This window comes from Streptomyces sp. NPDC036764 (assembly GCF_055609385.1).
The window spans coordinates 950,906-1,008,576 of sequence record NZ_JBVJPT010000001.1; the positions used below are offsets into that span (position 1 = coordinate 950,906).

Annotated in this window: 45 protein-coding genes (2 of these 45 running past the window's edge); 21 read left to right on the top strand and 24 right to left on the bottom strand. The window is 70.9% G+C overall.

Translation table 11 applies throughout. The features are described from left to right. The 4 genes in view from wecB to ACZ69Q_RS04105 are tightly spaced (each overlapping or abutting the next) and all read left to right on the top strand, a layout consistent with a single transcriptional unit that may run on beyond the window. Positions 1-507: the end of a non-hydrolyzing UDP-N-acetylglucosamine 2-epimerase gene (gene wecB / locus ACZ69Q_RS04090; RefSeq protein WP_471035969.1), read on the top strand. The gene continues 582 nt to the left of window position 1, outside the view; the window shows 507 of its 1,089 coding nt (coding positions 583-1,089); its start codon lies beyond the left edge, outside the window; its stop codon occupies positions 505-507. Further along, complete coding sequence (locus tag ACZ69Q_RS04095; protein WP_471035971.1) at positions 500-1,147, top strand: class I SAM-dependent methyltransferase; 648 nt, start codon at positions 500-502, stop codon at positions 1,145-1,147. Before wecB ends, ACZ69Q_RS04095 begins: the two co-directional genes overlap by 8 nt. Beyond that, entirely contained in the window at positions 1,147-2,955 is a 1,809-nt protein-coding gene (locus tag ACZ69Q_RS04100) for a hypothetical protein (protein WP_471035974.1), read from the top strand. Before ACZ69Q_RS04095 ends, ACZ69Q_RS04100 begins: the two co-directional genes overlap by 1 nt. Continuing rightward, positions 2,952-5,135 (top strand): glycosyltransferase, encoded by a 2,184-nt coding sequence (locus ACZ69Q_RS04105; RefSeq protein ID WP_471035976.1) that lies wholly within the window; start codon positions 2,952-2,954, stop codon positions 5,133-5,135. Before ACZ69Q_RS04100 ends, ACZ69Q_RS04105 begins: the two co-directional genes overlap by 4 nt. 147 nt (positions 5,136-5,282) lie before the next feature. Here the strand turns inward: ACZ69Q_RS04105 and ACZ69Q_RS04110 are convergent, their stop codons facing one another. Together ACZ69Q_RS04110 and ACZ69Q_RS04115 are read right to left on the bottom strand one after the other, a co-directional pair. Beyond that, complete coding sequence (locus ACZ69Q_RS04110) at positions 5,283-6,623, bottom strand: MFS transporter (protein WP_471035980.1); 1,341 nt, start codon at positions 6,621-6,623, stop codon at positions 5,283-5,285. A 221-nt stretch (positions 6,624-6,844) separates the two neighbouring features. After that, complete coding sequence (locus ACZ69Q_RS04115) at positions 6,845-7,510, bottom strand: TetR family transcriptional regulator (RefSeq protein ID WP_471035984.1); 666 nt, start codon at positions 7,508-7,510, stop codon at positions 6,845-6,847. 171 nt (positions 7,511-7,681) lie between these two features. On the opposite strand from ACZ69Q_RS04115, the gene ACZ69Q_RS04120 reads away from it, so the two are divergent. Further along, a complete protein-coding gene (locus tag ACZ69Q_RS04120) occupies positions 7,682-8,578 on the top strand; it encodes a shikimate dehydrogenase (protein WP_471035986.1) in 897 nt (298 codons plus the stop codon). An 84-nt stretch (positions 8,579-8,662) separates the two neighbouring features. Next, the gene (locus ACZ69Q_RS04125) at positions 8,663-10,495 is read left to right on the top strand and encodes a bifunctional sugar phosphate isomerase/epimerase/4-hydroxyphenylpyruvate dioxygenase family protein (protein ID WP_471035989.1); all 1,833 of its coding nucleotides are present in this window, start codon (positions 8,663-8,665) and stop codon (positions 10,493-10,495) included. On the opposite strand, the gene ACZ69Q_RS04130 is transcribed toward ACZ69Q_RS04125, so the two are convergent. From ACZ69Q_RS04130 to tkt, 7 genes are all read right to left on the bottom strand, one after another. Then, the gene (locus tag ACZ69Q_RS04130) at positions 10,482-11,948 is read right to left on the bottom strand and encodes a membrane-associated oxidoreductase (protein ID WP_471035993.1); all 1,467 of its coding nucleotides are present in this window, start codon (positions 11,946-11,948) and stop codon (positions 10,482-10,484) included. The two genes, ACZ69Q_RS04125 and ACZ69Q_RS04130, sit on opposite strands and share 14 nt — an antisense overlap. A gap of 203 nt (positions 11,949-12,151) precedes the next feature. Next, complete coding sequence (gnd, locus tag ACZ69Q_RS04135) at positions 12,152-13,027, bottom strand: phosphogluconate dehydrogenase (NAD(+)-dependent, decarboxylating) (RefSeq protein ID WP_471040039.1); 876 nt, start codon at positions 13,025-13,027, stop codon at positions 12,152-12,154. Positions 13,028-13,032: 5 nt separating this feature from the next. Then, positions 13,033-14,691 carry a glucose-6-phosphate isomerase gene (gene pgi / locus ACZ69Q_RS04140; protein WP_471040042.1) on the bottom strand — a complete coding sequence of 553 codons (1,659 nt, stop codon included), beginning with the start codon at positions 14,689-14,691 and terminating at the stop codon, positions 13,033-13,035. A gap of 13 nt (positions 14,692-14,704) precedes the next feature. Beyond that, positions 14,705-15,631 (bottom strand): glucose-6-phosphate dehydrogenase assembly protein OpcA, encoded by a 927-nt coding sequence (gene opcA / locus ACZ69Q_RS04145; protein WP_471035996.1) that lies wholly within the window; start codon positions 15,629-15,631, stop codon positions 14,705-14,707. After that, positions 15,628-17,157, bottom strand: a complete 1,530-nt coding sequence (gene zwf, locus ACZ69Q_RS04150; protein WP_471036000.1) for a glucose-6-phosphate dehydrogenase — start codon at positions 17,155-17,157, stop codon at positions 15,628-15,630. The genes opcA and zwf overlap by 4 nt, the downstream gene beginning before the upstream one ends. After that, positions 17,154-18,323, bottom strand: coding sequence for a transaldolase (tal, locus tag ACZ69Q_RS04155; RefSeq protein ID WP_471040044.1), 1,170 nt, complete (start codon positions 18,321-18,323; stop codon positions 17,154-17,156). Before tal ends, zwf begins: the two co-directional genes overlap by 4 nt. A gap of 21 nt (positions 18,324-18,344) precedes the next feature. Beyond that, positions 18,345-20,420: a transketolase gene (gene tkt, locus ACZ69Q_RS04160; RefSeq protein ID WP_471036004.1), complete on the bottom strand. Its 2,076-nt coding sequence runs from the start codon at positions 20,418-20,420 to the stop codon at positions 18,345-18,347. Between the two features lie 186 nt (positions 20,421-20,606). Between tkt and ACZ69Q_RS04165 the strand changes: the two genes are divergently transcribed. Both ACZ69Q_RS04165 and ACZ69Q_RS04170 read left to right on the top strand, forming a co-directional pair. Next, a complete protein-coding gene (locus tag ACZ69Q_RS04165) occupies positions 20,607-21,506 on the top strand; it encodes a helix-turn-helix transcriptional regulator (protein ID WP_471036008.1) in 900 nt (299 codons plus the stop codon). Between the two features lie 243 nt (positions 21,507-21,749). Continuing rightward, entirely contained in the window at positions 21,750-22,142 is a 393-nt protein-coding gene (locus tag ACZ69Q_RS04170) for a GerW family sporulation protein (RefSeq protein ID WP_471036011.1), read from the top strand. 129 nt (positions 22,143-22,271) lie between these two features. On the opposite strand, the gene ACZ69Q_RS04175 is transcribed toward ACZ69Q_RS04170, so the two are convergent. Continuing rightward, positions 22,272-23,666 carry a glycoside hydrolase family 16 protein gene (locus ACZ69Q_RS04175; RefSeq protein ID WP_471036015.1) on the bottom strand — a complete coding sequence of 465 codons (1,395 nt, stop codon included), beginning with the start codon at positions 23,664-23,666 and terminating at the stop codon, positions 22,272-22,274. Between the two features lie 238 nt (positions 23,667-23,904). Between ACZ69Q_RS04175 and coaD the strand changes: the two genes are divergently transcribed. The 3 genes from coaD to ACZ69Q_RS04190 all read left to right on the top strand — a co-directional run bounded on the left by coaD (position 23,905) and on the right by ACZ69Q_RS04190 (position 25,612). Beyond that, a complete protein-coding gene (coaD, locus tag ACZ69Q_RS04180) occupies positions 23,905-24,333 on the top strand; it encodes a pantetheine-phosphate adenylyltransferase (RefSeq protein WP_471036017.1) in 429 nt (142 codons plus the stop codon). Between the two features lie 364 nt (positions 24,334-24,697). Further along, the gene (locus ACZ69Q_RS04185) at positions 24,698-25,267 is read left to right on the top strand and encodes a DUF3291 domain-containing protein (RefSeq protein WP_471036020.1); all 570 of its coding nucleotides are present in this window, start codon (positions 24,698-24,700) and stop codon (positions 25,265-25,267) included. A gap of 57 nt (positions 25,268-25,324) precedes the next feature. Then, a complete protein-coding gene (locus tag ACZ69Q_RS04190; protein WP_471036023.1) occupies positions 25,325-25,612 on the top strand; it encodes a DUF1905 domain-containing protein in 288 nt (95 codons plus the stop codon). 41 nt (positions 25,613-25,653) lie between these two features. Here ACZ69Q_RS04190 and ACZ69Q_RS04195 read toward each other — a convergent pair whose 3' ends face one another. The 5 genes from ACZ69Q_RS04195 to ACZ69Q_RS04215 all read right to left on the bottom strand — a co-directional run bounded on the left by ACZ69Q_RS04195 (position 25,654) and on the right by ACZ69Q_RS04215 (position 31,363). Next, entirely contained in the window at positions 25,654-27,759 is a 2,106-nt protein-coding gene (locus tag ACZ69Q_RS04195; protein WP_471036026.1) for an MMPL family transporter, read from the bottom strand. A 130-nt stretch (positions 27,760-27,889) separates the two neighbouring features. Beyond that, positions 27,890-28,558 carry a response regulator gene (locus tag ACZ69Q_RS04200; RefSeq protein WP_471036029.1) on the bottom strand — a complete coding sequence of 223 codons (669 nt, stop codon included), beginning with the start codon at positions 28,556-28,558 and terminating at the stop codon, positions 27,890-27,892. Continuing rightward, complete coding sequence (locus ACZ69Q_RS04205) at positions 28,555-29,748, bottom strand: sensor histidine kinase (protein ID WP_471036031.1); 1,194 nt, start codon at positions 29,746-29,748, stop codon at positions 28,555-28,557. The genes ACZ69Q_RS04200 and ACZ69Q_RS04205 overlap by 4 nt, the downstream gene beginning before the upstream one ends. A 266-nt stretch (positions 29,749-30,014) precedes the next feature. Then, on the bottom strand, positions 30,015-30,803 hold the full coding sequence (locus ACZ69Q_RS04210; protein ID WP_471036035.1) for an IclR family transcriptional regulator: 789 nt from the start codon (positions 30,801-30,803) through the stop codon (positions 30,015-30,017). 11 nt (positions 30,804-30,814) lie between these two features. Then, positions 30,815-31,363, bottom strand: coding sequence for a MarR family winged helix-turn-helix transcriptional regulator (locus ACZ69Q_RS04215; protein ID WP_471036038.1), 549 nt, complete (start codon positions 31,361-31,363; stop codon positions 30,815-30,817). Between the two features lie 95 nt (positions 31,364-31,458). On the opposite strand from ACZ69Q_RS04215, the gene ACZ69Q_RS04220 reads away from it, so the two are divergent. The 8 genes from ACZ69Q_RS04220 (at position 31,459) to fxsT (ending at position 43,980) form a co-directional block, all read left to right on the top strand. Then, positions 31,459-32,376, top strand: a complete 918-nt coding sequence (locus ACZ69Q_RS04220; RefSeq protein WP_471036040.1) for an SDR family NAD(P)-dependent oxidoreductase — start codon at positions 31,459-31,461, stop codon at positions 32,374-32,376. A gap of 11 nt (positions 32,377-32,387) precedes the next feature. Next, positions 32,388-33,263, top strand: coding sequence for an amidohydrolase family protein (locus tag ACZ69Q_RS04225; protein ID WP_471040047.1), 876 nt, complete (start codon positions 32,388-32,390; stop codon positions 33,261-33,263). Between the two features lie 10 nt (positions 33,264-33,273). Next, the gene (gene menE, locus ACZ69Q_RS04230) at positions 33,274-34,776 is read left to right on the top strand and encodes an o-succinylbenzoate--CoA ligase (protein WP_471036041.1); all 1,503 of its coding nucleotides are present in this window, start codon (positions 33,274-33,276) and stop codon (positions 34,774-34,776) included. A 13-nt stretch (positions 34,777-34,789) separates the two neighbouring features. Then, entirely contained in the window at positions 34,790-35,245 is a 456-nt protein-coding gene (locus tag ACZ69Q_RS04235; protein ID WP_471036043.1) for a MaoC family dehydratase, read from the top strand. A 352-nt stretch (positions 35,246-35,597) separates the two neighbouring features. After that, positions 35,598-37,730, top strand: a complete 2,133-nt coding sequence (locus ACZ69Q_RS04240; RefSeq protein ID WP_471036046.1) for an FxsB family cyclophane-forming radical SAM/SPASM peptide maturase — start codon at positions 35,598-35,600, stop codon at positions 37,728-37,730. Further along, complete coding sequence (locus ACZ69Q_RS04245) at positions 37,727-38,563, top strand: AAC(3) family N-acetyltransferase (protein ID WP_471036049.1); 837 nt, start codon at positions 37,727-37,729, stop codon at positions 38,561-38,563. Before ACZ69Q_RS04240 ends, ACZ69Q_RS04245 begins: the two co-directional genes overlap by 4 nt. A gap of 58 nt (positions 38,564-38,621) precedes the next feature. After that, positions 38,622-39,923 carry a TIR-like protein FxsC gene (locus ACZ69Q_RS04250; protein ID WP_471036051.1) on the top strand — a complete coding sequence of 434 codons (1,302 nt, stop codon included), beginning with the start codon at positions 38,622-38,624 and terminating at the stop codon, positions 39,921-39,923. Then, complete coding sequence (gene fxsT, locus ACZ69Q_RS04255; RefSeq protein WP_471036055.1) at positions 39,910-43,980, top strand: FxSxx-COOH system tetratricopeptide repeat protein; 4,071 nt, start codon at positions 39,910-39,912, stop codon at positions 43,978-43,980. Before ACZ69Q_RS04250 ends, fxsT begins: the two co-directional genes overlap by 14 nt. A 13-nt stretch (positions 43,981-43,993) precedes the next feature. On the opposite strand, the gene ACZ69Q_RS04260 is transcribed toward fxsT, so the two are convergent. The 9 genes from ACZ69Q_RS04260 to ACZ69Q_RS04300 all read right to left on the bottom strand — a co-directional run bounded on the left by ACZ69Q_RS04260 (position 43,994) and on the right by ACZ69Q_RS04300 (position 56,659). Further along, the gene (locus tag ACZ69Q_RS04260; protein ID WP_471036058.1) at positions 43,994-44,887 is read right to left on the bottom strand and encodes an alpha/beta fold hydrolase; all 894 of its coding nucleotides are present in this window, start codon (positions 44,885-44,887) and stop codon (positions 43,994-43,996) included. Between the two features lie 218 nt (positions 44,888-45,105). Further along, complete coding sequence (locus ACZ69Q_RS04265) at positions 45,106-45,954, bottom strand: hypothetical protein (RefSeq protein ID WP_471036060.1); 849 nt, start codon at positions 45,952-45,954, stop codon at positions 45,106-45,108. Then, positions 45,954-47,627 (bottom strand): PHP domain-containing protein, encoded by a 1,674-nt coding sequence (locus ACZ69Q_RS04270; protein ID WP_471036062.1) that lies wholly within the window; start codon positions 47,625-47,627, stop codon positions 45,954-45,956. Before ACZ69Q_RS04270 ends, ACZ69Q_RS04265 begins: the two co-directional genes overlap by 1 nt. A gap of 19 nt (positions 47,628-47,646) precedes the next feature. Continuing rightward, on the bottom strand, positions 47,647-49,473 hold the full coding sequence (locus tag ACZ69Q_RS04275; protein WP_471036065.1) for a LamG-like jellyroll fold domain-containing protein: 1,827 nt from the start codon (positions 49,471-49,473) through the stop codon (positions 47,647-47,649). A gap of 58 nt (positions 49,474-49,531) precedes the next feature. After that, positions 49,532-52,486, bottom strand: coding sequence for a glycoside hydrolase family 2 TIM barrel-domain containing protein (locus tag ACZ69Q_RS04280; protein ID WP_471036067.1), 2,955 nt, complete (start codon positions 52,484-52,486; stop codon positions 49,532-49,534). Beyond that, complete coding sequence (locus tag ACZ69Q_RS04285; RefSeq protein WP_471036070.1) at positions 52,486-53,322, bottom strand: carbohydrate ABC transporter permease; 837 nt, start codon at positions 53,320-53,322, stop codon at positions 52,486-52,488. Before ACZ69Q_RS04285 ends, ACZ69Q_RS04280 begins: the two co-directional genes overlap by 1 nt. Before the next feature lie 15 nt (positions 53,323-53,337). Then, positions 53,338-54,294 carry a carbohydrate ABC transporter permease gene (locus ACZ69Q_RS04290; RefSeq protein ID WP_471036072.1) on the bottom strand — a complete coding sequence of 319 codons (957 nt, stop codon included), beginning with the start codon at positions 54,292-54,294 and terminating at the stop codon, positions 53,338-53,340. Further along, on the bottom strand, positions 54,294-55,580 hold the full coding sequence (locus ACZ69Q_RS04295; protein ID WP_471036074.1) for an ABC transporter substrate-binding protein: 1,287 nt from the start codon (positions 55,578-55,580) through the stop codon (positions 54,294-54,296). The genes ACZ69Q_RS04290 and ACZ69Q_RS04295 overlap by 1 nt, the downstream gene beginning before the upstream one ends. 59 nt (positions 55,581-55,639) lie before the next feature. Then, entirely contained in the window at positions 55,640-56,659 is a 1,020-nt protein-coding gene (locus ACZ69Q_RS04300; protein ID WP_471036076.1) for a carbohydrate kinase family protein, read from the bottom strand. 151 nt (positions 56,660-56,810) lie between these two features. Here ACZ69Q_RS04300 and ACZ69Q_RS04305 point away from each other — a divergent pair, with 151 nt between their 5' ends. Continuing rightward, positions 56,811-57,575, top strand: a complete 765-nt coding sequence (locus ACZ69Q_RS04305) for a DeoR/GlpR family DNA-binding transcription regulator (RefSeq protein WP_471036079.1) — start codon at positions 56,811-56,813, stop codon at positions 57,573-57,575. Next, positions 57,572-57,671 carry the beginning of a 6-phospho-beta-glucosidase gene (locus tag ACZ69Q_RS04310; protein ID WP_471036084.1) on the top strand. It continues 1,241 nt past the right edge of the window, so 100 of the gene's 1,341 nt are visible here — the first part of the coding sequence; it begins with the start codon at positions 57,572-57,574; its stop codon lies off the right edge, out of view. The genes ACZ69Q_RS04305 and ACZ69Q_RS04310 overlap by 4 nt, the downstream gene beginning before the upstream one ends.

Genomic DNA, 57,671 nt, shown 5'->3' on the forward strand with positions numbered 1-57,671 from the left:
CTGCCCGAGCGCTACGGCGTCGTCACCCTGCACCGGCCCGCCAACGTCGACGATCCGGAGGCGGCCGCTGCCGCCGCCCGCGTCCTTGCCGAGGCCGCCCGCCATCTCGACCTGGCCGTACCGCTGCACCCGCGCGGCCGGGCGGCGCTGCGGGCGGCCGGCCTCGCCGACGCGCCCGGCATCCACCTCCTCGACCCGCTCGGCTACGTCGAGTTCATGAGCCTGGTGCGCGCGGCCGCCGCCGTGATCACCGACTCCGGCGGTGTGCAGGAGGAGACGACCGTCCTGGGCGTCCCGTGCCTGACCCTGCGCACCACCACCGAGCGCCCGGTCACCGTCACCCACGGCACCAACCGGCTCGTCCGGCACGGGGAACTGGTGCCCGCGCTGCGCAAACTGCTGGACGGCGGGGGAGCGGCACCCGCCGAGGGACCGCCCCTGTGGGACGGCCGGGCCGGCGCCCGGATCGCCCGCGTGATCACCGGGTGGCTGGAGCGTCATGGCTGACGGGACGGCGACGCAGGACGGCACGCGGATGTACTGGGAGGCCCGGCACGCCGAGCACGACGACCTCGCCTCCGGCGGGCACACCGGGCTCGACCGCCCCGGCAACGAGCTCTTCTACGCCCAGCGGCTCGGCACGCTGCTCTCGCTCGTCGGTGACCTGTCCAGCCCCGCCGCCCCGCTGTTCGTGCTGGACGCCGGCTGCGGCAAGGGGTACTTCGCCCGCGCCCTGGCCCGCTGCGGCCACCGGGTCGACGCCTTCGACGCCAGCCGGACCGCCGTCGACCACGCCCGTGCCGAGGGCGGTGGCCCGCGCTACGCCGTCGCCACGCTCGACGAGTGGCGGGCTCCCTGGCCGTACGACATCGTCGTCTGCGTGGACGTCCTGTTCCACGTGCTCGACGACGAGGAGTGGGCGGCCGGGCTGCGCAACCTCGCCTCCCTGGTCCGCGTCGCCGGCCGGCTGATCGTCACCGACGAGGACACCGACCGCCGCACGCCCCGCGGTGCCCACACCGTGCACCGCCCGCTCACCGCCTACCGCGCCGAACTCGAGCCGCTCGGCCTGCGGCACACGCTCTCCAGGCCCTACGGCTTCCGGGAGAACCGGGTCGGCTTCCACGTCTTCACGAGGACCCGCTGATGCGCCTGACCGACCTGCTCCATCCGCACCTCGACACCGTCACGACGGTGGTGGACGCGACCGGCGGCGGACTGCGCCTGGAGCCCTACCTGCATCTGCCGCCGGGCATCGCCCTGCGCGCCGACGACGAACGGCCCGTCACCGAGGGTGAGTTGGCCCTCCTCTCCTACGGGCCCCACGCGGAGCCGCACGGCAGCGAGGACGCCCTGCGTGCCGTACTGGCCCGGATGCGGCCCGGTGCGCGCGGGCTGATCGTCTTCGGGCACGGCGGATCCGAGCTGCCCTACCACCGGCTCCTGGATCATCTGGTCGGCCACCGCTGCCAGGTGCTGCGCGCCGCCCCCCTCGACTACGTCCATCTGCACGCGGGCGCGGTCATCGCCCGCACCGACGAACTCCTGCCACCGCACGACTTCTTCGGCCGGCCGGTCCCGTCCGACGGCTACGCCACCGCGCTGCGGATCGCCGACGAGTACGTTTTCGCCGACCTCGCCTCCCGGTCCCTGCGCGCCCGGGTGATCGACCTCGAAACGGCCGCCGAGGACGCGGAACGCACCCGTCAGGCGGCCGGGCAGGACGCGCTCGCCGACCGGCTCGCCGCCGCCGTACGGGAGAAGGAGCAACTCGCCGGCGCGCTCAGGGCCGCCCGGGACCGGGTCGACGTCCTTCAGGCGCGGGTGGCCATGCTGGAGGGCTCGACCTCGCTGCGGGTGGGAAAGGCGCTGGTGACGGCCGCGCGCTCGCCGAAGCGGGGCGCGCGTCGACTGCCCGGGGAGCTGTACGGACTGTGGCGCGGGCGCCGGAGTTCCGCCGTTCGGGCGGCCGACGGCGCGAAGCAGGCGCAGACCGAGCCTCAGGCGCCCCTGGACGACCGTTTCCACCTCGCCCATCGCGCCCTGACCGTGGCGCCCCGCGACCGCCTCGTCGTCGCCGGAGTGCTCACCCCGGACGCCGCCGAGGACTTCGCGGCGGATGTGGTGGTCAACCCGCTGCTGCCGCACGACGGACGACTCCTCGTGCAGCGCACCGACCCCGACGTGCTCGTCGTGCAGCTCAGCGCCTGCACCGGCGGCGGACCCTGGTGGCTCACCGGCACCGGACTCGCCCCCGACCTGGACCGCACCCTCGCCGAACTGCTCGCCGAACAGCGAGTGCTGGGCAGGACGTCCGTGCTGTGGCGGGACGGCCCCGCCTCCGCCGCACCGGGCCTCACCCGGCTCGCCTGGGACGCCGTCCTCGACGCCGACACCGGCGTGCGGCTCGCCCGGCTCGACCCGGCCGCCGAGGGCAGGGAACGGCTGCGCGAGATCTTCCGGGCCGACAGCACCCGGGTACGGCTGTCGCAGCTCGCGCGGCTCGCCGACGCCCCGGACCCGCTGGACGAGCGGCGCGTCGCGGTGCTCGCCGCACCCCGGGACGGTACCGATGTCGCCCGGCTCGTCGGGCAGGTGCTCGGCCAGCGGCACCGGCCGGCCGAGGTCGTCGTGCCCGATCCGCAGGGCCTCGACGAACTCACCGCCGCCGGAGTGACGGTGCGCCGGGGCCCGCCCCTGGCGCCGTGGGTCGCCGACTGGACGGACCTCGCCGAGGACCGGCCCGACACCCTGCTGCTCGACCTGATGTGCGCCCAGGAGTACTCCGGCGCCGACGCGGTGGGCCACACCCCGACCGCCGACGACTACGTCTTCGTACCGTCCTTGCGGCCGCTGCTGGTACGCCGGTCGCTGCATCTGTCCGGTACGGAGCCCGGCAGTTGGGCGGGCCGAGGACACCGACTGTTCGCCGTGCGCGGGAAGGAGCCGTCATGAGCCGCACTCTGCGGGCGCTCGTCTACGGCGACGTCGACCTCAATCTCATCGACGGCTCCGCCGTCTGGGCCCAGTCGACAGTGCAGGCACTGTCCCGGGCGGGCTGCGACAGCCGGCTCGTCCTCAAGGCCCCCGTCCGCACCGGCCGGTTGACCGATCCGCTGGCCGAGCTGCCCCGGGTCGCTCTGGTGTCCCCGCACGAGGAGCGGCTGCTGGCGGGGCTCGCCGACCGGCCGATGTCGCCGGTGCAGGCCGCACAGGTACTCGCCCGGCTCGACGAGGACGAACCCTGCGACCTGCTGGTGCTGCGCGGCCGCAAGCTGGTCACCCGGATCGTCGCCGAGGGCGTCTTCGACGGGCGGATCTGGGCCTACCTCACCGACATCCCGCAGTCGGCCGCCGAGATGACCGAGGCGGCCCGCGCGGACCTCGTCCGCATCGCCGAGGCCTCGCACCGACTGCTGTGCCAGACCGAGGAGTTGCGCTGCTTCCTGGAGACGTGGGTGCCCGAGGCCTGCGGCAAGTGCGTGCTCAGCCCGCCCGCCGTGCCCGAGCCCGGCTTCCCGGTGCCGGACCGGGACGCTCCGCACGATCCGCTGCGGCTCGTCTACACCGGCAAGTTCGCGCCCCGCTGGAACACCCTGCCCATGACCAGGCTGCCGCAACTGCTCGCCGCACGGGGCGTCGCCGCCGAACTGCACACCGTCGGCGACAAGATCCACGACGACCCGGGCCACCCCGACTTCCAGGCCGACATGGCGCGTGCCCTGGCCGGCACTCCCGGCGTCCGCCACCACGGCGGACAGCCGCGCGAGGAGGCCATGCGCATCGCCGCCGACTGCGACGTCGGCCTCGGCTGGCGCGACCCGGTGCTCGACTCCAGCCTCGAACTGTCCACCAAGGTCCTGGAGTTCGGCGCCCTGGGCCTGCCCGTGGTCCTCAACCGCACCCCGGCCCACGAGGCGCTGCTCGGCACCGACTACCCGCTGTTCGTGCCGGGACGCGCCGGACTCGACGACGCCGCCGAGACGGTGGCCCGGGTCGCCCGTGAGCCGCAGTCACGGCGTCTCGCCGCCGTCCGCTGCCGCGCGGCCGCCCGGCAGTACACCCTGGACGGAGCGTCCGCCCGCTGGCGTGCCCACCTCGACCGGGCCTTCCCCGCCGGACCCACCGGGGTGAGAGACCGCCGGCACCCGCTGCGCGTGGGCGTCGCCGGACACGACCTGAAGTTCCTCACCCGGCTGCTCGACCACTTCCGCTCGACTCCCGGTCTGGAGGTACGGGTCGACGCCTGGCCGGCGCTCGCCCGCCACGACCCGGAGGCCAGCCGTGAACTCGCCGAGTGGGCGGACGTGGTGGTCGTGGAGTGGTGCGGCCCGGCAGCGGTCTGGTTCAGCCGGCACAAGCGGCGCGGCAGCCGGCTGATCGTACGCCTGCACCGCTTCGAACTGGACGCCGGCTGGCCCCGCCAGGTCGACATCGACGCCGTCGACCGGGTGGTGTGCGTCAGCCCGTACTACGCCCGCCGCACCCTGGAGCACACCGGCTGGCCCGCGTCGAAGGTGGTGGTCGTGCCCAACTGGGTCGACACCGACCAACTCGACCGTCCGAAGGCGCCGGGCGCCCACCACCGCCTCGGCATGATCGGTATCGCGCCCAGCCGCAAACGCCTCGACCTCGGCCTGGACGTCCTGGAGGTGCTGCGCGCCCGCGACCGGCGCTGGCACCTGTCGGTCAAGTCCAAGCCGCCGTGGGAGTACTGGTGGATCTGGAACAAGCCCGAGGAGCGCGCCCACTACGACGCCGTGCTGCACCGGATGCAGACCTCCCCGCTGCTCGAAGGGGCCGTCGTCTTCGACACGTTCGGACCGGACGTGGCGGGATGGCTGCGCCGGGTCGGGCATGTGCTGTCCACCAGCGACGACGAGAGCTTCCACCTCGCGCCGGCCGAGGGCATGGCCTCCGCTGCGGTGCCTTCGCTGCTGCCTTGGCCCGGTGCGGACGAGATCTACGACCGGCGCTGGATCCACGACACCCCCGAGGCGATGGCGGAGGCGATCGCCGTCCTTGAGGAGGACGACTGGCGCTCCGCGGGTGAGCTGGCCCGAACGCAGGTCAGGGAGGGGTTCTCGCTGGATCGGGTGGCTGAGACCTGGACGGAGTTGTTGTGCGCGGATTGATCTGCGGGCCGGTGGGGGTCGATCGCGCCCACGCGGCGGAGCCGCATATTGATACAGCCCCGCGCCCCTAAAGGGGGCGCGCCACCGCGGCTGTTCGTTCAGTGCCCGGTCCCCGGAGCCCTCATGGCGTCCGGGGACCGGTGTCGGTCAGGCCGCGACCTTCGCGGGTTGCGGGGCCTGCCCTGCCGCCCGCTCGCCGAGCTGCTCCGTCGGGACCTTCGCGGTCTCCCGCGCCGACAGCGCGGCCACGACCGGCGGCACGCACAGGGCGGCCGTGAACAGGGCCACAGCCGACCAGTTGTCACCGTCCGGGCCGGCGATCTGCGCGGCGAAGGTGACCGCGAAACCGGCGACCGCGAAACCGATCTGGGTGCCGATGGCCATGCCGGACAGCCGGACCCGGGTGGAGAACATCTCGCCGTAGAAGGAGGGCCACACGCCGTTCGCGGCGCTGTAGACGACACCGAAGGTGACGATGCCCAGCAGCAGGATCAGCGGGTAGGAGCCGGTCGAGATCGACCACAGGTACAGGAACATCATCACCGCGCTGCCGGTCGCGCCGATCAGGTACACCGGGCGGCGGCCGATGCGGTCCGAAAGGGTGGCCCACAGCGGGATCGCGCCGAGCGCGACCAGGTTGGCGAGCGCGCCCACCCACAGCATGGCGGACTTGTCCATCCCGACCGAGTCGCTCGTGGCGTACGACAGCGCCCACACCGTGAAGATCGTGCTGACCGAGGCGACCAGCGCACCGGCGATCACCCGCAGCACGTCCGCCCAGTGCTCCCGCATCAGCACCGCCAGCGGCAGCTTGACGACGCCTTCGGTGGCGGCCTGCTGCTCGAATGCCGGGGTCTCGTCGAGCTTGCGGCGGATGACGTAACCGACGACGGCGACCGCGATGCTCATCCAGAACGGCACCCGCCAGCCCCACGACATGAGCTGCTCCTCCGGCAGCGCGGCGATCGGGATGAAGACCAGCGTGGCCAGCAACTGCCCGCCCTGTGTACCGCTCAGCGTGAAGCTGGTGAAGAAGCCGCGCCGGTGCGGCGGCGCGTGTTCGAGGGTCATGGAGTTGGCGCTGGCCTGTTCGCCGGCCGCCGAGATGCCCTGGAGCACCCGGCACAGCACCAGCAGGACCGGCGCGAGGGTGCCGACCTGGTCGCGGGTGGGCAGACAGCCGATGAGGAACGTCGAGATGCCCATCAGGATCAGCGTGAAGACCATGATCTTCTTACGGCCCACCCGGTCGCCGAAGTGACCGAGGAACAGAGCGCCCACCGGCCGGGCCGCGTACGCCACACCGAACGTGGCCAGCGACAGCAGGGTGGCCGTCGCCGGGTCGGACTTGTCGAAGAAGACCTCCGGGAAGATCAGCGCGGCCGCGCTGCCGTAGATGAAGAAGTCGTAGTACTCCAGGGCGCTGCCGATCCAGGCAGCCATGGCCGCCTTGCGCGGCTGGCCGGCGTGCGTGTCGGGGACGGACACAGGGGTGCTCCTTCGAGGGAACTCCACCTTACGGGGAGTGTGTGGAGAGGAGAGGCGCCGGATCCCTGGGGTGACGGGTCGGCCACGCCGGGAGCTACCCGGCTAATTAACCCACTGGATAGTTAGTAGCGGATGGCTACGGATGTTGCGCCGACGTTTCCCGGGTGTCAAGAGGTCATGCCGAAGGATCTTGTGATGCGAGGCGTGCGGACCGGGCCCGGTCAGTCCTCGGCGCGCGGTGCCGTCAGGTAGGCGATGACCATGTCGCCGAGCATCGCGCGGTAGTACTCGCGCCGGGCCGGATCCACCAGGTCACGGCCGAACAGGGCGCCGAAGGTGTGCCGGTTGGAGACCCGGAAGAAGCAGTAGGAGCTGATCATCGCGTGCAGGTCGACGGCGTCGACGTCGGCCGTGAACAGGCCGGACTCCCGCCCCGACCGAAGGATCCGGCGGATCACGTCCAGGGCCGGCGAGCCGATCTTGCCGAGCTTCTCGGAGGCGGCGATGTGCTCGGCCCCATGGATGTTCTCGATGCTGACCAGGCGGATGAAGTCGGGGTGCTGCTCGTGGTGGTCGAAGGTCAGCTCGGCCAGCCTGCGGATGGCGGCGACCGGGTCCAGATGCTCCACGTCGAGCTGCTGCTCGGCCTCCCGGATCACGCCGTACGCCCGCTCCAGCACGGCCGTGAAGAGCTGCTCCTTGCCGCCGAAGTAGTAATAGATCATCCGCTTCGTGGTGCGGGTGCGGGCGGCGATCTCGTCCACGCGGGCACCGTCGTAGCCGGCGCGGGCGAACTCCTGCGTCGCGACGTCGAGGATCTCGGCCCTGGTGCGGGCGGCGTCGCGGATCCGCCCGTTGGTGCGTGCCGGCTCTTCGACGCTGGTCATCGGCTTCCTTCGGCGAGGGGCGGGCGCGTTTCGGTGGCCCACCCGCGTGCCGGTGATTGTAGAAGCCCGCTCGCCCCGTGTGCCGGGTCAGGTCTTCACAAGCTCCGGCGTCGCCTGCTATGACTAACTCACCAGTTCGTACATTAGTGAGCCGCTCAGGAGGTCCCACCGGTGGCCAAGGACGCCAAGGACTCGTATCTCGTCGGGCTGATCGGCTCCGGCATCGGCCCCTCGCTCAGCCCGGCGCTGCACGAGCGCGAGGCCGCCCGGCAGGGCCTGCGCTATCTGTACCGGCTGATCGACATCGACACGCTCGGCGTCCCGCCCGAGGCGGTGGGCGACCTGGTGCGGGCCGCGCGTGACCTGGGCTTCGACGGGCTCAACATCACCCACCCCTGCAAGCAGCTCGTCGTCGAGCACCTGGACGCGCTCGCCCCGCAGGCCGAGGCGCTGGGCGCGGTCAACACCGTCGTCTTCGAGGACGGCCGGGCCGTCGGCCACAACACGGACGTCACCGGCTTCGCCGCCTCCTTCGCGCGCGGGCTGCCCGACGTACCGCTGGAGCGGGTCGTGCAGCTCGGCGCCGGGGGCGCGGGCGCGGCCGTCGCGCACGCCATGCTGACCCTCGGCGCCGAGCGGGTCACCGTCGTCGACGCGCTGGGCGAGCGGGCCGCGGGCCTCGCCGGGGCGCTGAACCGGCACTTCGGTGCGGGGCGCGCTGCCGCGGCCGCGCCGGATCAGTTGGCGCGGCTGCTCGGTGCGGCGGACGGCGTCGTGCACGCCACGCCCACCGGCATGGCCGCCCATCCGGGTCTGCCCTTCGCCGCCGGACTGCTGCATCCCGGGTTGTGGGTCGCCGAGGTGGTCTACCGGCCGCTGGAGACGGAGCTGCTGCGTACCGCTCGTGCGGTTGGCTGCGCCGCTTTGGACGGGGGTGGGATGGCCGTGTTCCAGGCCGCGGACGCGTTTCGGCTGTTCACCGGGCGGGAGCCGGACAGTGCGCGCATGCTCGCGGATATCGCGGAGCTGGCCGGTGATGTCGAGAGCCCGGTGGGCAAGGCCGTGTGACGTCCGCGGGTCGTGTGTGGTTGCTCGCGCAGTTCCCCGCGCCCCTGACGGGGCGCTGCAGTACGGCGTGTTGAAGGAGTGGGTATGCGTACGTCCATCGCGACCGTCTCTCTGAGCGGGTCGCTCACCGAGAAGCTCACGGCCGCCTCCCGGGCCGGGTTCGACGGGGTCGAGATCTTCGAGAACGACCTGCTCGCGAGCCCCCTCGCCCCCGAGGAGATCCGCGCGCGGTGCGCCGATCTGGGGCTGGGCATCGACCTCTACCAGCCGATGCGGGACATCGAGGCCGTGCCCGCCGAGGAGTTCGCCCGCAATCTGCGGCGCGCCCGGCACAAGTTCGAGCTGATGCGCAGGCTCGGCGCCGACACCGTCCTCGTCTGCTCCAGCGTCCATCCCCTCGCCGTGGACGACGACGCGCTCGCCGCCCACCACCTGCACCAACTCGCCGATCTGGCCCAGGAGTTCGGCGTCCGGGTGGCGTACGAGGCGCTTGCCTGGGGCAGGCACGTCAACACCTACAACCACGCCTGGCGCATCGTGGAGGCCGCCGACCACCCCGCGCTCGGCACCTGCCTGGACAGCTTCCACATCCTCTCCCGCGGCTCCGATCCCAAGGGCATCGATGACATCCCCGGCGAGAAGATCTTCTTCCTCCAGCTCGCCGACGCCCCGCTGCTCGCGATGGACGTCCTCCAGTGGAGCCGCCACTACCGCTGCTTCCCCGGACAGGGCGGCTTCGACGTCGCCGGACTCGTCCGCCACGTCCTGCACACCGGATACGACGGCCCGCTCTCGCTGGAGATCTTCAACGACGTCTTCCGCCAGGCCGAGGCCGGCCCGACCGCCGTGGACGCCCACCGCTCGCTGCTCGTGCTGCAGGAGACGGTCGGCGTCGCGACCCCGCCCGCACCCGTCGTCCCCACCGGCGTAGCCTTCGCCGAACTCGTCACGCCCGACGCCGAACCGGTCGCCGCCGTGCTCGGCGCCCTCGGCTTCGCCCGCACCGCACGCCATCGCACCAAGCCGGTCGACCTCTGGCAGCAGGGCGAGGCCCGCATCCTGGTCAACACCTCGGGCGCCGCCCGCCGCACCGGCACCGGCCTCGCCGCGATCGGCCTCGAGTCACCCGACCCGGCCGGCGCCGCCCGCCGCGCCGAGGCCCTCCTGGCCCCCGTCCTGCCCCGCCGCCGCACCGCCGAGGACGCCCCGCTGGACGCGGTCGCGGCACCCGACGGCACGGAGCTCTTCTTCTGCGCGCCCCCCAGGCTCCCGGCCCCACTGGAGCAGGAAGGTGCCCCCGCCCGACCCGAACTGCCCGACTGGCGCGCCGACTTCGCCGACGTTCCGGGCGAGGCCCACGGCACCGGCGTGCACCGGATCGATCACCTCGCCCTCACCCAGCCCTGGCACCACTACGACGAGGCGACCCTCTTCCACCGCAGCGTCCTCGGGCTGCACGCCCAGGAGAGCGTGGACGTCGCCGACCCATACGGACTGATGCGCAGCCGCGCCGTCACCAACGCCGACGGCAGCGTCCGCATCGCCCTGGGCGTCGGCGCGGCACCCACGGACGACACCGTGCACGCCCAGCACATCGCGCTGGCCACGGACGACGTCGTCGCCGCGGCCCGCCGCTTCCGGGAGGCGGGCGGGCGGCTGCTGCCGATCCCCGCCAACTACTACGACGACCTGGCGGCACGGCATGAGTTCACCGACGGAGAGCTGGAGACGTACCGCGAACTCGGCATCCTCTACGACCGCGACGCACACGGCGAGTTCCGGCACTGCTACACCATGACCGTCGGCCGCGTCTTCTTCGAGCTCGTGCAGCGGGACGGCTACCGGGGCTACGGCGCGCAGAACGCGCCCGTGCGGCTGGCCGCGCAGCACACCGCCCGGGCGGTCATTGGCGGCTGACGGTGCGGGTCACACCGGCGACGACCGTGGTGGCCAGGATCCAGCCGATGAGGACCAGCGTGTACGCAAGGGCCTGCTGCAGGCCCTTCGGGGCGAACGCCGCTTCCTGACCGAAGGAGATCACCGGCAGCAGCAGGTCCAGGGTGTAGAAGACCGGGTTGAACTGCGGCGCCTCGTCCGCCTTCAACGGCGGGGGATGGTGCACCGCGAACGCCACCGAGGCGACCGCGAGCAGGGACAGCAGCCAGCCCAGCGCCCGCATCGGGCGGAAGCCGTAGCCGACGGCGGCGTCCTGGACATGGCCCCACAGACGGCCGTACCAGGGCAGGGTGGTGCGGTGCCGGCGCTGCTTGGCGAGCTGCACCAGCCGGGCGGCGTCGTCGTCGCCGGTGCGGCGGTAGGCGGCGGTCAACTGCTCGTACCCGTGCGGGTCGAAGGTGTCCTCGTCCCGCTCCAGCATGGGCAGCCGCTGCTCGGGCGGCACATGCGGGGTCAGGGACGTGTAGGTGAGGTCGAGGAGGCGGACCTGGTCCGGGAGCATCTCCGGCTCCAGGTTGAGGTGTTCTATCTGGGAGCGGCGCAGGTTGAGCATGCCCTGCATCCGCGGGCCCCGGCGCAGCCACACCTCGCCGATGACGCAACTGCTCGCCCGCATCGCCGTGCCGCCGGGATTGGACAGCCTGCTGTACAGCAGGTCGAGCCGGCCGGGAACGCGGGCACCGCGCAGGTCGATGCGCCCGTGCGTGCTCAGCCGTCTGCCTAGGACGTTGGCGCCCACCTCGAGGGCCTCGGCGCTGAGGACGAACTCGCCGGGATGACGCAGATCGGCCTCCTCCAGTCGGAGCGAGCCGCTGATCATGGCGCCGTTGAGGCGGATCTCGCCGCGCGTGCGCAGCCGCGACGCGCACAGGTCCTCCCCGACGGTCACCTGGTGGGCCTGCAGAACCGGATCCCCGGTTCCCTCGGGCGCGGTGATCTCGGCGCCCTCCAGATACAGCGCCCCGGCGATCTGCGCGCCGCCCAGCCGCACCGGCCCGCGGAACCGGCACCTCGTCAGCCGCAGCCCACCGTCGACCCGGACCCGCGCCGACGCCAGACCGGGCAGGTCGGACCCGGACAGATTGAGGTACTTCAGCTCGGCCCCGGAAAGATCCGGGACGGCCTCGAAGTGGCAGTCACTCAGGCGCGCGACGCTGGCGATCGTCGCGTATCGCAGATCCAGTGCGCCGGTGATCCGCGCGCCCGACACCTTGAGAGCGGCCACCTCCCCGCTCTGCACCGGGCCGTCGAGCAGCAGCGCCCGCAACACCGAGGCGCGGACGGTCCGTTGCGGGCCCCAGTCGGCACCGTCGGCCGCGCTCTCGCCCTGCGCCGCACGGAAGTCCACGGCCTCACCCTTGGGAAAGGCCTGCCAGACGCGAAGCTCGGCCGGCGTCAGATCGTTGATCTCCATCAGCCGGGACTCTGACGCCGGCCGCCGAACCTGTCAACTCACCGCCTGCCGACCGAAGAAGGACCGTTGGACGGCCGCACCCCAGGCGGAGTCCGGCGCGTCCTTCGGCTCGGCACTTGGGCGCGTCGGGCGGACCGCCCTGAGGCGGGCCGGCTCCCGGTGCCTGCCCGCCCGCACGTCAGTGCCCCAGCAACCCCAGCCCGCTACTTCGACTCGACGGCGTGCCCGCCGAACTGGTTGCGCAGCGCCGCGATCATCTTCATCTGCGGGGAGTCGTCCTGACGGGAGGCGAACCGGGCGAACAGGGAGGCCGTGATCGCGGGCAGCGGCACGGCGTGGTCGATGGCCGCCTCGACGGTCCACCGGCCCTCGCCGGAGTCCTGCGCGAAGCCCTTCAGCTTCTGCAGGTGCTCGTCCTCGTCCAGGGCGTTCACCGCGAGGTCCAGCAGCCAGGAGCGGATGACCGTGCCCTGCTGCCAGGAGCGGAACACCTCACGCACGTTGTCCACCGAGTTGACCTTCTCCAGCAGCTCCCAGCCCTCGGCGTAGGCCTGCATCATGGCGTACTCGATGCCGTTGTGGACCATCTTCGAGAAGTGCCCGGCACCGACCCGGCCGGCGTGCACATAGCCGTACGGGCCCTGCGGCTTGAGCGCCTCGAAGATCGGCTGGAGCCGCTCCACGTGCTCCTTCTCGCCGCCGACCATCAGCGCGTAGCCGTTCTCCAGGCCCCACACGCCGCCGGAGACGCCCGCGTCGACGAAGCCGATGCCCTTGATGCCGAGTTCGGCGGCGTGCTTCTCGTCGTCCGTCCAGCGGGAGTTGCCGCCGTCGACCACCGTGTCGCCCGGGGACAGCAGGTCCTTGAGCTCGTCGACGACGCCCTGGGTGGCGGTGCCGGCCGGGACCATCACCCACACCGTGCGCGGCGCGTCGAGCCGCTGGACCAGCTCTTCGAGGCTCTTGACGTCGGAGACGTCGGGGTTGCGGTCGTAGCCGATGACGGTGTGGCCGGCGCGGCGGATCCGTTCGCGCATGTTGCCGCCCATCTTGCCGAGACCGATGAGGCCCAACTGCATGGCAGTCATGTCAGATTCACTTCCTTGAGTTCACGGTAGGCGGCCACGAGGGCGGCGGTGGAGGCATCGAGACCGGGGACGTCGGCGCCCTCGGTGAGGGCGGGCTCGACCCGCTTGGCGAGGACCTTGCCAAGCTCCACGCCCCACTGGTCGAAGGAGTCGATGTGCCAGATCGCACCCTGCACGAAGACCTTGTGCTCGTAGAGGGCGACCAACTGGCCGAGGACCGACGGGGTCAGCTCGCGGGCGAGGATCGTGGTGGTCGGGTGGTTGCCGAGGAAGGTGCGGTGCGGGACCTGCGCCTCGGGCACCCCTTCCGCGCGGACCTCGTCGGCCGTCTTGCCGAAGGCGAGCGCCTGGCCCTGCGCGAACAGGTTCGCCATCAACAGGTCGTGCTGGGCCTTGAGTTCGTCGCTCAGCTCGGCGACCGGGCGGGCGAATCCGATCAGGTCGGCCGGGATCAGCCGGGTTCCCTGGTGGATGAGCTGGTAGTAGGCGTGCTGCCCGTTGGTGCCGGGCGTGCCCCACACCACCGGACCGGTCTCCCAGCCCACGACGTGCCCGTCGCGGTCCACCGACTTGCCGTTGGACTCCATGTCGAGCTGCTGGAGGTACGCCGTGAACTTCGACAGGTAGTGGCTGTACGGCAGCACCGCATGGGACTCGGCGCCGAAGAAGTTGCCGTACCAGACGCCCAACAGGCCCATGATCAGCGGGGCGTTGGCCTCGGGGGGTGCGCTTTTGAAGTGCTCGTCGACGGTGTGGAAGCCGTCGAGCATCGCCCGGAAGTTGGCCGGGCCGATGGCGACCATCAGGGACAGGCCGATCGCCGAGTCGTAGGAGTAGCGGCCGCCGACCCAGTCCCAGAACTCGAACATGTTGTCCGGGTCGATACCGAACTCGGTGACCTTGCCGGCGTTCGTCGACAGTGCCACGAAGTGCTTGGCGACCGCCTTCTCGTCGCCGCCCAGCCCGGCCAGCATCCAGGAACGGGCCGAGGTGGCGTTGGTGATCGTCTCGATCGTGGTGAACGTCTTCGACGCGACGATGAACAGCGTCTCGGCCGGGTCCAGGTCCCGCACCGCCTCGTGCAGGTCGGCACCGTCGACGTTGGAGACGAACCGGAACGTCAACTCCCGTGCCGTGAACGGGCGAAGAGCCTCGTACGCCATCGCGGGACCGAGATCGGAGCCGCCGATGCCGATGTTGACGACGTTCCTGATCCGCTTGCCGGTGTGGCCGGTCCAGGCGCCGGAGCGCACGCGTTCGGCGAAGCCGCTCATCTTGTCGAGCACCGCGTGCACCTTGGGCACGACGTTCTCGCCGTCCACCTCGATCACCGCGTCACCCGGCGCACGCAGCGCGGTGTGCAGTACGGCGCGGTCCTCGGTGGTGTTGATCTTCTCGCCGCGGAACATGGCGTCGCGCAGCCCGGACACGTCGGTTGCGACGGCCAGTTCGTGAAGGTGGGCGAGCGTCTCGTCGTTGATCAGGTGCTTGGAGTAGTCGATGCGCAGATCGCCCACGCGCACGACGTACCGCTCGGCGCGGGACGGGTCGGCCTCGAACAGGTCGCGCAGCCGCGGGCGCTGGAGCGCGTCCGCGCGGTGGTCCTCCAGGGCCGCCCACTCGGGGCGCCGGTTGAGCCTGGGGAAGCCGGACAGCGGGTCGGACATGTCAGGACGTCTCCTTGCCGGCCTCGCCCCGCAGGGCGATGGCGTACATCTCGTCGGCGTCGAGGCGCCTGAGCTCCTCGGCGATGAGTTCGGAGGTGGTGCGCACCTTCAGCGCCAGGGTGCGCGACGGCTGGTCCGGCAGGGACAGCGTGGCCAGCGGCCCCTCGGGACGGTCGATGACGATCTCGCCGTCCTCGGTTCCCAGGCGCACGCCCGTGACGACCGGTCCGGCGGTGACGACCCGCTCGGCGCTGACGTGCAGCCGGGCCTCCAGCCAGCGCGCCAGCAGCTCGGCGGCCGGGTTGTCGGCCTCCGCCTCCACGACCGCCGAGACGATCGGCACCCGCGCCTGGTCCAGGGCCGCGGCGAGCATGGAGCGCCACGGGGTGAGCCGGGTCCACGCGAGGTCGGTGTCGCCGGGCGCGTAGGAGCGGGCGCGCACCTCCAGGTCCGACAGCGGGCTCTCGGTGGTGTACAGGTCGGTGATCCGGCGCTGGGCCAGCGCGCCCAGCGGGTCCTTCGACGGGTTCTCGGGCGCGTCCACCGGCCACCACACCACGACCGGCGCGTCCGGCAGCAGCAGCGGCAGCACCACCGAGTCGGCGTGGTCGGACACCTCGCCGTACATCCGCAGGATCACCGTCTCGCCGGTGCCGGCGTCGGCGCCCACCCGGACCTCGGCGTCGAGGTGGGAGCGGGTGCGGTCGCGCGGGGTGCGGGCGTGCCGCTTGATGACGACCAGGGTGCGCGCCGGGTGCTCGTGCGACGCCTCCTCGGCCGCCTTGATCGAGTCGTAGGCGTTCTCCTCGTCCGTGACGATGACCATCGTCAGGACCATGCCCACGGCCGGCGTGCCGATCGCGCGGCGGCCCTGCACCAGCGCCTTGTTGATCTTGCTTGCCGTGGTGTCGCTCAGGTCGATCTTCATGGCCTGCGCCAGCTCCGTCCGTCTCGTGCGAGCATCTCGTCGGCTTCCTCGGGTCCCCAGCTCCCGGACGCGTACCGCGCCGGCCTGCCGTGCTTGTCCCAGTACTCCTCGATCGGATCGAGGATCTTCCAGGACTCTTCCACTTCCTGGTGACGGGGGAACAAATTGGCGTCTCCAAGGAGGACATCCAGGATGAGCCGCTCGTAGGCCTCCGGGCTCGACTCCGTGAAGGACTCGCCGTAGGCGAAGTCCATCGTCACGTCCCGGATCTCCATCGAGGTACCCGGCACCTTGGAGCCGAACCGCACGGTCATGCCCTCGTCCGGCTGGACGCGGATGACGACGGCGTTCTGGCCGAGCTCCTCGGTGGCGGTGGAGTCGAAGGGGGAGTGCGGTGCCCGCTGGAAGACGACCGCGATCTCCGTCACCCGCCGCCCCAGCCGCTTGCCGGTGCGCAGATAGAACGGCACGCCCGCCCAGCGCCGGTTGTCGACGTTCAGCCTGATGGCCGCGTAGGTGTCGGTCTTCGAGTCCGGGTCGATGCCGTCCTCGTCCAGGTAGCCGAGCACCTTCTCGCCGCCCTGCCAGGCCGTCGCGTACTGCCCGCGCACGGTGTGCCGCCCGAGATCCTCCGGCAGCTTGACCGCCCTGAGCACCTTCAGCTTCTCGGTGAGCAGCGACGCGGCGTCGAACGCGGCCGGCTCCTCCATGGCGGTCAGCGCCATGAGCTGGAGCAGGTGGTTCTGGATGACGTCACGGGCCGAGCCGATGCCGTCGTAGTAGCCCGCACGGCCGCCGATGCCGATGTCCTCGGCCATGGTGATCTGCACGTGGTCGACGTACGACCGGTTCCAGATCGGCTCGAACATCTGGTTCGCGAAGCGCAGCGCCAGGATGTTCTGGACGGTCTCCTTGCCGAGGTAGTGGTCGATCCGGAAGACCTGCTCCGGGTCGAACACGTCGTGCACGATCGCGTTCAGCTCACGGGCGCTCGCGAGGTCCCGGCCGAACGGCTTCTCGATGACCGCCCGCCGCCAGGACCCCTCGGGGGCGTCCGCGAGGCCGTGCTTCTTGAGCTGCTGCACGACCTTCGGGAAGAACTTCGGCGGTACGGAGAGGTAGAAGGCGTAGTTGCCGCTCGTGCCGCGCGCCTTGTCGAGGTCCACGACGGTCTGGCGCAGCCGGTCGAACGCCTCGTCGTCGTCGAAGTCACCCGGGATGAACCGCATGCCCTCGGAGAGCTGCTGCCAGACCTCCTCGCGGAACTCGGTACGGGCGTGCTCACGCACCGAGTCGTGCACGATCTGCGCGAAGTCCTCGTCCTCCCAGTCCCGGCGGGCGAACCCGACGAGCGAGAAGCCCGGCGGCAGCATGCCGCGGTTGGCGAGGTCGTACACCGCTGGCATCAGCTTCTTGCGGGACAGGTCGCCCGTGACCCCGAAGATCACGAGCCCGGACGGGCCTGCGATACGGGGCAGACGGCGGTCCCGTGCGTCGCGGAGGGGGTTGTCCCAGTCGGAGGTCATTCTGCGTCAGCTCCCTTGTTGCCGAGCGACTTCTTGACGGCGTCCAACAGGTCCTGCCACGCCACCTCGAACTTGGCGACGCCCTCGTGCTCCAAGCGGGTGACGACCTCGTCGTAGGAGATCCCGAGCGCCTCCACGGCGGCCAGGTCGGCGCGGGCCTGCGCGTAGCCGCCCGTCACCGTGTCGCCGGTGATCCCGCCGTGGTCGGCGGTGGCGTTCAGAGTGGCCTCGGGCATCGTGTTGACGGTGCCGGGCGCGACCAGTTGGTCCACGTACAGAGTGTCCTTGTAGGCGGGGTCCTTGACGCCCGTGGAGGCCCACAGCGGGCGCTGCTTGTTGGCCCTGGCGCCGGTCAGGGCCGTCCAGCGTGCTCCTGACCGTGTCGAATCGTCGGCAGAGCCGAACACATCCTCGTACGCCTCGTAGGCCAGGCGCGCGTTGGCGAGCGCCGCGCGGCCCTTCAGCGCGAGGGCCTCGTCCGTGCCGATCGCCGTCAGCCGCTTGTCGATGTCCGCGTCGACGCGGGAGACGAAGAAGGACGCCACAGAGTGGATGGCGGACAGGTCCAGGCCCTTGGCGGCGGCCTTCTCCAGACCGGCCAGGTAGGCGTCCATGACCTCGCGGTAGCGCTCCAGGGAGAAGATCAGCGTGACGTTGACGCTGATGCCGAGGCCGATGACCTCGGTGATCGCCGGGAGGCCGGCCCTGGTCGCCGGGATCTTGATCATCACGTTGGGGCGGTCGACCAGCCAGGCGAGCTGCTTGGCCTCGGCGATCGTGGCCGCCGTTTCGTGGGCGAGGCGCGGGTCGACCTCGATGGAGACCCGGCCGTCGCGGCCGTCGGTGGCGTCGTACACGGGGCGCAGGATGTCGGCGGCGGCACGGACGTCGGCGGTGGTCATCATCCGCACGGCCTCGTCGACCGTGACGCCCCGCACCGCGAGGTCGGCGAGCTGCTCCTCGTAGCCCTCGCCGGAGCCGATGGCGGCCTGGAAGATGGACGGGTTGGTGGTGACGCCCACGACGTTCTTGTCCGCGATGAGTTCGGCGAGGTTGCCGGAGTCGATCCGCTTGCGCGACAGGTCGTCCAGCCAGATCGAGACGCCCTCGTCGGACAGGCGCTTCAGCGTGCCCGCGGTCGCGGTTGCTTCGGTGGTCACAGTGATCGTCTTCTTTCTGCGTTCAGGTCAACCGCGGGCGGCGGCAAGCGATTCCCGGGCGGCGGCGGCCACGTTCTCGGGGGTGAAGCCGTACTCGGCGAACAAGGTCTTCGCGTCGGCGGAGGCGCCGAAGTGCTCCAGGGAGACGATGCGTCCGGCGTCGCCCACGAAGCGGTACCAGGTGAGCCCGATGCCGGCCTCGACGGCGACCCGCGCCTTCACGGCCGGCGGCAGGACGCTCTCGCGGTACTCACGCGGCTGCTGCTCGAACCACTCCACGGACGGCATCGACACCACCCGCGTGCCGATCCCCTCGGCCTCCAGCCGCTCGCGCGCGGCGACCGCGAGCTGGACCTCGGAGCCGGTCGCGATGAGAACGACGTCCGGCGTGCCGGTGGAGGAGTCCCGAAGGACGTAACCACCCTTTGCCGCATCGGAGTTGGGCGCGTATGTCGGCACGCCCTGGCGGGTCAGTGCGAGGCCGTGCGGGGCCGGGTCGGTGGAGTGGCGGCGCAGGATCTCGGCCCACACGATCGCGGTCTCGTTGGCGTCCGCCGGGCGCACGATGTTCAGGCCCGGGATGGCACGCAGCGACGCCAGGTGCTCGACCGGCTGATGGGTCGGGCCGTCCTCGCCCAGACCGACGGAGTCGTGCGTCCACACGTACGTCACCGGAAGCTGCATGAGAGCCGACATGCGCACGGCGTTGCGCATGTAGTCGGAGAACACCAGGAAGGTGCCGCCGTAGATACGGGTGTTGCCGTGCAGGGCGATGCCGTTCATCTCCGCGGCCATCGAGAATTCACGGATGCCGAAGTGGACGGTACGGCCGTACGGGTCGGCCTCCGGCAGCGGGTTGCCCTTGGGCAGGAACGAACTCGCGCTGTCGATGGTGGTGTTGTTGGAGCCGGCCAGGTCGGCCGAGCCGCCCCACAGCTCGGGAAGGACCGCGCCCAGCGCCTGGAGCACCTTGCCGGAGGCAGCGCGGGTCGCGACCGGCTTGCCCTCCTCGAACACCGGGAGCGAGGACTCCCAGCCCTCGGGAAGCTGGCCGGCGACGATCCGGTCGAACAGCCGGGCGCGCTCGGGGTCGGCGGCGCGCCAGGCGCCGAACCGCTTGTCCCAGGCCGCGTGCGCCTCGGCGCCCCGGTCCAGGGCGCGGCGGGCGTGGGCGAGGACCTCGTCGGCGACCTCGAAGGACTTCTCCGGGTCGAAGCCCAGGAGGCGCTTGGTGGCGGCGATCTCGTCCTCGCCGAGGGCGGAGCCGTGCGAGGCCTCGGTGTTCTGCGCGTTCGGGGCGGGCCACGCGATGATGGTGCGCATCGCGATGATCGAGGGGCGCTCGGTCTCGGCCTGGGCCGCCCTGAGCGCCGCGTACAGCGCGTGGACGTCGATGTCGCCGCCGAGCTCCGGCTCGATCCGCTGCACGTGCCAGCCGTACGCCTCATAGCGCTTCAGCACGTCCTCGGAGAACGCGGTCGCGGTGTCGCCCTCGATGGAGATGTGGTTGTCGTCGTAGAGGAAGACCAGGTTGCCGAGCTTTTGGTGGCCGGCCAGCGAGGAGGCCTCGGCGGAGACGCCCTCCTCCAGGTCGCCGTCGGAGACGATCGCCCAGATGGTGTGGTCGAACGGGGACTCGCCCTCGGCGGTGTCCGGGTCGAACAGGCCGCGTTCGTAGCGGGCGGCCATCGCCATGCCGACGGCGTTGGCGACACCCTGGCCGAGCGGGCCGGTCGTCGTCTCGACGCCTGCCGTGTGCCCGTACTCGGGGTGACCCGGCGTCTTCGAACCCTGCGTCCGGAACGACTTGAGGTCGTCGAGCTCCAGCTCGTACCCGGCGAGGAAGAGCTGGGTGTAGAGCGTCAGCGAGGTGTGGCCGGGGGAGAGGACGAAGCGGTCGCGTCCGGTCCACTCAGGGTCGGCGGGGTCGTGCCGCATCACCTTCTGAAAGATCGTGTACGCGGCGGGGGCGAGGCTCATCGCCGTGCCCGGGTGGCCGTTGCCGACCCGCTGTACGGCATCGGCCGCGAGAAGGCGGGCCGTGTCGACGGCACGCCGGTCGAGTTCGGTCCATTCGAAGCTGTCCGGGGTCTGCGTGCTCATCTTCAAAAAGTCCTCGATCGGAGCGAAGTAGCTGGTCCAACGCGTTCAAAAGTAAAAGTCTGACTTTTGAGAGGGAAGGTCGGCGTGTGTCAGGCTGTGGTGAAAGTGGGACACCGCGAGGAGTGCCGCGCACGGCTGAGCGGGGGCGGCGCACGGGTGAGACGGCACGAGACGGACATGGTGGATATGGCGGATATCGCGGACGCGAGGGCTCAAGGCGGTGACGCGATACGGACGTTTCCGTTCCCGGCCGATCTGAGCGTCCTCGGCGTCGGCATGCAGGTGGGCCGGATGGGCGCCGGCCGCACCTGGCACGCCGCGGACGCACCGCTGGAGCGGGTGCACCGCATCGACTTCCACGTCGTGATGCTCTTCACCGAGGGGCCCGTGCGGCACATGATCGACTTCGCCGAGTACGAGGCGGACGCCGGCGACCTGCTGTGGATCCGCCCCGGCCAGGTCCACCGCTTCTCCGGGACCGACGACTACCGCGGCACCGTCCTGACCATGCAGCCCGGCTTCCTGCCCCGCGCCACCGTCGAGGCGACCGGCCTCTACCGCTACGACCTGCCGCCCCTGCTCCACCCCGACGAGGCCCAGCTTCCCGCCCTGCGCTCGGCCCTCGCCCAGTTGCAACGCGAGTACGAGGACACCACGACCCTGCCGCTGAGCCTGCACACCGCCGTCCTGCGGCACTCGCTGACGGCGTTCCTGCTGCGCCTGGCCCATCTCGCCGCGAGCTCGGCGGAGGCCGCGCGCCACCAGGGCGACACGACGTTCACCCTCTTCCGGGAAGCGGTGGAGCGGGGCTTCGCCACCAACCACAGCGTCAGCGCGTATGCCGATCAGCTCGGCTACTCGCGGCGCACCCTGGTGCGTGCGGTGCGCGCCGCGACCGGTGAGACACCCAAAGGGTTCATCGACAAGCGGGTGATCCTGGAGGCGAAGCGACTGCTCGCCCACACGGACATGCCGATCGGCCGTGTGGGAGCGGCGGTCGGGTTCCCGGACGCCGCGAACTTCTCCAAGTTCTTTCATCAGCACACGGAGATGACGCCGGCGGTGTTCCGGGCGGAGCTTCGTTGACGTGGCGCCGTAGGTGGCGGCGTGCAGGGTCGTCGAGCGTCTGCGGGTCGGTTGTGGCTTGTCGCGCAGTTCCCCGCGCCCCTCAGGGCGTTGTCGAACCGCGTGTCTGATGGATGCGCCCCGCTGCGAACCCTCCGTCGAGCAGGGACGGGTGAACCGGCGGGGCCGCTTGACACGGGGGGCCCGGGTGTCTACGAAGCCTGCATGACCGCCCATGAAGAAGACAAAGAAGACCCCGCGCCCGTGGCCGAGTCTGCCCCGGACGTCACGACCGCCCCCGCCTCCGTCACCCTCCTGGAACGCCTCGCCGAGAAGCTCGGCGGCCGTGCCTCGGTCACCGCCGTCTACGGCGAACCCGTCACCGCCGACGGCATCACCGTCATCCCGGTCGCCAGGGTCGCCTACGGCTTCGGCGGCGGCGCGGGACACAAGGCCGAGGGCGCCAAGACCGAGGACGGCGGGGGCGGTGGGGGAGGCGTCGAGGCCAAGCCCCTCGGCTACATCGAGATCCGGGACGGCATCACCACCTACCGGCCCATCCGGGACCCCTGGCGCGACATCGCGCTCCCGCTGGCCGCCCTCGCCCTTGCCCTCACTCTCCCGAAGGCGGTCCGCGCGCTGCGACGGCCCCGCTGAACACGCCGGTGCCCCGCGCCCCGAAGGGGCGCGGGGCTGTATCGATGTGCGGCTCCGCCGCGTGTGCGCGACCAGCCACGACAGACCCGCGGACCACTGACGCCTGTCGTGGCTCGATGCGCGGAGCGCTCAGCGGCCGAAGTTGAACCAGTTCACGTTGACGAAGTCCGCCGGCTGACCGCTGGTGAAGGTCAGATAGACGTCGTGCGTACCCGTCACCCCGGTGATGTTCGCCGGGATCGTCCGCCACGACTGCCAGCCGCCCGTGTTGCCCACCGCGAAACTGCCGACGGGCGCGTTGCCGCGGCTGTCCAGGCGCACCTCGACCAGACCGCTGACGCCGCCCGCCGCACCGCTGGCCACCCGGCCGACGAACTGGTTGGCCGCCGGGGAACCGAAGTTGACACCCCGGTAGAGCGCCCAGTCGCCGTTGGCGAGGGAGGCGATGTTCTGGCCGCCGCCCGAGTCGGAGGTGGACTCGGTGCCCACGCCGCCCTGGCCGTCGTAGGACTCGGCCTGGATGGCGCTGTAGGCGTCACGGTTGCCCGTCGGCGGGGGTGTGGTACCGCTCCCGCTGGACAGCACCTGGACGTAGTCGACGACCATCGAGTGGCCCGGCTGCGTGCCGCCGTCCGGGCCGCCGCCGAAGGCGTCCGGGAAGCCGCCGCCCATGGCCACGTTGAAGATGATGAAGAAGCCGTGGTTCGTCGCGTTCGTCCACGTCGTCGCGTCGACCTGGTTGGACCGTACGGTGTGGAAGTTGACGCCGTCGAGATAGAAGCGGATCTCCTCGACGCTCGTGGAGCGGTCCCACTCCATCCGGTAGGTGTGGAAGCCTGCCTGACAGGTCGTGCCGGAGCAGGGGGTGTTGCTTCCGATGCCGCTGGTCTCGTTGCAGGGGCCGCCGGGTGAGGTGCCGCAGTGCATGGTGGCGAACACCGTGTTCATGCCCTGGGTGTTCTCCATGATGTCCAGCTCGCCGACGCTCGGCCAGTTCCAGTAGTTGCCGCGGTAGGGCGCGCCCAGCATCCAGAACGCCGGCCAGTACCCCTTGGCGGCCGCTCCGGTCACGTTCGGCACCTGGATACGGGACTCGACGCGGAGCTTGCCGCCCGCCGGGGGCTGGAAGTCGGTGCGGTTGGTCTCGATGCGCCCGGAGGTCCAGTTGCCGGATGCGTCCCGGCGGGGCGTGATGCGCAGATTGCCGTTGCCGTCGAGTGACACGTTGTCCGTGCTGCTCGTCATCGTCTCGATCTCGCCGGTACCCCAGTTGGCGGGGCCGCCGGGATAGCCCTTGCCGGTCGCGTACTGCCAGTTGGAGGTGTTCACGCCGGAGCCCGCGGCGCCCTCGAAGTCGTCCAGGAACACCTGCGTCCAGCCCGAAGGGGGCGTGGGCGCCGACGCGTTGGCGGAGGGGACGGCGACAGTGGCTGCGGCCGCCACGAGGCCGAGCGTGCCGAGTACGGCCAGCAGCGCGCGCCTTGGGGAGCGGGGTCTGCGGTGTATGCCGGAGGGGTCACTCATGGGGTGCTGCCTCTCGGTGTACGGAAGTGGGGAGCGGGATGCCTTCGAGAACTCGTTGAGAGCGCTCTCAAAGTGCCGCCAATGTGCTCCCCGGCACTCCGGTCGTCAAGAGGTGAAGCAGATAAATCCCTTGCATCACAGGGAAGTTCACCCTGTGAAGGCAAACGGGCCCTGGAGCGCGGCGCCCGCCTTCCGGTCCGCCCGGGACGGGTTCCGGCCGCTGTTAATCTTGCCGATCATGCGAGCCCTCTTCCCAGGATCGTTCGACCCGGTCACCCAAGGGCACCAGGACGTACTCCGGCGCGCTGCCCTCCTGTTCGACGAGGTCGTCGTGTGCGTGATGTTCAATCCGAACAAGACCGGCCGCTTCCCCATCGCGGAACGGCTGGACCGGCTCCGCGGGGCAGCAACTGACTTGAGCAACGTCACGGTCGACTCCCACACCGGCGGCCTGCTGGTCGACTACTGCCGCCGAGTCGGAATCGACGTCGTCGTCCGCGGAGTCCGCGGCGTTGCCGACCTGGACTACGAAATGCCGATGGCCCGCATGAACCACGAACTGGCCGGGGTCGAAACGTTCTTCATCGCTGCGGACCCCGCCCTGGCCCACATCTCCTCCACCCTCGTCACCGCGATGAGTCAACAGGACCGTGTCCCCGAATGCTGATCTGAGCGAGCTTCCAGCAGGTGAGGGCGGCGGCGATGTTCCCGAGTCGTGTGCTGTGTGGTGAGTCCCGAAGCAAGGTGGTAGAGCCCGCCAAGCGCACTCGCCCGCCCCGCCCGTCACCGCCCCAGCCCCCGCAATGACCTGCGCAGGAGGCCACGTGGGCAGGGAAAACGCAACTTCGACATGGCCCGCAGAGGCAGCTACCTTCACCTGGTCCTCGGCGATCGCCCACGGTCGCACAGGAGTTCCTTGAGGCTGAGCCACCCGCGACGGGATGAGTCGGTCATGCCCCACGAATCCTCGCCCGCATGCGAAAGCCACCGAACCGGGTCCACGCCAGGCACCCCCAACCAGGGAGAGACGCATGCCCCATCTTGCGCTGTACACCTTCGGCGTCCTGAAGTCACCTCTCGCCGATCCCACACCGCTCACGCGCGAACTCCACGACAGCGGCGAGGCCGTCTACCCGGAGATCACCCAGCACCCCGGATACCTCGCTCGTGCTGAAGCGGCAGACCGCGGCCGGGGCACACACTTCGACTTGGACTGGGGTGCATGGGGAGAGTTCGTCGTACCGACCTGGTACAGCAAGGGCCGCACGGTGGAAACCATCGCCCTGGACGCGACCCTCTCACTCTGGACCGGCCTGAACCCCGCCTTCGACGCCATCTACACCGGTCTGCACCGTGAGGCGCTGAACAGGCGTTACGACTGGTTCGAGAGGACGGGACACCCGAGTTACGTGTTCTGGTGGGTCGCCGACGACGTGATACCCACCTGGCAGGACGGGGTTTCCAGGCTGGAACACCTCCACGACCACGGCTCCGCGCCGCACGCCTTCACCTTCCACCACCCGTTCGCCCCGGAGGGAACTCCGACCAGGATCAAAGGCATCGGGCCGAAGAGCGACAGGTTCGCTGAGCCGACCACCTAGTCTGGGATTCCCGTGAGGTCGGCTCGGAAGACAGACGAGAGAAGAGGTCCGCAGCGTATGGAACTCGCTTTCACCGGCTCGGTGATCGAATGGCGCGGACCGGCGCCGTTCTACTTCGTCCGGATCCCCGACGAGGAGTCCGCCGACATCCGGGACGTGGCCGCCATGGCCACCTACGGCTGGGGTGTGATCCCGGTCGAGGCCCGGGTCGGCGAGATCGCCTTCGAGACGTCGCTCTTCCCCAAGGACGGCGGCTACCTGCTGCCGCTGAAGAACGCCGTCCGTAAGCCGCAGGGGCTCGGGGCCGGTGACGAGGTGACCGTGAAGATGACCGTGCGCCTGTAGGCACCGGCACCGAAACGAGGTGCCGGTGCCCGGCCGCGGCGTCAGGCCCTCGTCGTCACGGAGGGCGCGGGCGCCGGGGCCTCCTCGTGCAGCCCGAACCGGTCGTGCGCCCGGCGCAGCGGCTTCGGTGCCCACCAGGCAAGGCGGCCGAGCAGCGCCATCGTCGCCGGGACCAGCAGCATCCTTACGACCGTCGCGTCGATCAGTACCGCGAGGGTCAGCCCCAGACCGATCTGGAGGATGGGTGCGAAGCCGCCGGTCATGAAGGCGCCGAACACCACCGCGAGGAGCAGTGCCGCGCAGGTGACGACGCGGCCGGAGCGGCGCAGACCGGTGACCACGGCCTCCTGGTCGTCGCCGGTGAGCCGCCGTGCCTCGCGCATCCGGGCCAGGATGAACAGCTCGTAGTCCATGGCCAGACCGAACGCGATCGCCACGATCAGCGGCGGCGCGGTCAGGCTCAGCGCGTCCAGGTCCTCGGCGCCGAGCAGCCCGGCCAGATGCCCGTCCTGGAAGACCCACACCACCATGCCGAGCGCGGCGCCCAGGCTGAGCAGGGTGGTCAGGATGGTGCGCAGCGGGATCAACAGCGAGCCCGTGAAGGCGAAGAGCAGGGCGAAGATGCCGGCCAGGACCGTGACCGCGGCCCAGGGCGCCCGTTCGGCGAGCATCTCCCGGAAGTCCACCAGACGGGCGGCCGGTCCGGTGACCTCGACCGGCTCGCCGCCGCGCACGTCCCGTATCCGCTCGACCAGGGCGGTGGCCTGCGCGCCGTCGACGCTGCCCGGTGGCTGGACGCGCAGGACCGTCGCCCCGCCGGGCAGTTCGTGGGACTCGGCCGTCGGGGACAGCGCCCGGATCCGGTCGGCGGTATCCGAGTCCGCGCCCGGCTTCAGCACGACCGTGATCGGCGAGACGCCGGTGCCCGGCGGGAAGTGCTCGTCGACGGTGTCGTACAACTGCCGTGCCTCGGTGCTCGCCGGCAGTTGCTCGGCGTCGCCGAGGTTGATCGTCATGCCGGTGACGGGCAGCGCCAGCACGAGCAGGACCGGTACGACGGTGGCCACCACGGCGACCCTGCGGCGGGCCGAGAAGCGGGCCAGGCGGGCGAACACGCGGCCCTCCTCGCCCTCCGGCCGGACCTTCGCCGGCGCGATCCTCCCGCCGAACCTCGCGAGCAGCGCCGGCAGCAGCGTGAGCGCGGCCAGCATGTCGACGACCACCACGGCGGCCACGGCAAGCCCCATGCTGCGCAGGAACACGCTCGGGAACACCAGCAGCCCGGTCAGGCTGACCGCGACCGTGACCCCGGAGAACAGCACGGTACGGCCGGCCGCCGCGACCGTACGCTCCACGGCCTGTGCCACGTCCTCGGTGCTGCGGCGTTCCTCGCGGAAGCGCACCACCATCAACAGGGCGTAGTCCACGGCGAGTCCGAGCCCCAGCATCGTGGTCACCTGGATCGCGTACACGGAGATGTCGGTGACCTCGCTGAACAGGAACAGCGCGAGGAACGCCCCCGCGATCCCGCTGACCGCGATCACCAGGGGCAGCGCCGCCGCGCGAAGCCCGCCGAACACCACCAGCAGCAGTGCGAGCACCACCGGCAGGGAGATCAACTCCGCGTTCCGTACGTCCTCCTGGGCCCGCTCACCGATCTGCGTACCCAGCAACGGGCCGCCGCTGACATGCACTTCGGGCGCGTCGATCTGCCGGATCCGCTCGGCCGCCGCGTCCACGGCGTCCTCCTCGGCGGCGTCGTCGAGACCGCCTTCCAGGGTGACGGGGATGATCAGGGCCCGGCCGTCATCGGCGGTCAGGCCACGGGTGGCGTACGGGTCGGGTACGGCGGCCACCCCGTCGAGGGAGCGCACGTCGGCGACGGCCCGTTCGACCTGTTGCCGCAGCGCGGGGTCGGCGACGGCGGTGCCCTCGACGACGCCGGTGATCGACTCCCCGGCGGGGTCGGCGCGGTCGAGGTACTGGGCGGCGGCCTCGGACTCGGTGCCCGGGATGTCGGCCACGTTGTCCGAGAGGCGGCCGAAGACACCCGTCCCGAGGCCGAAGCCGAGCAGCAGGAAGAGCACCCACAGGGCGATGACGGTGAGCGGGCGGCGGGTCGCCGCCCGGGCGAGCGTGGTGAGCACGGTCCCTCCCGGCAGGACGGTCGGTTGCCATCGCCCTCAGGCTCACGCCACAGGGGTGGTCACCGGATCGCCGGTGGGAGCGGTTTGCGGGCCTCCCTCGCACGGGGGAGGAGGGCCCGGAACTCCCTCGCTAGGGGGATCCCGGGGTCACCAGCCCCGTCTCGTAGGCGCAGATCACCGCCTGCACCCGGTCCCTGAGAGCGAGCTTGCCCAGCACGTTGCTGACATGGGTCTTCACCGTGTGCTCGCTGACGAACAGGGTCGTGGCGATCTCGGAGTTGGACAGCCCGCGCGCCAGCAGCCGCAGGGTCTCCACCTCGCGTGCCGTCAGGACGTCCAGGCGCTGCGGCGTGGCCTCGGCGGCGGTCTCCTCGCGGCGGCGCCGCACGATATCGGCGACCAGCCGCCGCGTCACCGTCGGCGCGAGCAGCGAGTCCCCGGCCGCCACGACCCGTACGGCGTGCACGAGGTCGTCGCGCCGCACGTCCTTCAGCAGAAAGCCGCTGGCGCCCGCGCACAACGCCTCGTACACGTACTCGTCCAGGTCGAACGTGGTCAGCATGACCACCTTGCAGCTCGACTGCCCGCACACCCGCCGCGCCGCCTCCAGACCGTCCATGACCGGCATCCGGATGTCGAGCAGCAGCACATCGGGGGAGTGCCGCTGCACCGCGGCGACCGCGTCGGCGCCGTCTCCGGCCTCCGCGACCACCTCGATGTCCGCCTGCGCCTCGAGGATCATGCTGAAACCGGCCCGCACCAGTTCCTGGTCGTCGGCGACCACCACCCGGATGCTCATCCCAGAGCCGCCTCCCGGTCGACGGCCGCCGGCAGCCGTACGACCACCCGGAAACCGCCTTCCGGTCCGCGCCCGGCCCGCGCGCTGCCCCCGCAGGCGGCGGCCCGCTCCCGGATGCCGATCAGCCCGTGCCCGCCGTCACCGGAGCCCGGTCCCCGTCCGTCGTCCGTGACCGTCAGTGTCAACTCTTCCTCCGTCCAGTCGAGTTCGACGGTAGCGGAGGTGGCCTGCGCGTGCTTGACGGTGTTGGTGAGGGCTTCCTGGATCACGCGGAAGGCGGCGACCTCGGTGTCCGGGGGCAGCGGGCGGGGCGTGCCCGAGGCGCGCAGCTCCACGCGCAGGCCGGTGGACTCGCCGACCTGGCGGACCAGGCCGGGCAGCTCGGCCACGCCCGGCTGCGGCAACCGCCACGCACCGTCCTTGCCCCGCGGCTCCTTGAGGACCCCGAGGATCCGGCGCAGTTGGCCCATCGCGTCCCGCCCGGCCGCCGCGATGGCGTCGAACGCGGCCTCCGCGCGCGCCGGATCGCTGCGCACCACCACCGGTCCGGCCTCGGCCTGCACCACCATCAGGCTCACCGCGTGCGCGAGGACGTCGTGCATGTCCCGGGCGATCCGGGACCGCTCCTGCGCGATGGCCCGCGCGGTGTCGGCGGCCCGCTCCCGCTCCAGTTGCCGGGCCCGGTCCTCCAGTTCCGCGGCGTACGCCCGCTGCACCCGGGCCAGCACGCCGAAGCCGTACGCGCACACCACGCTGAGCAGGTGGAAGGCGTACTCGAAGGGCTGCGGCTCCTCCTTGTGCATCATCGTCAGCGAGACGCCGATCAGCCAGCCGACCAGCATCACCCGCCGCTGCCACGGCTTGCCCAGGGCGGCCATCGTGTAGAGGACGACCATGCCGCCGTACATCACGTCCGGCGGCGGCGCGTGGTAGACGGCCTGGGCCGGGGTGGCCACCGAGACGGCCCACGCCGTCGCGAACGGCGCCCTGCGCCGCCACACCAGCGGCACCGCCGTCGCGGCACCGATCAGCCAGCCCTGCCAGGTCAGCCGGTCGTCGCCCTCGTCGGGAAAGATCCACTGCAACGAGACGGCGAACAGCACGAGCGTGGCGAGCGCCGAGTCGACGACGTACGGGTTGGCGGTGCGCAGGCGCGCGGCGGCGGGGGAGATCCAGGAACGAGCGGACACGGGCGGCTCCTCGGGGCAAGGGCTCTTTCAGTATCGCGAGGTCACTCGGGGCTCGTCCTCACCGGTGAGAGGGATATCGGCGGGGCGCCTGCCGTGGGGCGTGCTGGGTCGTTGGGCGTCCGCGGGTTCGTTGTGGCTGGTCGCGCAGTTCCCCGCGCCCCTTCGCGGCGCTGCCGAGCCGCATATCGATATGGCCCCGCGCCCCCTGGGTGCGGTTCGGCAACGCCGGCACGCTGCGCCGGCGAGCCGGCGTGGACTTCGGCCCTCTACGTCCCCTTCTCCGGCTGCCACCCCAGCCCCCGCGATATCCCCCGCGCCGCCAGCCGCACCGCCGGTGCCAGCACCGGTACCTGGGCGTCCGCCCGGGGTACGACGACCGATACGGCGGCGACGACCGCCCCGCCCGGCCCCCGCACCGGAGCCGCCACGGACAGCGCGTCGTCGGTGACCTGGCGGCTGCTCACCGCCACACCCGTGCGGCGCACCTCGGCGAGCATGCGGCGCAGCCCGGCCGGATCGGTGACGGTGTACGGCGTGAACGCGGCGAGCGGCCCGCCGCAGTACTCCTCCTGGAAGTCCGCGTCGCTGTGCGCGAGCAGCGCGAGCCCGACGCCCGTGGCGTGCAGCGGCCAGCGCGCCCCGACGCGGATGTGCACACCGACCGCCGAGCGCCCCGACAGCCACTCGATGTAGACGACCTCGGCGCCGTCCTGGACCGCCAACTGCACGTTCTCGTGCGTGGCCTCGTAGAGGTCCTCCAGATACGGCAGCGCGACCTGCCGCAGTGCAAGACCGCGCGGCGCGAGTGCCGCGAGCTCCCACAGCCGTAGCCCTACGTGGTACAGCCCGGAGTCGTCCCGCTCCAGCGCGCCCCACTCGGTGAGCGCGGCCACCAGCCGGTGCGCGGTGCTCAGGCTCAGCCCGGCCCGTCGGCCGATGTCCGTCAGACACAGCGCCGGATGCTCCAGGTCGAAGGCCCCGAGCACCGACAGCAGCCGGTCGGGCGCGGAACGCGTCCCCTTGGCCGACGGGGACGGCACGGCGTCGGCGGTCATCGGCACCCCCGTCATCCCAGCCCGGACTCGGCGACTCTCTGCAGCAGCGCGTGCAACTGCTCGCGCTCGTCGGCGTCCAGCGGCCCGACCAGATCGTTCGTGACGCGCTGCCCGGCCTCGTCGGTGTCCCGCAGGAAGGCCCGGCCGCCCTCGGTCAGCACGATGATCCGGCTGCGGCGGTCGTCGGGGGAGGGGCGCCGCTCGGCGAAGCCCAGCTTCTCCAGGTCGTCGACCAGGCCGACGATCGCGCTCGGGTCGTAGCCGAGCGACGCGCTCAGCTCGCGCTGGAGCGCGCCCGGGGTGGTGGCGAGGAAGCGCAGCACCGCGTAGTGGCGCAGCCGCAGGCCCGACTCCTGGAGGAAGGTGTTGAACAGTTGACCGGAGCGCAGGCCGAGGCGGTAGAGCAGATAGCCCGTGTCCGCGTGCAGTGTGCGCATCCACGGCTCGTGCGCGTCGATCGGTGCGTTGCCTGCGGTGTGCTGGGTGGTCTGCCGGCTGGCGATGACGGGCTCCCTGGTCGAGGCCCCGGGCGGGGCGTGCGGACGTACCGCACCCAGCATGACGCAAGGACGAGTCCGCAACAACTATTGACGTCGACAACTATTGTTCTTACCTTCGATCTCGTAGCCGCACCTCTCCTCGAAGGGACACGCCCGTGCCCAGCATCGATCTCACCGGCAAGGCCGCCGTCGTCACCGGCAGCGGCCGGGGCCTTGGCCTCGCCTACGCCCACGCCCTGGCCGCCCATGGCGCGTCCGTGGTCGTCAACGACGTCGACGAGGCCGTGGCCGAGGCGGCCGTGAAGTCCATCCGCGAGGCCGGCGGCACCGCCGTCGCCGAGGTCGTCCCGGTCGGCACGACCGAGGCCGCCAACCGGCTGGTCGGCCGCGCGGTGGAGGAGTTCGGGCGGCTGGACGTCCTGGTCACCAACGCGGGCATCCTGCGCGACAAGGTCCTGTGGAAGATGACCGACGACGACTTCGACGCGGTGATCGCCACCCACCTCAAGGGCACCTTCACCTGCGCCCGCGCCGCCGCCGTGCGCATGCGCGAGCAGGGCGAGGGCGGCACCCTGATCCTGGTCGGCTCCCCGGCCGGCCAGCGCGGCAACTTCGGGCAGACGAACTACGCCGCCGCCAAGGCCGGCATCGCCGCCTTCGCCCGCACCTGGTCGATGGAGCTGGGCCGCGCGAACATCACCGTCAACGCGATCGTGCCGGTCGCCGCGACGGCGATGACCGAGTCCATCCCCGCCTTCGCCCCGTACATCGAGGCGATGCGCGGCGGCACGCCGCTCCCGGACTTCCTGCGCAAGGGCGAGGGCTTCGGCACCCCCGAGGACTGCGCCGCCCTCGTCCCCTTCCTCGCCTCCGAGGCGGCCCGCGGCATCACCGGCCAGGCCATCGGCATCGGAGGCGACAAGGTGGCACTCTGGTCGCATCCGCAGGAGATCGCGGCGGCCTTCGCGGACGGCGGCTGGACCCCGGACACCCTGGCCGACGTCTGGCCCACCTCGGTCGGCGCCGAACTCCAGTCGGTCGGCATTCCGGCACCCAAGTTCCCGGAGGCGTGATGGCCCCCTCCATGAACCCCGACGAGCTGGTCGCGATCGACGTCCACACGCACGCGGAGGTCTCCTCCAAGGGCCACTCCTCCCTGGACGACGACCTCCACGACGCCTCCTCCGCCTACTTCAAGGTCGAGGGCAAGCGCAAGCCGACCCTGGAGGAGACCGCCGCCCACTACCGCGAGCGGAAGATGGCGGCCGTGATCTTCACGGTCGACGCCGAGTCCGCGACGGGCACGCCCCCGGTCCCGAACGAGGAGGTCGCCGAGGCGGCCGCCGCCAACGCTGACGTGCTGATCCCCTTCGCGTCCATCGACCCCTTCCGGGGCAAGGCGGGGGTGCGGCAGGCCCGCCGCCTGGTCGAGGAGTACGGGGTGAAGGGCTTCAAGTTCCACCCCAGCATCCAGGGCTTCTTCCCCAACGACCGCTCGGTGGCGTACGACCTCTACGAGGTGATCGAGGAGACGGGCACGATCGCCCTGTTCCACACGGGTCAGACGGGCATCGGCGCGGGAGTGCCGGGAGGCGGCGGCATCCGCCTCAAGTACTCCAACCCCCTCCACGTCGACGACGTGGCGGCCGACTTCCCGCACCTGAAGATCATCCTGGCGCACCCGTCCTTCCCCTGGCAGGACGAGGCCCTGGCGGTCGCGACCCACAAGCCGGGCGTCCACATCGACCTCTCCGGCTGGTCGCCGAAGTACTTCCCGCCGCAACTGGTGCAGTACGCGAACACCCTCCTCAAGGACAAGGTCCTCTTCGGCTCCGACTTCCCCGTCCTCACCCCCGACCGCTGGCTCGCCGACTTCGCCAAGCTGTCGATCAAGGACGAGGTCAGACCGAAGATCCTCAAGGAGAACGCCGCCCGACTGCTCGGGCTGACGAAGCCGTAAGGGGCGTGACATGCGCAACGAGGGACTGGGGTCGTGGCCCGCACGCCGGGCCCGCAAGACACCCCACCGCACCGCCCTGATCCACGGCGGGACAGCGACGTCGTACGCCACCCTGCACGACCGCACCACCCGCCTGGCCCACGCCCTGCGCGAGCGTGGCGTCCGCCGCGGCGACCGCATCGCGTACCTGGGCCCGAACCACCCGTCCTACCTGGAGAGCCTCTTCGCGGCCGGCACGCTCGGCGCGGTCTTCGTCCCCCTCAACACCCGCCTGGCCGGCCCCGAGATCGCCTACCAACTGGCCGACTCCGGAGCCAAGGCCCTGATCTACGGCCCGTCACACGCCGGACTGGTCGCGGGACTCCCGGGCCACACCGACGTCCGTACCTACGTCGAAGTGGGCCCGGACTACGACCGGGCGCTGGCGGCGGCCTCGGACGAGCCGATCGACGCCCCCGTCACCCCCGACGACACCTGCATCATCATGTACACCTCGGGGACGACCGGCCGCCCCAAGGGCGCCATGCTCACCCACGGCAACATCACGTGGAACGCGCTCAACGTCCTCGTCGACACCGACCTGATCGCCGACGAACGCGCTCTGGTCTCGGCCCCGTTGTTCCACACGGCCGGCCTGAACATGCTGACGCTCCCGGTGCTCCTCAAGGGCGGCACCTGCGTCCTGGTCGAGGCCTTCGACCCGGACGCCACCTTCGACCTGATCGCACGTCACCGCATCACCTTCATGTTCGGCGTGCCGACCATGTTCGACCAACTGGCCCGCCACCGGGCCTGGCCGGACGCGGATCTGTCCTCCCTGCGCATCCTGACCTGCGGCGGCTCCCCGGTCCCGTCGCCGCTCATCGCCGCCTACCAGGAGCGGGGCCTGACCTTCCTCCAGGGCTACGGCATGACGGAGGCGGCCCCGGGGACGCTGTTCCTGGACGCCGAGCACGCGGTCACCAAGGCCGGCTCGGCGGGCGTGCCGCACTTCTTCAGCGACGTACGGGTGGTGCGGCCCGACCTGACCCCCGTCGACGCCGACGAGACCGGCGAGGTCGTGGTCCGCGGCCCGCACGTCATGCCCGGCTACTGGGGCCTGCCCGACGAGACCGCGGCGTCCTTCGCCGAGGGCTGGTTCCGCAGCGGGGACGCGGCCCGCGTCGACGAGGACGGTTACGTCTTCATCGTCGACCGCATCAAGGACATGATCATCTCTGGTGGCGAGAACATCTACCCCGCCGAGGTCGAGGACCTCCTCCTCGCCCATCCCGACATCGTCGAGTGCGCGGTGATCGGCGTCCCCGACGACAAGTGGGGCGAGGTCCCGCGCGCGGTGGTCGTCCTGCGGGAGGGCGCCGTGCTGGACCCCGACGAGGTACTCGCCTCCCTGTCCGGCCGGCTCGCCAAGTACAAGATCCCGAAGTCGGTCGTCCTCACCGACGAACTCCCGCGCACCGCCTCCGGAAAGCTCCTCAAGTCCCGTGTCCGTACCCGCTACGGCAACCAGTAAGGAACGCACCCGTATGACCATCACCGTGAACGGCCTCGAAGAGCTGAAGAAGCTGGCCGGCAGCGACCTCGGCACCAGCGAGTGGATCGAGATCACCCAGGACCGCATCAACACGTTCGCCGATGCCACGGACGACCACCAGTGGATCCACGTCGACCCCGCGAAGGCCGCCGAGGGCCCCTTCGGCGCCCCCATCGCCCACGGCTACCTCACCCTGTCGCTCTTCATCCCGTTGTTCACCGAGCTGTTGGATGTGCAGGGGGTGACCACGAAGGTCAACTACGGCCTGAACAAGGTGCGTTTCCCGTCTCCGGTAAAAGCCGGGTCCCGCATCCGGCTCGTCGGTAAACTGGCGGAGGTGGAGGAGGTGCCGGGCGGTGTACAGATCGCCGTCGACGGCACGATAGAGATCGAGGGTGCGGCGAAGCCGGCGGCAGTGTTGACGAGTCTGTCCCGGTTCTATGGCTGAGGCGTCTCGATACCCCGAAAACGGTATCGGTATCCCCCAGTCGGGTGCATAGTTTGGTCAGCAGCGGGGTACTCGCGGCTCCGCCGCTGTAACGTGCTGTCTGAGTGACCAGTCGCTCACCCCACCCTACCCTCCTGATCAGGGAATACCGTGACCGTTCCAACCAGAGCCGCTGCCGGCACCAAGGTGCGGCAGTCGGCCGCCGAAGCTCACACGGACGCGCCGCGTCTCGACGCTCCGCACGACCCGAAGAGTGTCCGAGGCGTACGTCGAGCTCGCTCGTCCACGCCGACGCGCAGGGGGGCCGGGGTAACCTTCCAGTCGTCCATCTGAGGACACCGCATACTCCGTCATGACCGGTCCGACCGTCCCGCTGCGGCAGCTCGTACTGAAAGTGCACAGCAGATGTGATCTCGCCTGCCGGCACTGCTACATCTACGAGCACGCCGACCAGAGCTGGAGTTCGCGACCCAGGGTGATCTCACAGGAAACGATCTCCTGGACCGCCCTTCGGCTGGCGGAGCATGCCAAGAAACATCAGCTCGCCTCCGTACAGGTCATCCTGCACGGAGGCGAGCCTCTGCTTGCCGGTCCGACGCGCTTACGGGCCGTCTGCGAGGCACTGACCACCGCACTGCACGGCGTCTGCGAACTCGATCTGCGCATCCACACCAACGCCGTTCAGCTCAATGAGCGCCACCTCGACCTCTTCGCCGAATACGGCGTCCGGGTGGGTGTCTCCCTCGACGGCGACCGGGCCGCAAACGACCGCCACCGCCTCTTCGCCAACGGCCGCAGCAGCCACGACAAGGTCCTCAGGGCCATCGCCCGGCTCGACCAGGACCGCTACCGCCACCTCTACGCCGGCATCCTGTGCACCATCGACGTGCGCAACGACGCCGTCGCCGTCTACGACGCCCTGGCCGCCCTGCGGCCCCCGCGCATCGACTTCCTCCTGCCCCACGCCACCTGGGACGAGCCGCCCCTGCGGCCCGACGGCAGTGACACTCCGTACGCCGACTGGCTCCTCACCATCCATCACCGCTGGAGCGAGCAGGGACGCCCGATGCCGGTGCGGCTCTTCGACTCGGTCGTCAGCACCCTCGGCGGCGGTCCCAGCCTCACCGAGGCAATGGGACTGGAGGCCGCAGACGTCGTCGTGGTCGAGACCGACGGCACCTACGAACAGGCGGATTCGCTGAAGACCGCCTATGACGGCGCACCGGTCACCGGCAAGGACGTCTTCCGCCACTCCCTCGACGAGGTGGCCCGCCACCCCGGCATCGCCGCCCGCCAGCACGGCCTGGACGACCTGAGCGCCCAGTGCCGGAGCTGCCCCGTGGTGCGCTCCTGCGGCGGTGGGCTGTTCGCGCACCGCTACCGGTCCGACGGCACCGGGTTCGACAACCCGTCCGTCTTCTGCGCTGACCTCAAGGAACTGATCCTCTCCATCGACGCCCGCACCGGCGCGAGCGCGGACCGCCCGATCGGAGGCTTCGACGCCCTTGCCGACGGCAGCGACGAGGGCGCCGGCGTACGGGAGTTGGCGCGGGCACGGCAGGAGGTCACCCGGGGGTTGCTGGGCGCCGTGCGCGACGAGATCGGGGCGCGGGCGGGTGAGTCGTGGGAGCGCTCGTGGCAGCTCGCCCTCGACCTGGGCCGGTGCGACGGCGCACTGCTCGAAACCGTGCTGTCCCACCCCTACACCCGCACCTGGGCCGTGCGCTGCCTGGGCGAGGCCGCCCCGCCCGCGCACCTGACCTCGCTCCTGGCGGCCGTGGCGCTGCCGGCGCGGGCCGTCGACCAGGTGAGGGTGCCGGTGTACGACGGCTTCGCATACCTGCCCGGACTGGGCAGGCTGCAGGTCGAACCCGCCAAGCCCGCAGTCGAGTTGACGGCTAATCATCTCAAGGGGCCGGACTGGGATCCGCTGCGTCGGGTTCGCGGCGACGGACTGGATGTCGTCCTGGACGACTCCGACCCGCATCGCGACTGCTTCGGTACTCCCGTCGCCGGACGGCTGACGGATGCGGAGACCGAGTTGTGGCGGCATGTCCTGCCGCAGGCCTGGGCGTTGATCCGCAAGGCCCTGCCGGCCGTCGCCTCCGGGATCGCGGAGGGGGTCCGCGTGATCACCCCGCTCGCCGCGCCGCCGGACCCCGAACACTTCGTGCCCGGCGGGGGGTTCGGCGCGCTGGGCGTCCACCTCGACCCCGACCCGGAGCGCGTCGCCGAGCAGTTGGTGCGGGGATTCCGGCTCGGCACGCTGGACGCGCTGCTCGACGTGTGCGACCTGTACGACGAGTCGGACGCGCGCACCGGCACGCTGCTCGGCGACACATATGCGCGCGCCGCCACCGACGCCCTGCGGCACGACCCCGACGTGGCCGGCCGCACGCGCGCCCAGTGGGCGGAGCTGTCGGCCGCCGGCTCGGTGACCGCGCTCGGCCGGCGGTTCGTCGACGGCATCGGGCGGGCCCTGTGACCGGCATCCCCTCGCTCGCCGAGGACCTCGCGACACTGGGCATTCGGCCCGGGGCCACCGTGCTGGCCCACGCCTCCCTGCGCCGGGTCGGCGCCCACCCCGACGCCGCCCTGGCCGCACTGCGGGACGTCCTCGGCCCCGCGGGCACGCTCGTCGTTCCGACGTTCACCGCGGGCAACTCCGACACCTCACCGGCGTACCGGGACCGCACCCGGAACATGACGACCGATCAAATCGAGGCACTGCGGCGGCAGATGCCCCCCTTCGATCCGGACCGGACGCCATCCGAGGGCATGGGGGCGCTGGCTGAGGCCGTGCGGTGCGCGCAAGGGCGGGTGCGCACCACTCATCCGCAGACCTCGTTCGCCGCCGTCGGCGCCCGGGCCGGGGAACTGCTGGCCGGACACGACGGGGACTGCCATCTGGGCGAGCGCTCTCCGCTGGGCCGGCTCTACGAGGCCGGTGCCCAAGTGCTGCTCCTGGGAGTCGGCTTCGAGGTGTGCAGCGCCTTCCACCTCGCCGAGTACCGGGTGCCCGACCCGCCCCGGCGGACCTATCGCTGCGTGGTCCTGCGCGGCGGAGCGGGCCGCTGGATCGCGTACGAGGACGTCGACCTCGACGACAGTGACTTCGGCGCGCTGGGCGCCGACTTCGAGAAGGGCGACGCCGCACGGCCCGATCCCGTCGTGCGCGGCGGGCGCGTCGGGGACACCCACGCCCGGCTCTTCCCGCTCGACGAGGCCGTGGACTTCGCGACCGCCTGGCTGGCCGGAAATCGATCCCGTCGCCTTTTCACGGACCCGTCACAAATCGCTGCGGGGTTCCTACACTGAGTGTCCACCCCCGCGGGGCCGGGGAACGGGGGGCCGGGGGACGGGATCGGGGGATCGCGTGGAGCCGACGGAACCACCGGGGGATGCCACCGCCCCCTATTTCTTTCTCAGTTACGCCCGTATGCCGCAAGGCGGATCCGGTTCGACGAACCCGGATCTGTGGGTCCATCGCCTCTTCGACGAACTGTGCGAACACATCAGCCATCTGACGGCACATCCGGGAGAGCCGGGTTTCATGGACGGCACGATGCGGGTCGGTCAGATCTGGAGCCGTGAACTCGGCGACTCGCTCGCCCGCTGCCGCGTGTTCGTGCCGCTGTACTCGCCCAGGTACTTCATCAGCTCCTGGTGCGGCAGGGAGTGGTCCGCCTTCGGCAGCCGTACGGCACGCCACCGGGTGACGGGGCAACCCGGCACCCCCAGTGCGGTGGTGCCCGCGCTGTGGGCGCCCGTGCCCGATCACCGGCTCCCGGAATGCGTCAAGGAAGTGCAGTACATGCATCCCGAACTCGGACAGCGCTACCGCTCGTTCGGTCTCTACGGACTGGCCAAGCTGAAGGCGTTCCGCAGCGACTACGAAAAGGCGGTCCTGCATCTGGCCCGGCGCATCGTCGACGTGGGCGAGAGCATCGTCGTCGAACACGCCGACCGCGTCCGACTGGACGCGGCACGCGACGCCTTCGCCACCACCCCGGCGACGACCTCGACCACCGGACGCACCCTGCGCATCAGCGTCGCGGCCCCGGCCCGGGACCGGCTGCCCGAGGGACGTGCCCCCGACTACTACGGCCCCTCGGCCGTCGACTGGCAGCCCTATCACCCGGCGTCCGACCGGCCCCTGGCCCAGGTCGCCGCCGACATCGCCGAGGGGCTGGCCTTCCGGCCCGACATCCGCGAGTTCGACCACACCGCGGGTCCGGCCGAGGGGCCCGAGGTCGTACTCCTCGACCGCTGGGTGCTGCGCGATCCCGAACGACGCGCCGCGCTCGGAGAGTTCGACGCCAGCGATCTGCCGCCGACGGGATTGGTGGTGCCGTGGAACGAGGACGATCCCGACAGCGACGAAGCCGAGTACACACTCGCCGCGCAGGCCGAGGCCACCCTGCCGCACCGCTTCCGGCTGGGCCGTCAGGCATGCAGACCCGCGGTCCGGGGTGTGCCGGACCAGCAGTCTTTCGACAACGTGCTCCCCGCCGTCGTGCACTGGGCGGAGGGCGAGTACCGCAAGCGGGCCCAGCCCCGGCCACCGACCGGACAGGGTACGGAGCGATTCCGGCTGTGCGGGAAGGACGACCAGGACAGCCGACCCCAGGGACACCGCCGGAACGCCGAGGAGGAAAACCGCGATGAGCAGCCTTGACGAACAGGACGGCCGGGCCGGCCGCATCGTCACGTTCTACTCCTACAAGGGCGGTACCGGCCGGACGATGGCCCTCGCCAACGCGGCGTGGATCCTGGCCGCCAACGGCAAGCGCGTGCTCGCCGTCGACTGGGACCTCGAAGCCCCGGGCCTGCACCGTTTCTTCCATCCGTTCCTCGATCCGGCCACTGTCGGCGCGACCACCGGCGTCATCGACATGCTCAAGGAGTACGCCTGGGCGGCCACCGGTGACGGAGACGACGGCGCGGACGAGCGGCCGCCGGACTGGCATCTGGACTACGCCCGCATCCAGCGCCACGCCGTCTCCCTGGACTGGTCCTTCCCCGAGCCCGGCACCCTCGACCTGGTTTCGGCGGGGCGGCAGGACCGCGACTACTCCGCGCTCGTGAGCACCTTCGACTGGGACCACTTCTACGACGAACTCGGCGGTGGGCTGTTCTTCGACGCGCTGCGCGAGGACATGCGCCAGAACTACGACTACGTCCTCATCGACAGCCGCACCGGCCTGTCGGACATAGCCGACATCTGCACCGCCCATCTGCCCGACGTCCTGGTCGACTGCTTCACCCTCAGCGACCAGAGCATCGACGGCGCCGCGGCCGTCGCCCACGACATCCGCGACCGGTTCCGCAGCCGCCGTATCCGCATCCTGCCCGTCCCCATGCGCATCGACGAGGGCGAGAAGGAGAAGGCGGACGCCGGGCGGGGGCTGGCCCGCGCCAAGTTCGACGGGTTCCCCGCCGGGATGACGGAGGACGAACTCACCGACTACTGGGGGTCCGTGGAGGTCCCCTACCGGCCCTACTACGCCTACGAGGAGACGCTGGCCACGTTCGGCGACGAGACCGGCAACGCGACGTCGCTGCTGTCCGCGTTCGAGCGGCTCACCGGCATGATCAGCGGTCAGGCCGTGGTCGCCCTGCCGCGCATGCCCAAGGAACTGCGCGAGCGCGTCACGGCGAAGTTCACCCGGCCCCGCCTCGCGCTCCCCGTCGACCTGCACCTCAGCTATGTGTCCGAGGACCGCATGTGGGCCGACTGGATCGCCTTCCAGCTCTCCCGGGCCGGATTCAAGGTCTCGCGCAGGTACGTCGGCTGCGAGGGGGACGGCGCCGAGAAGCCGGCCGACCGTACCGTCTTCGTTCTCTCCTCGGCCTTCCAGCGCTCCGCGCGTGCCCGTCAGGTGTGGGACGCGGCGACCGGTGGCGACCTCTCGGGCCGCCGCCAGGTGGTCTCCGTCCGGGTCGGCGACCTTCGCCCGGCACCCACGTTCAGCGAGCGGCCCTCGGTCGACCTGGTGCGTACCGGTGAGAGGATCGCCGCCACCGCGCTGTTACGAGCCCTCGGCAAGCCGCCGCTGCCCGCCGAGCTGGCCGACGACACGGCACTCAGGGACGTCCGGTTCCCGGACACGGTGCCCAAGTTCTGGAACGTCTCGCCCCGCAACTCCTCCTTCACCGGCCGCAGCGCCCTGCTGGAGAAACTCCGCGACGGACTCGGCAGCAGCAACTCGGGCGGCTCCTCGGCGCCGTACGCCCTGTACGGGCTCGGCGGTGTCGGCAAGACGCAGATCGCGCTCGAGTACGTGCACCGCTTCGCCGCCGACTACGACCTGGTGTGGTGGATACCCTCCGAGCAGAACGAGCTCGTGGTCTCCTCCCTCACCGACCTCGCGCGCAAGCTCGGCCTGCGGATCGGCGACGACGCCGCCCAGGCCGCGCAGGAGGTCTGCGACCATCTGCGCCAGTCGTCCTCGGCGCTGCGCTGGCTGCTCGTGTTCGACAACGCCGACGAGCCGCAGGAGGTCAGCAAGCACTTCCCCGGCGGCACCGGCCACGTCCTGGTCACCTCGCGCAACCAGACCTGGCTGCACTTCGGCGAGGCCCTGGAGATCGACCCGTTCCTGCGCGAGGAGAGCATCGAGCACCTGTTGCGCCGGGCCGCCGACCTCACCACTGATGACGCCGACCGGGTCGCCGCCGCCGTCGGCGACCTGCCCCTCGCCCTCGACCAGGCCGGCGCCTGGCTGGCCGAGACCGGCACACCCGTCGACACCTATCTCGCCGAACTGGAGCACCAGGCGGCGCGGGTGCTGTCGCTGAGCCAGCCCGCGAACTACCCGGAGCCGGTCGGTGCCACCTGGAACGTCTCCATCGAGCGGCTCAACGAACGATCCCCGGCCGCCGTACGCCTGCTCCAACTGTGCGCCTTCTTCGCGGCCGAACCGATCTCCATGGAGCTCCTGTACGGCGACGAGATGACGAGCGTCCTGTCCGAGCTGGATCCCTCCCTTCAGGAGAAGATGGTGCTCGGCCGGGTGATCCGGGAGATCGGCCGCTTCGCCCTCGCCAAGGTGGACCGGGGCACCGAGTCGATCCAGGTCCACCGGCTGGTGCAGTCGGTGATCCGGTCCCAGCTCTCCGCCCGGGAGCAGGAGGACGCCCAGCACGTCGTGCACCGCATCCTGGCCGGCGCCCGCCCGTCGGGCGAGGAGCCCATCGACGACCCGAAGAACCAGCCCATCTTCGCCGCGATCTGGCCGCATCTGGAGGCCTCCGAGGCGAGTACCTGCGATGAGCCGAAGACCCGCCAGTTGCTCATCGACCGCGTCCGCTACCTGTGGAAGCGCGGCGACCTGAACGCCGCGCACTCCTTCGCCCGCGGACTGCGGGACTTGTGGGAGCGCCAGTTGACCGAGAGCCGCGCCCGGATCGTCGAGCTGGAGAAGCAGGAGCCGGCCGAGCAGGAACCGGTGGCCGGGCCGAACGGCACGGCCGACCCGCGGGCCCCGCGCACGCTCCCCGAGGAGAAGCGGTACGCGACGGAGCTTCAGACCCAGCTCCTGCATCTGCGGTTCCACATCGCCAACGTGCTGCGCTCGCTCGGCAAGTACGTGGAGGCGGAGGAGCTGGGCTCCGACACGCTCACCCAGCAGCGCACCCTGCTGCTGCCCGGCCATCCGCACATCCTGATGACGGCCAGCGGCCTCGCCACCGACCTGGGCAGCATCGGCCGGTTCGAGGACGCCCTGGAGCTGGCGACCGAGGCGTACAACGGCTTCAAGGAGTTCTTCGGCGAGGATCACGCGCGCACGCTCAGCGCCAACAACAACCGCGCGGTGTGCCTGAGACTGCTCGGCCGCTACACCGAGGCCCGGGACATCGACCAGGAGATCTACGACCTGCGGCGCAACGACCTCGGCGCCGCGCATCCGCATACCTTGATCAGCATCACCAACCTGGGCCGCGACCTGCGCGAGACGGGCCAGTACGAGCCGTCCATCTCACTGCTGAGCAGCAGCTACGACGCGTACAAGCGGCTGTTCGGCGAGGTCTACCCGGAGACCCTGCGCAGCGCGAAGAGCCTCGCCGTGTCCTTGCGCAAGGCGGGGCGGGTGGACGAGGCGCGGGCGCTCACCCACCAGACCCGCGAGCACTACCGGCTGCGCGACACGCCCGCGTTCACCCCCGACGTGCTCGACTGCAACCTGAACTACGCGACCGACCTGTACGCCACCGGGGCGCGTGAGGAAGCCCTGACGCTCGCGCAGGACATCGTGCGGCAGTACCGCTCGGCACCCGGAGAGCGGCATCCGGCGACCTTGGCCGGCGTCAACAACCTCGGCATCTTCCTGCGCGGTTCCGGCGAGGTGAGCAGGGCGCGGGCGCTGCTGGAGAAGAACTTCGACACCCTGCGCGAGGTGCTCGGCGACCGGCATCCCTACACGCTCGCCTGTGCCGTCAACCTCGCCAACGTGCTGGCCGAGCTGAACGAGCTGCGCCAGGCGGAGGACCTGGAGCGGATGGCGGTCGCCGGCTTCCAGCCGACCCTCGGCCACGAGCACCCGGACACCATCGTCTCGCGCGCCAACCTGGGCGTGACCTTGCGGTCCCTGGGCCGCATCCCCGAGGCCGAGCAGCTCCAGGACAGCAGCCACACCGAGTTCGCCCGGATGCTCGGGGAGAACCATCCGCATACGGTGAGTGTCCGCGAGGGCAAGCGCATCCACCGGGATCTGGAGCCGCCGGCCGTGTGACCGGCGCGGGGACTCAGGCGCGGTCGGCCGTCAGCCGCGAGCGTCCGCCCAGGAGCCAGGTGAAGACGTCCGGCAGCACCCGCAGCGACGCGAAGTGCGCCTCGTCGGGGTGCACGACGGCCTGGCCCCCCGGAATGCGTTCGGCCAGCCACCGGGTGTGGCTGGCCGGCGAGAACCCGTCCCGTTCGCCGTGCCACAGCAGGACCGGGACGGAGATGTCGGCCGGTGAGAAGCCCCAGGGGACGCAGAAGGACAGGGCGTCGTCCACCCAGCCGTCGGCGGACACACTGAGTGCCTCCTGGTAGTTGCGCAGCAGCATCGCGCGGATGCCGGCGTCGGCGACCACCCGCAGATCGGACTCGGTCAACTCCCAGCGCAGTTGCGCCAACAGCTTGCGCGGATCGGACCGAATGTCGACTGAACGTTTTCGCAGACTGTCCGCGAGCTCATCGGGTCCGTCCAGGGCCTTGGTGTACTCGTTGACGTTGGAGGCCGTCATGCCCGCAAACCAGTCGAGCCCGTCCGCATCCCTGGGGGCGAGGCTGACCAGGACGGCGGCCCGGGTCACCCGGTCCGGCAGCAGGGCGGCGCAGGCGAGGGCGTGCGGGCCGCCACCGGAGCGGCCGACCACGGCGAAGCGTTCGACGCCGAGGGCGTCGGCGATGGCGGCGACATCGGCGGAGACATGGGCGACCTGGCGGCCGGCGAGGCGGTCGGAGGGGCCGTAGCCGGGGCGGTCGTAGGTGATGAGCCGGACCTGCTGGTGGTACAGGAGCATCGGCCGGGGAGCCGGGCCGAGCCGGCTTCCGGGAGTGCCGTGCAGCAGGAACACGGGTGAGCCGCCGGGATCTCCGCTGATCTCGACGGCTAATCGGCGCCCGTCCCCCGTGTACACGTCTTTGAGCATGCGCGGCCCCCTTCCGAAGCCCCCGCCCGCTGCGGCATGCCGTGTGGTCGTGCAACGGCCATTCCCCATCGTGCCCCAGATCATCCCGATGTGCGGGTGTTTCCGGCTTCTGGCGGGTCAATGGCCAAGAGGTGGCGGGGACTTGTCGTTTCGGTAGGTGAGATGAGGGCCGCGGTGACCGTTTCCGCGGTCACCGCGGCCCTCGCAGGACTTCCCGGTCAGCTCGTGACCTGCTTGTACGAGTACACGGCCGTCGCCACCGCGCACACCCCCGGCGGGATCATCTCCGCCCGCAGTGTGCCGCTGTTCACGTCGTAGTCGATGCCCTCCGTCTCGAACGCCCCCTTGCACACGCTCCGTTGGGGCAGCGCCGACAGGGACCTCACCGCGCCGGTGATCGGCTGACCGTCCACCTTGCGGGGCAGGTCGACCTGGAGGAGCGGGCGGAGTTCGGGGAAGAAGGTGCCCGTGGCGTCGTTCGACGCGCACAGCAGGCGGGTGTCCGTGACGAAGTCGCAGCCCTGGATGTCGCGTACGGGCTTGTCCAGGGTGATCTGCCAGGCCTCCTTCAGATCGCCGCCGGCCTGGGGTGTGGCCGGGTTCAGCAGCGGTGCGGGGAAGACCTGGAGGCGTCGCTGTTCGCCCCACTCGCCCGACACCAGCCACTGCCCGTCGGGCGAGACCGTGGCGAAGGAGTTGTTGAGTTTCTCGCCCGGGTTGAGCTGGTGGACGTACTCGTAGCGCTTGCCCGACGGAGTCGTCACCGCGAACATCTTGGACGTGGCCGTGTCCGGGCCCTGGTAGGCGTCGAAGGTGTGGCCGCGGGCGATGTCGGGGTCGCCGACGTGGTTCCAGCCCTTGATCCGCAGGTCCAGCGGGATGTCGATCAGGCCCCGGTACAGCAGCGAACCGTCCGCCCTGGCGGCGAGCCCCTGCCCGCCGCCCAGGGTGTCGGTGTACGCGGTACCGGTCTCGGCCCACCGCGGGTCACCGGCCGCGGACGCGGCGGACGCGCCGAGCGCGAGGGCGCCCGATAAGCAAACGAGGGTGACGAGGTGACGTCTCATCAGGCTCCTGCCACGTCGACGAATACGGGGTTCGAATAGAACCACGTATCCGCCCACGGGTCACCGTTTCCGGGCGCGTGCGGGATCGGCCCGTGCGGGTCGACCGAGGCGCCGAGGTAGCCGGCGCCGTTGCGGTTGCCGTCGCTGCCGCGCAGGCGGACGTAGAAGGACTCGCTCCCGGCGGTCAGCGGGATCCGCAGGGTGTACGTCCCCTTGCGGCCGGAGACGTCCTTCGTCGCCACGACCTTGGTGTCCGGCGCCTGCCAGGAGTCCCGGTCCGCCACCGGGCCGCGCACCGTGCCCCGGATGACGTCGACGTGCGCCAACTCCGGAAGGATTCCCTGGGCGTTGGGGCGGGAGGCCGTCGTGACCGTGACGTACAGGGTGATCCGCTCTCCCTCGCGTACGCGCAGCCGTCCGCCCAGCGTGACGCCCCTGCCGTGGTCGCAGTCCCGCTTGACGCGCACGTCGAGGCCGTCCAGCAGATGACCGTGGTCCAGCCAGACCCGGCCCGCGCGCAGGCCCGCCATCACCGCGCGGTAGCCGTAGCGGGTCACCCCGACGTGGGTGCGGCTGAACTGGCCCGGCCAGAAGTCACTGCCCGGCTGCGGGGTGTCGGTGTTCACCGGGTCGGGCAGCTTGCCGGTGTTGTCGAAGTTCTGGCCGGCCGGCCAGTCGCCGTTCTTCCAGGTGTCGAAGACGATGCGGTGGGCGTCGGAGTTGGTGGTGACCGAGAAGAGGCGGCCTTCCGCCAGCATCGAGTCCCACAGGCCGCCGACCGTCGCGGTCGCCCAGTCGAAGCCGCCGTAGGTGAGGAACGCCTCCGCCGGGTAGCCCGGCCAGGACTGCGCCGACGGCTTGTTCTCGTACTCGCCGCGCATCGACGTCGCCCCGCGCCAGCCGGGGATGGCCGCGCCCTGGGCGCCCGGTGCGCCCTCCATGCCGATCATGATCTCGGGGGCCGCGTCCCGCCAGCCCCGCATCTCGTGCGGGGAGTCGATGCCCAGGCGCAGCGGGTGGTTGGCGAGGACGAGGACGTCGTCCACGTAGCCCGTGCGGCGCTGCTCGGCCAGCCACTTGATGGCCTTGACCGCGTGGGCCTCGTTGCGGGCGGTGTCCGCGGCCCCCGGGGCCCCCTCGGTGTAGCCGAGCAGCTTGCCGTCGTAGGCGCTCTCGAACTGGGTGAGCAGGTCCACCTCGTGGCGGCCGGGCGCCGCGAAGACCGTGCAGTGCTCGGCGGCCGGGATGTACCACTCCAGGCCCTGGAAGATGAGCTGGCGCGGGTTCTCGGCGCGGGCCTTGAGGATCTCCTGGTGCTCCAGCGGGGCACCGTACTTGGCGTGCCCGAAGTTGGAGTGCTCGGTGAACACCATCCAGTCCAGGCCGTACTTGGCGCCGGCGGCGGCCAGTTGGGAGAAGGTGTACTTGGCGTCGTGGCTGTAGACGGTGTGGATGTGGTGGTCGCCGACGAGGTAGGCGACGCGGGGGTCCTCCCCGCCGAGGCGCCGGTCGGCGGCGGAGGCGGCCGTGGGGACGGCCGCGCCGCCCAGGGCGAACGCGGCGCCGAACAGGCCCGCGCGGCGAAGGAGTCCGCGGCGGGAGACGCCCTGCGGATCGAGGTCGGCGGGCGAGACGGACGGGTCGGCCCAGGTGGGGAGCTGCTGCTCGGTCATGGTGATCCTCGGCAGGGGGTCAGTGAGTCATGAAGGAGGTGACGGGCAGCGCCCGTTCGACGATCCGGACGTCGCCGAGGCGGCCGTACAGGATCTGGTCGATCTTGCCGCCGTACTCGTAGCCGCCGAGCAGCCACGGCAGGCCGACCGAGGTGAGGCCGATCGCGGTGGCGTGCGGGTTGCGGGCCACGGGGGAGCCCTGGACGTACATCGTGGTGTGCCGGCCGTCGTTGACGACGGCGACGTGCCACCACGTCTCCCGTGCGGTCTCGTCGCCCCAGTTGGTGGCGATCCCCTGCTGGTTGAGCGGCCGGACCGCCCACTGCGGGCCGGGTCCGTCGGAGAGGGACAGCGTGGCGAGCGGCTCGTCGGGGTCGCCCTCGGTCTTGCCGGCGGCGCCGCCCGTGCCGGTACGGCTGACCAGGCCGGCCCAGGCGTTGTGCGAGGCGTCCCAGTCGGCGGGCAGCCGGTAGAAGGCCTCGATGGTGTAGCCGCTCCGGAAGGTCGCCGAGTTGAGCGGCGCGCCGTCGACCGTGCGCAGATACGCGCCCCGCAGCGGGGACTTGAAGCCCTGGAACTCCAGGCTGCCGTGTCCGGGCTGGTCGGGGTGGTGGTCGTCCGACCAGCCGAGCTTGCCGCCGCCGACGGAGACAACGGTGAGGTCGTTGCCGCGGCCGGACAGGTCGCGCACGGTGCCGGAGACGGGGGCCTCGAAGCGCCAGTAGGCGGCCGTGCCCCGGATCAGCATCTTCGACGCGGGGCGCGCCGGGCGGGCCGGCACCGGGGCGAAGCCGGAGAAGCGGTCCGCGAAGTCGATGTCGACCGAGAACCGGTCGGCGTCGCCGCTGAGTTCGATCTCCTGCCGCTCCAGCTCGTTGAGGCCCTTCGCGGCCCGGCCGAGGATCCACGGGGAGACCGTCTCGACGTCGATGACGTTCCGGTCGAGGTCGAAGTGGTAGAGGCGGATCATCGCCGCGCCGCCGAAGTAGCGGTTCTGGTAGTTCGTCAGGTGAAGGTGGACGTCGTTGCCCGCCGCGTTCTTGCGGACGGCGCGGCCCGCCGGCCAGTAGTGGCCGTTGAGGGTGAGGAAGATCTGGTCGTGGTCCTTGACCAACTGGTCCCAGAGCTGCTGACCGTAGGACGACAACGTGTCGTCGTCGACGACCAGTTCGTGGGTGGTGAGGATGACCGGCGTCTTGGGGTGCCGGGCGAGGACGTCCTTCGCCCAGGCGTAGCCCTTCGCCGACAGCCGCCAGTCCAGCGCGAGCACCATCCACTCGCGGCCGGCCGCCTTGAACAGGTGACAGGTGTTGTAGCCGTCGGAAGAGGCCCCGCCGAAGGTGGGCTTGCCCTGGAAGCGGCGCGGTCCGAACGTGTCCAGGTACGGCGTCGGGCCGCGCTGGTCGTCGGTGGACGACTTCACGTCGTGGTTGCCTGCCAGGACGCTGTAGCCGACGCCCCGCCGGTCGAGCAGCTCGAACGCCTGGCCGATCGCAGCGCACTCTTCCTTCGCGCCGTTCTCGGTTAGGTCGCCGAGGTGGGACAGGAAGACGATGTTCTCGTCCCGGCCGTGCTCCAGCAGATAGCGCAGGGACGCCTCGATGGGCGCGGGGTTGATGCTCGGCCCGTCGAAGAGGTACTGGGTGTCAGGCATCACGGCCAGCGTGAAGCGGCCGCTCTGGGTGTCCGGGCGCAGGCGGCTCTCCGTGGCGGCCTCGGCCGCGGCCGGGAGTGCGATGCCCGCTGTCGCCGCGGCGCCGAGCAGCGCCGTGGCGCGCAGGAATCCGCGTCTTCCGGCACCGGCCTGCGCGGCCTCGCCCTGTTCCTGGTCATGCGAAGTACACACGTGTGCTCCGTAAAAGAAGATCCGTGAGAAAAGGTGACGGTGAAGGGCGTGGGGGGAGTCAGAGAACGCGCAGGGTCCAGCTCCAGCGATGGATGCCCGGTGCGACGAGATGGGAGGGTGAGGTGTCGGGCCCGCAGGACGCGGTGCCCAGGCCCCGGTGCGCGGCGTCGATGTGCACCACGCAGTTGGGCCGCGGGACCAGTTCGTCGTGGTGGCCGGTGGCGGCGAGGTCCTCGGCCCGGTAGCGGGTCACCGAGACCTGACAGGGCTCGTCCAGGGCGACGGAGAACCCGGTGGCGTCCGGCGCCGACAGCGTGAACCGCCGTACGCCGTGCCGGCCGCCGCTCTCCTGCGGCCGCAGGTACGGGGTGAACAACTCGTCGACCGGGACGGCGTGATGGCCGACGGGCGCGCCCGCGCTGCGGTCGGGATACGACTCCCATGGGCCCTGCCCGAACCACTCCAGCAGGTCGAGTCCGGCGACCGTCTCGAAGACCGTGCCGACCCTGGCCACGTCGGCGAACGCCGCCGGCAGCTCGGCCTCCTCCTCGACCCGGACGCCGCCCTCGACGGGCGTCAGCACCTGCCGGTGCCGTACGACACCGGTCGTGCCCGCGTACTCGGCCTCCACGGTCACCCTCCCCCAGCCTTCGGCCGGGGGGACCCCCATCTCGCTTCGCCCGGCGTCCTCGCGCACCGACACGACCTTGCGCACCAGCGCGTCGAGCCCCCAGCTCCGCCAGCGCCGGGCCATGCCGCCGAGCTCGTCGTTGTCGGTGGGCGCCCGCCACAGCGAGAGGGTGGGGGCGGCCGTCAGCAGCGGGTGGACGAGGAGACCCTCGCCGTCGACCTCGACCTGCCGGGCCACCGGAGCGTCCTCGACGGCGGCGGGCCCGCGCAGCCTGATCTGCGGCACGCACACCTCGGTGCCGCGCGGCGCCCACGGCTGGTCCTCGGCCACCGTCACCCGCAGCGTCAGCCAGGCCTCGCCGCCGTCGTGCGGCACCGCGAAGGGCAGCGGTACGGCGGCCGTCTCGCCGGGGCACAGGCTCGGCAGCTCGGCCGGCCCGGTCAGCGTCGTGCCGTCGGCGAGTTCCAGCCGCCACTCGCCGGCGAGCCAGTCCAGGCCGCGGAAGTGCTGGTGGTTGCCGAGCACGATGCCCTCGTGCTTGTAGGACTCGATGCGCACGGGCGCCGCGATCTCCCGGTGCTCGTACATCGCGGGCTTGGGCGTGCGGTCGGGGAAGACCACGCCGTCGGCGATGAAGGCGCCGTCGTGGATCGTCTCCCCGAAGTCGCCGCCGTACGCCCAGCGGTGGCCGGGCGCGGCGACACCGTTGTCGAAGAGGCCGGCGCCCGCGCGCCCGGCAGGTCTGCCATCGCTCACGCGTTGCAGAATTCCGTGGTCCCAGAACTCCCAGATGAACCCGCCCTGAAGACCCGGGGTGGCCTCGATGGCAGCCCAGTGGTCGGCCAGCGTGCCGTTGCTGTTGCCCATGGCGTGCGAGTACTCGCACTGGATGAGCGGCCTGGTCTGCGCGCCGGAGAGCGCGTGGGCGACACAGTCCTCGATGGGCGCGTACATGGGGCAGGCGATGTCGGAGGCGTCGTCCATGGCCGCCCAGTCGAGCTTGGCCGCCCCCTCGTACTGGACCGGCCGCGTCGCATCGTGCCGGCGCAGCCAGCCGGCCGCCGCGTCGTGGTTGGCGCCGTAGTCGGACTCGTTGCCCAGCGACCAGATGATGACCGACGGATGGTTCTTGTCGCGCAGCACCATGCGCGAGACGCGGTCCACGAAGGCGTTCAGGTAGCGCGGGTCGTCGGCGATCTCATGGGCGTGGTCGTGCGACTCGATGTCCGCCTCGTCGACCACGTAGAAGCCGAGCTCGTCGGCGAGGTCGTACAGCGCCGGCTCGCCCGGGTAGTGGGCGGTGCGGATCGCGTTGAAGCCGAAGCGCTTGAGCAGGACGAGATCGGCGCGCATGTCGTCGTACGACACCGTCCGCCCGGTCAGCGGGTGGAAGTCGTGCCGGTTGACGCCCCGGATGAACACCCGCTCCCCGTTGACGAGGAGGTCCCGGCCGACGATCTCGACGTCCCGGAAGCCGATCCGGTGGCGGGAGGTGTCGGCGACGGTGCCGTCGGCGCGGTGCAGGCGGACGGTCAGGTCGTAGAGCTCGGGCGTCTCGGCGTTCCAGGTGCGCACGTCCTCGACGGCCGTCACTATCCGGGCCTCGCCGAGGAAGTCGGAGACGCGCTCGTCCTCGGCGTTGAGACGGTCGAACTCCCGGTCCTGTGCGAGGAGTTGACCGTCCAACTCCCCGCTGACGTACCACCCCTCGGGCAGCGCACCGCCCGCGTCCCGCACCCGGCAGTCCACCCGCAGCTCCCCGCTGAAGGCGGCCCGCACGGTCACGTCCGCGAGATGCAGCGGGTCCGTCGCGTACAGCAGCACCGAGCGGGTGATCCCGCCGTGCCACCACTGGTCCTGGTCCTCGATGTGCGAGGCGTCGGACCACTTCACCACCGTCAGTCGTACGGTGGCCCGCGCGCCGGGACGCACCAGTCCCGTCAGATCGAACTCGGCGGCCAGATGCGAGTCCTTGGAGACGCCCACGGGCCGCCCGTCGACATGCACCAGCAGCACGCTCTCGGCGGCCCCGACCTGGAGCAAGATCCGGCGTCCGGCCCATTCGGCGGGGACGTCCACCTCACGCTCGTACACCCCCGTCGGGTTGGCGGCGGGGGAGTGGGGCGGGAACTCGGGGAACGGCATCCGGACGTTGGTGTACTGCGGCAGGTCGTCCGTGCCCTGCATGGTCCACACGCCCGGGACACAGGACGAGGACCAGGCACCGCCGACCGGCGCGTTCGGAGCCGACAGCAACTGGAAGCGCCAGTCGCCGTCGAGGGGGAGTGCTCCGCGGCGCCGGTCGACGGCGTTCATGGGCAGTCGCCCCCAGGAGGTCACCTCGGGTGCCTCCCAGGGACGGAGCCCCAGCAGCGGGTCCATCAGCGGATGGCCCCCTTGCCGAGGTCGCCGATGATCTGCTTGGCGCCGATGGCGAAGACGATGAGCAGCGGGATGAGGGCGAGCAGCGCGCCGGTCATCACCATGCCGTAGTCCGTTGTGCCGTGGACGCCGTTGAGCTGGGACAGCGCGACCTGGAGGGTGACGTTGTCCGGGTTGGTGAGGGCGATCAGGGGCCAGGCGTAGTCGTTCCACTGCGCCATGAAGGTGAAGATGCCGAGGAAGGCCAGGCCCGGCCGGACGACCGGGAGGGCCACGTGCCAGTACTGGCGCAGGAAGTTCGCCCCGTCGATCTTCGAGGCGTCCAGCAGTTCGTCGTGGATCGCGCTCTTCATGTACTGGCGCATCCAGAAGATGCCGAAGGCGTTCGCTGCCGCCGGCACGATCAGCGCCGTCATCGAGCCTATCCAGCCGATGTTCGCCATCATCACGAACTGCGGGATGATCGCGAGCTGCGTCGGGACCATGAAGATGATCATCAGCAGGGTGAAGAGCAGCCTGCGGCCCGGGAAGTCGAACTTGGCGAAGACGAACGCGGCCAGCGAGTCGAAGAACAGGACCAGGAAGGTCACCGCCGACGCCACCAGCAGCGAGTTGAACATCGAGCCGAAGAAGTCGATGTTGTCGAAGAGGCTGCGGGCGTTCTGCAGGAAGTGCGAGCCGGGCAGCAGCTTCGGCGGGTAGGAGAAGATCTCGGTCGACGTGTGCGTCGACATGATGACGGCCCAGTAGAACGGGAAGGCCGACAGCAGCAGTCCGATGACGAGTACGGCGTGCAGCGCGATGCCCCGGCTGCGTGTTCCCTTGATGGATGCCATGGTGTCCAGGCCTCCCTAGTCTTCGCCCCGGCGCTGCACCAGGCGCCAGTTGATGATCGAGAAGATGACGACGACGAGGAAGATCCCCCACGCCACGGCGGCGCCGTAGCCGAAGTCGTTGTTGTCGAAGGTCTGCTGGAAGAAGTAGAGGACCATCGTCCGGCCCGCGTGGTCCGGGCCGCCGGAGAACGTCGAGTCGTTCGAGGTGTTCTGCAGCAGCACCTGCGCCTCGGTGAAGCTCTGCAGTCCGGTGACCGTCGAGACCACCAGCACGAACAGCAGCGTCGGCCGCAGCATCGGCAGCGTGATGCGGAAGAACGTCTGCACGGGACCGGCGCCGTCCACCCGGGCCGCCTCGTACAGCTCGCTCGGGATGGTCTGCAGGCCCGCGAGGAAGATGATCGCGTTGTAGCCGGTCCACTGCCAGGTCATCAGCGTCGCGATGGCGACCTTGATGCCCCACGGGGTGTTCAGCCACGCCACCTGGTCCAGGCCCACGGCCTGCAGCAGGGCGTTCATCAGGCCGAAGTTGGTGGAGAAGACCGAGCCGAAGACGATGGCGATGGCGACGACCGAGGTGACGTTCGGCAGGAAGTACGCGAAGCGGTAGACGTTCTTGAAGCGCACCGCCGAGTTGAGCATCACGGCCGTGATCATCGCCAGGAAGATCATGGGGAAGGTGGCCAGCGCCCAGATGATCAGCGTGGTCCCGATCGAGCTCCAGAAGTCGCTGTCGCTCAGCAGGTACTGGTACTGCGAGAGGCCCGCCCACTCCATCGAGCCGAGGCCGTCCCAGCGGTGGAAGGAGAGGTAGAGCGAGAAGCCGACGGGGATCAGGCCGAAGGCGAGGAAGAGGAGGTAGAAGGGGGAGATCGCGGCGTACAGGTGCCAGTACTTGCGCAAACCCGAGCGGGGCCCGGCGGTCGACGCCTGCTCCGCGATGACGGGCGGCTTTTCCAACGCGGTGGCCATCAGTAGCTCACCCCCAGGTGCTTCGCGATCCGCCGGCACTTGCCCATGGCGTCACTCCAGGCCTTCTTCGGGTCCTTGCCGAGGACGCCGACGTTCTTGATCTCGTCCTTGATCGGCTGCCCGAGCGCCACGTCGAACGGGCTGTTGTAGGCGACCACGATCTTCTGCGCGGCGGGCCCGAAGACGTCCGTCGTCACCTGGCCCCCGAAGAAGGGGTCGGGTTCGCGCAGTTGCTTCAGGTCGTACGCGGCGGGCGTCGAGGGGAACAGGCCCGCGTCGACGTAACCGGAGGCCTGGTTGGACGCGTTCAGCATCCACGCGATGATCTCGAAGGCCCGCTCGGGCTCCCGGCACGCCTTGGTGATCGACAGGAACGAACCGCCGTTGTTGGAGGGCCGCACCGGCATGTCGGCGATCCGCCACTTGCCCTTGGTCTTCGGGTTGCCGTTCTTGATGTCGTACGTCGCCCAGGAGGCGCCGAGCTGGCTCGGGAGCTTGCCGCTGTCGACCGCGGAGATCTGGTCCGGGGTGCCGGTGACGAGGTTGGAGACGATCCCGCGCCGCTTGGCCTCCACCGCGAGCGCCCAGGCGTTGCGTACGTGCTCCTGGTCGCCGATGAAGTGCCGGTCCTTGTCGACGTACCGCTTGCTGCCCTGCTGCACGACGTTCTCGAAGACGCTGTTGACGTCCGTGAGCATCGAGGTCCCGGGGATCCGCTGCTTGAGCCGCTCGCCGGCCGCGAAGAACTTCTCCCAGGTGTTCAGCTCCCTGGAGACGTCGGCGGGCTCGTACGGCAGTCCCGCCTTGCGGAACACCTCGTACTGGAAGAAGTGCGCGACCGGGCCGCAGTCGATCGGGAAGCCGATCATCGTGCCGTCGTCGGCGATGCCCTGGTCCCACTTCCAGTCCAGGTACTGGCTCCGGTACTTGTCCGCGCCCAGTGTCCTGAGGTCCACGAACTGGTCCGCGTTGGGCAGGTAGGACGCCATGTCCTCGCCCTTGAGGCCCGCGATGTCGGGGACGTGGGCGTTGCCGGCCATCGTCGTGATCAGTTTGGACCGGTAGTAGCCGCCGATCTTGATGGCCTGGAGGTCCACGCTGCTCGCGTAGCGGGCCTTGGCCTTGTCGACGGCCGTGTCACCGAGGCCGCCGTCCCAGTACCACAGGACCATGTTCCGGCCGGTCGAGCCGGTCGGAACGGCACAGCCGGACGCCAGGCCGCCGAGCGCCGTGGCGGCCGTACCGGCCAGGCCTGCGCGGAGCAGACCTCTTCGTGAGAGCCGCACAGCTCCCACCGCCTTTCGGATCTTTTCGGGACTTCGCATGAGAGGGGCGTGGGGGGAAGTCAGTTCTGCCGTGCGGGAGGAGTGACGGGGGCGTACGCGACGGGCGGCCCGGGATCGTCCGGGAGCCGGTCCGCCAGGAAGCCGTACGCCCGCTTCAGCTCGGGGTCGGTCAGGGAGCGCCACCAGCGGTCGACGCCGTACCAGCCGGGGGCCGCGAGGGCTCCGCCGTGGTGCCCGACCGACAGCCCGGCGGCGAGTACGGCGAACCGCAGCCGCTCCTCCAGGGGCCAACCGCCGAGCGAGGCCGCGACGAAACTCGCCCCGAACACGTCCCCGGCGCCCGTCGCGTCGAGGACGTCGACGGGCAGGGCCGGGACCTCCGCGTACTCGCCGGTGATCTGATCGACGGCCACGGCACCGTCGCCGCCGCGCGTCACCACGGCCACCGGCACCAGCTCGCTGAGCGTGCCGAGCGCCGCGACCGCGCTGTCGGTGCGGGTGTACGCCATGGCCTCGGTCTCGTTGGGGAGGAAGGCATGGCACAGGGCGAGCTGGTCGAGCAGGTCGGTCGACCACCGCTGGGTGGGGTCCCAGCCGACGTCGGCGTAGATGTGGGTGCCGTTCGCGGCGGCCTTGGCCAGCCACTCGCGGGGTTCGGCCTCGATGTGCACGAGGGCGGTGCGCGCCTCGGGCGGGTCGCCCATCAGCGCGTCCTGCGAGTACGGGGGCTCCTGGCCGTGGGTGACGAGCGCCCGGTCGTGGCCGTAGGCGAGGGAGACGGTGACGGGGGTGGGCCAGCCGTCCGCGGTGCGGGACAGCGAGAGGCCGATGCCCTCCTGGTCGCGCAGGATGTCCCGGCAGCACTCGCCGTAGAGGTCGTCGCCGAACACCGTGGCCAGCGAGGTCCTCAGGCCGAAGCGGGAAGCGGCCACCGCCAGGTTGGCGATGCCGCCCGGGCCGCAGCCCATGCCGCCCGTCCAGATCTCCTCACCCGGCGTCGGCGGCTTCCCGAGCCCGGTGAGAACGAGGTCGTAGAAGAGCAGCCCGGTCAGCAGCACATCGGGCCGGTCGTCGTCCACGGGAACGTCCTCTCGCTCGGGACCCGCTCGGAGAGCTCGTCAAAACTCTTCATTTCGGTGACCGGAATCGTGCGCCGCTCCGAGAGATTGGTCAATACCCGAGCAGAAATGAGCATGGCGATGATTGAAGATGACGAGTAGTGTTCACCGCGTGCTGGCAGAACGACGACACCAACTCATCCTGCGGGCCCTGCGCTCAGGGGGCCCCGCGGCCGTGACCGATCTCTCCGAGCAGTTGGGTGTGAGCCCCGCCACGATCAGGCGTGACCTGCTCAAACTCGAGGAGGACGGCCTGCTGACGCGGGTGCACGGCGGTGCGGTCGCGGACGAGGGCGACCAGCCCTTCGCCGAGGTCGCCGAGGTGCGCGTGGCCGAGAAGGACGCCATAGCCGCGCATGCCGCCGCGATGATCGAAGATGGTCAGTCGGTGCTGCTCGACATCGGGACCACCGCCTTCCGGCTGGCCCGCCAGTTGCACGGCCGGCGGCTCACCGTGATCACCAGCAACCTGGTGGTCTACGAGGAGCTCGCCGACGACGAGGGCATCGAGCTGGTGCTGCTCGGCGGCATGGTCCGCCGCGAGTACCGCTCCCTGGTCGGGTTCCTCACCGAGGACAATCTGCGCCAGCTTCATGCCGACTGGCTGTTCCTGGGCACCAGCGGAGTGCGGCCGGGCGGCCAGGTGATGGACACGACGGTCGTCGAGGTGCCGGTCAAGCGGGCCATGATCAAGTCGAGCGGCAAGGTCGTCCTGCTCGCCGACGCGGCGAAGTTCCCCGGGCACGGGATGGCGAAGGTGTGCGGTCCCGAGGACCTGGACGTGGTGGTGACGAACGCGCCGGTCGACACGGTGACGAGGGCCTCCTTGCAGGAGGCAGGCGTCGAGGTCGTCGTGGCGGGAAAGGTGCAGACGTGAAGCTGACGATTCTCGGCGGCGGAGGTTTCCGTGTGCCGCTCGTGTACGGGGCGCTCCTGACGGACCGCGCGGAGGGCCGGGTCACCCAGGTCGTGC

What these genes read in the sequence shown, in the direction of transcription:
- ACZ69Q_RS04095 (WP_471035971.1), top strand. Translation starts at nt 500, where the DNA reads ATGGCTGACGGGACGGCGACGCAGGACGGCACGCGGATGTACTGGGAG.
- ACZ69Q_RS04100 (WP_471035974.1), top strand. Translation starts at nt 1,147, where the DNA reads ATGCGCCTGACCGACCTGCTCCATCCGCACCTCGACACCGTCACGACG.
- ACZ69Q_RS04105 (WP_471035976.1), top strand. Translation starts at nt 2,952, where the DNA reads ATGAGCCGCACTCTGCGGGCGCTCGTCTACGGCGACGTCGACCTCAAT.
- ACZ69Q_RS04115 (WP_471035984.1), bottom strand. Translation starts at nt 7,510, where the DNA reads ATGACCAGCGTCGAAGAGCCGGCACGCACCAACGGGCGGATCCGCGAC.
- ACZ69Q_RS04125 (WP_471035989.1), top strand. Translation starts at nt 8,663, where the DNA reads ATGCGTACGTCCATCGCGACCGTCTCTCTGAGCGGGTCGCTCACCGAG.
- ACZ69Q_RS04130 (WP_471035993.1), bottom strand. Translation starts at nt 11,948, where the DNA reads ATGGAGATCAACGATCTGACGCCGGCCGAGCTTCGCGTCTGGCAGGCC.
- gnd (WP_471040039.1), bottom strand. Translation starts at nt 13,027, where the DNA reads ATGCAGTTGGGCCTCATCGGTCTCGGCAAGATGGGCGGCAACATGCGC.
- opcA (WP_471035996.1), bottom strand. Translation starts at nt 15,631, where the DNA reads ATGAAGATCGACCTGAGCGACACCACGGCAAGCAAGATCAACAAGGCG.
- zwf (WP_471036000.1), bottom strand. Translation starts at nt 17,157, where the DNA reads ATGACCTCCGACTGGGACAACCCCCTCCGCGACGCACGGGACCGCCGT.
- tkt (WP_471036004.1), bottom strand. Translation starts at nt 20,420, where the DNA reads ATGAGCACGCAGACCCCGGACAGCTTCGAATGGACCGAACTCGACCGG.
- ACZ69Q_RS04165 (WP_471036008.1), top strand. Translation starts at nt 20,607, where the DNA reads ATGGCGGATATCGCGGACGCGAGGGCTCAAGGCGGTGACGCGATACGG.
- ACZ69Q_RS04175 (WP_471036015.1), bottom strand. Translation starts at nt 23,666, where the DNA reads ATGAGTGACCCCTCCGGCATACACCGCAGACCCCGCTCCCCAAGGCGC.
- coaD (WP_471036017.1), top strand. Translation starts at nt 23,905, where the DNA reads ATGCGAGCCCTCTTCCCAGGATCGTTCGACCCGGTCACCCAAGGGCAC.
- ACZ69Q_RS04185 (WP_471036020.1), top strand. Translation starts at nt 24,698, where the DNA reads ATGCCCCATCTTGCGCTGTACACCTTCGGCGTCCTGAAGTCACCTCTC.
- ACZ69Q_RS04190 (WP_471036023.1), top strand. Translation starts at nt 25,325, where the DNA reads ATGGAACTCGCTTTCACCGGCTCGGTGATCGAATGGCGCGGACCGGCG.
- ACZ69Q_RS04200 (WP_471036029.1), bottom strand. Translation starts at nt 28,558, where the DNA reads ATGAGCATCCGGGTGGTGGTCGCCGACGACCAGGAACTGGTGCGGGCC.
- ACZ69Q_RS04210 (WP_471036035.1), bottom strand. Translation starts at nt 30,803, where the DNA reads ATGACCGCCGACGCCGTGCCGTCCCCGTCGGCCAAGGGGACGCGTTCC.
- ACZ69Q_RS04215 (WP_471036038.1), bottom strand. Translation starts at nt 31,363, where the DNA reads ATGCTGGGTGCGGTACGTCCGCACGCCCCGCCCGGGGCCTCGACCAGG.
- ACZ69Q_RS04225 (WP_471040047.1), top strand. Translation starts at nt 32,388, where the DNA reads ATGAACCCCGACGAGCTGGTCGCGATCGACGTCCACACGCACGCGGAG.
- menE (WP_471036041.1), top strand. Translation starts at nt 33,274, where the DNA reads ATGCGCAACGAGGGACTGGGGTCGTGGCCCGCACGCCGGGCCCGCAAG.
- ACZ69Q_RS04235 (WP_471036043.1), top strand. Translation starts at nt 34,790, where the DNA reads ATGACCATCACCGTGAACGGCCTCGAAGAGCTGAAGAAGCTGGCCGGC.
- ACZ69Q_RS04240 (WP_471036046.1), top strand. Translation starts at nt 35,598, where the DNA reads ATGACCGGTCCGACCGTCCCGCTGCGGCAGCTCGTACTGAAAGTGCAC.
- fxsT (WP_471036055.1), top strand. Translation starts at nt 39,910, where the DNA reads ATGAGCAGCCTTGACGAACAGGACGGCCGGGCCGGCCGCATCGTCACG.
- ACZ69Q_RS04260 (WP_471036058.1), bottom strand. Translation starts at nt 44,887, where the DNA reads ATGCTCAAAGACGTGTACACGGGGGACGGGCGCCGATTAGCCGTCGAG.
- ACZ69Q_RS04265 (WP_471036060.1), bottom strand. Translation starts at nt 45,954, where the DNA reads ATGAGACGTCACCTCGTCACCCTCGTTTGCTTATCGGGCGCCCTCGCG.
- ACZ69Q_RS04270 (WP_471036062.1), bottom strand. Translation starts at nt 47,627, where the DNA reads ATGACCGAGCAGCAGCTCCCCACCTGGGCCGACCCGTCCGTCTCGCCC.
- ACZ69Q_RS04280 (WP_471036067.1), bottom strand. Translation starts at nt 52,486, where the DNA reads ATGGACCCGCTGCTGGGGCTCCGTCCCTGGGAGGCACCCGAGGTGACC.
- ACZ69Q_RS04285 (WP_471036070.1), bottom strand. Translation starts at nt 53,322, where the DNA reads ATGGCATCCATCAAGGGAACACGCAGCCGGGGCATCGCGCTGCACGCC.
- ACZ69Q_RS04290 (WP_471036072.1), bottom strand. Translation starts at nt 54,294, where the DNA reads ATGGCCACCGCGTTGGAAAAGCCGCCCGTCATCGCGGAGCAGGCGTCG.